This window comes from Labilibaculum sp. K2S (assembly GCF_030372765.1).
Taxonomy (GTDB): domain Bacteria; phylum Bacteroidota; class Bacteroidia; order Bacteroidales; family Marinifilaceae; genus Labilibaculum.
On sequence record NZ_JAUCMW010000014.1, the window covers coordinates 57,672 to 115,342 of the forward strand.

Annotated in this window: 45 protein-coding genes (2 of these 45 cut by a window edge); 24 read left to right on the forward strand and 21 right to left on the reverse strand. The window is 36.1% G+C overall.

The genetic code is table 11. The features are described from left to right. Both QUH73_RS14870 and QUH73_RS14875 read right to left on the reverse strand, forming a co-directional pair. Positions 1 to 313, reverse strand: the 5' end (the start) of a protein-coding gene (locus tag QUH73_RS14870) for a hypothetical protein (protein ID WP_289531229.1). Its footprint begins 362 nt before the window's first position; only the first 313 of its 675 coding nucleotides appear in the window; the start codon lies at positions 311 to 313; the stop codon falls past the left edge of the window. A 41-nt stretch (positions 314 to 354) separates the two neighbouring features. Further along, a complete protein-coding gene (locus tag QUH73_RS14875) occupies positions 355 to 1,308 on the reverse strand; it encodes a hypothetical protein (protein WP_289531230.1) in 954 nt (317 codons plus the stop codon). Positions 1,309 to 1,634: 326 nt separating this feature from the next. On the opposite strand from QUH73_RS14875, the gene QUH73_RS14880 reads away from it, so the two are divergent. From QUH73_RS14880 to QUH73_RS14910, 7 genes are all read left to right on the forward strand, one after another. After that, positions 1,635 to 1,883 (forward strand): hypothetical protein, encoded by a 249-nt coding sequence (locus QUH73_RS14880; RefSeq protein WP_289531231.1) that lies wholly within the window; start codon positions 1,635 to 1,637, stop codon positions 1,881 to 1,883. A 237-nt stretch (positions 1,884 to 2,120) separates the two neighbouring features. Then, complete coding sequence (locus QUH73_RS14885; protein ID WP_289531232.1) at positions 2,121 to 3,167, forward strand: glycoside hydrolase family 130 protein; 1,047 nt, start codon at positions 2,121 to 2,123, stop codon at positions 3,165 to 3,167. 3 nt (positions 3,168 to 3,170) lie between these two features. Next, the gene (locus QUH73_RS14890; RefSeq protein WP_289531233.1) at positions 3,171 to 4,499 is read left to right on the forward strand and encodes an MFS transporter; all 1,329 of its coding nucleotides are present in this window, start codon (positions 3,171 to 3,173) and stop codon (positions 4,497 to 4,499) included. Between the two features lie 167 nt (positions 4,500 to 4,666). Continuing rightward, the gene (locus tag QUH73_RS14895; RefSeq protein WP_289531234.1) at positions 4,667 to 6,382 is read left to right on the forward strand and encodes a hypothetical protein; all 1,716 of its coding nucleotides are present in this window, start codon (positions 4,667 to 4,669) and stop codon (positions 6,380 to 6,382) included. 247 nt (positions 6,383 to 6,629) lie between these two features. Beyond that, a complete protein-coding gene (locus QUH73_RS14900) occupies positions 6,630 to 9,689 on the forward strand; it encodes a SusC/RagA family TonB-linked outer membrane protein (RefSeq protein WP_289531235.1) in 3,060 nt (1,019 codons plus the stop codon). Between the two features lie 18 nt (positions 9,690 to 9,707). Continuing rightward, complete coding sequence (locus QUH73_RS14905) at positions 9,708 to 11,180, forward strand: RagB/SusD family nutrient uptake outer membrane protein (RefSeq protein WP_289531236.1); 1,473 nt, start codon at positions 9,708 to 9,710, stop codon at positions 11,178 to 11,180. Positions 11,181 to 11,371: 191 nt separating this feature from the next. Continuing rightward, positions 11,372 to 13,831, forward strand: a complete 2,460-nt coding sequence (locus QUH73_RS14910; protein WP_289531237.1) for a hypothetical protein — start codon at positions 11,372 to 11,374, stop codon at positions 13,829 to 13,831. 236 nt (positions 13,832 to 14,067) lie between these two features. Here the strand turns inward: QUH73_RS14910 and QUH73_RS14915 are convergent, their stop codons facing one another. Further along, complete coding sequence (locus tag QUH73_RS14915; protein ID WP_289531238.1) at positions 14,068 to 18,207, reverse strand: hybrid sensor histidine kinase/response regulator transcription factor; 4,140 nt, start codon at positions 18,205 to 18,207, stop codon at positions 14,068 to 14,070. A 196-nt stretch (positions 18,208 to 18,403) separates the two neighbouring features. On the opposite strand from QUH73_RS14915, the gene QUH73_RS14920 reads away from it, so the two are divergent. Beyond that, complete coding sequence (locus tag QUH73_RS14920) at positions 18,404 to 19,519, forward strand: glycoside hydrolase family 130 protein (RefSeq protein WP_289531239.1); 1,116 nt, start codon at positions 18,404 to 18,406, stop codon at positions 19,517 to 19,519. A 570-nt stretch (positions 19,520 to 20,089) separates the two neighbouring features. Continuing rightward, entirely contained in the window at positions 20,090 to 20,536 is a 447-nt protein-coding gene (locus QUH73_RS14925; RefSeq protein WP_289531240.1) for a hypothetical protein, read from the forward strand. Positions 20,537 to 20,605: 69 nt separating this feature from the next. On the opposite strand, the gene QUH73_RS14930 is transcribed toward QUH73_RS14925, so the two are convergent. Continuing rightward, the gene (locus tag QUH73_RS14930) at positions 20,606 to 22,183 is read right to left on the reverse strand and encodes a PorP/SprF family type IX secretion system membrane protein (RefSeq protein WP_289531241.1); all 1,578 of its coding nucleotides are present in this window, start codon (positions 22,181 to 22,183) and stop codon (positions 20,606 to 20,608) included. An 18-nt stretch (positions 22,184 to 22,201) separates the two neighbouring features. Further along, complete coding sequence (locus QUH73_RS14935; RefSeq protein WP_289531242.1) at positions 22,202 to 24,208, reverse strand: gliding motility-associated C-terminal domain-containing protein; 2,007 nt, start codon at positions 24,206 to 24,208, stop codon at positions 22,202 to 22,204. Between the two features lie 446 nt (positions 24,209 to 24,654). Between QUH73_RS14935 and QUH73_RS14940 the strand changes: the two genes are divergently transcribed. From QUH73_RS14940 to QUH73_RS14960, 5 genes are all read left to right on the forward strand, one after another. Then, a complete protein-coding gene (locus QUH73_RS14940; RefSeq protein WP_289531243.1) occupies positions 24,655 to 25,110 on the forward strand; it encodes a deoxycytidylate deaminase in 456 nt (151 codons plus the stop codon). Positions 25,111 to 25,120: 10 nt separating this feature from the next. Next, positions 25,121 to 26,725, forward strand: coding sequence for a S41 family peptidase (locus tag QUH73_RS14945; protein WP_289531244.1), 1,605 nt, complete (start codon positions 25,121 to 25,123; stop codon positions 26,723 to 26,725). Between the two features lie 186 nt (positions 26,726 to 26,911). Further along, entirely contained in the window at positions 26,912 to 27,802 is an 891-nt protein-coding gene (locus QUH73_RS14950) for a Spy/CpxP family protein refolding chaperone (protein ID WP_289531245.1), read from the forward strand. Positions 27,803 to 27,922: 120 nt separating this feature from the next. Next, positions 27,923 to 29,662, forward strand: a complete 1,740-nt coding sequence (locus QUH73_RS14955; RefSeq protein WP_289531246.1) for a bifunctional metallophosphatase/5'-nucleotidase — start codon at positions 27,923 to 27,925, stop codon at positions 29,660 to 29,662. Between the two features lie 232 nt (positions 29,663 to 29,894). Then, the gene (locus tag QUH73_RS14960) at positions 29,895 to 30,473 is read left to right on the forward strand and encodes an outer membrane beta-barrel protein (RefSeq protein ID WP_156194872.1); all 579 of its coding nucleotides are present in this window, start codon (positions 29,895 to 29,897) and stop codon (positions 30,471 to 30,473) included. 157 nt (positions 30,474 to 30,630) lie between these two features. Here QUH73_RS14960 and QUH73_RS14965 read toward each other — a convergent pair whose 3' ends face one another. Next, positions 30,631 to 31,422 (reverse strand): alpha/beta fold hydrolase, encoded by a 792-nt coding sequence (locus QUH73_RS14965; RefSeq protein WP_289531247.1) that lies wholly within the window; start codon positions 31,420 to 31,422, stop codon positions 30,631 to 30,633. 449 nt (positions 31,423 to 31,871) lie between these two features. Between QUH73_RS14965 and QUH73_RS14970 the strand changes: the two genes are divergently transcribed. The 4 genes from QUH73_RS14970 (at position 31,872) to QUH73_RS14985 (ending at position 35,734) form a co-directional block, all read left to right on the forward strand. Continuing rightward, a complete protein-coding gene (locus QUH73_RS14970; protein ID WP_289531248.1) occupies positions 31,872 to 32,528 on the forward strand; it encodes a succinate dehydrogenase cytochrome b subunit in 657 nt (218 codons plus the stop codon). Between the two features lie 22 nt (positions 32,529 to 32,550). Beyond that, positions 32,551 to 34,491 carry a fumarate reductase/succinate dehydrogenase flavoprotein subunit gene (locus QUH73_RS14975; protein ID WP_289531249.1) on the forward strand — a complete coding sequence of 647 codons (1,941 nt, stop codon included), beginning with the start codon at positions 32,551 to 32,553 and terminating at the stop codon, positions 34,489 to 34,491. A 71-nt stretch (positions 34,492 to 34,562) separates the two neighbouring features. Beyond that, positions 34,563 to 34,913: a four helix bundle protein gene (locus QUH73_RS14980; protein ID WP_289531250.1), complete on the forward strand. Its 351-nt coding sequence runs from the start codon at positions 34,563 to 34,565 to the stop codon at positions 34,911 to 34,913. Between the two features lie 59 nt (positions 34,914 to 34,972). Further along, positions 34,973 to 35,734, forward strand: a complete 762-nt coding sequence (locus QUH73_RS14985) for a succinate dehydrogenase/fumarate reductase iron-sulfur subunit (RefSeq protein ID WP_289531251.1) — start codon at positions 34,973 to 34,975, stop codon at positions 35,732 to 35,734. Between the two features lie 322 nt (positions 35,735 to 36,056). Here the strand turns inward: QUH73_RS14985 and QUH73_RS14990 are convergent, their stop codons facing one another. From QUH73_RS14990 to QUH73_RS15015, 6 genes are all read right to left on the reverse strand, one after another. Beyond that, a complete protein-coding gene (locus QUH73_RS14990) occupies positions 36,057 to 36,497 on the reverse strand; it encodes a septal ring lytic transglycosylase RlpA family protein (RefSeq protein WP_289531252.1) in 441 nt (146 codons plus the stop codon). A gap of 75 nt (positions 36,498 to 36,572) precedes the next feature. Further along, on the reverse strand, positions 36,573 to 37,691 hold the full coding sequence (locus tag QUH73_RS14995) for a hypothetical protein (protein WP_289531253.1): 1,119 nt from the start codon (positions 37,689 to 37,691) through the stop codon (positions 36,573 to 36,575). Positions 37,692 to 38,040: 349 nt separating this feature from the next. Beyond that, positions 38,041 to 38,604 (reverse strand): uracil-DNA glycosylase, encoded by a 564-nt coding sequence (locus tag QUH73_RS15000; protein ID WP_289531254.1) that lies wholly within the window; start codon positions 38,602 to 38,604, stop codon positions 38,041 to 38,043. Positions 38,605 to 38,838: 234 nt separating this feature from the next. After that, positions 38,839 to 39,579 (reverse strand): DUF6261 family protein, encoded by a 741-nt coding sequence (locus tag QUH73_RS15005; protein WP_289531255.1) that lies wholly within the window; start codon positions 39,577 to 39,579, stop codon positions 38,839 to 38,841. A 617-nt stretch (positions 39,580 to 40,196) separates the two neighbouring features. After that, positions 40,197 to 41,660 carry a hypothetical protein gene (locus QUH73_RS15010; protein ID WP_289531256.1) on the reverse strand — a complete coding sequence of 488 codons (1,464 nt, stop codon included), beginning with the start codon at positions 41,658 to 41,660 and terminating at the stop codon, positions 40,197 to 40,199. Between the two features lie 39 nt (positions 41,661 to 41,699). Next, complete coding sequence (locus QUH73_RS15015; RefSeq protein WP_289531257.1) at positions 41,700 to 42,506, reverse strand: energy transducer TonB; 807 nt, start codon at positions 42,504 to 42,506, stop codon at positions 41,700 to 41,702. 222 nt (positions 42,507 to 42,728) lie between these two features. Between QUH73_RS15015 and QUH73_RS15020 the strand changes: the two genes are divergently transcribed. Continuing rightward, positions 42,729 to 43,493: a hypothetical protein gene (locus QUH73_RS15020; RefSeq protein WP_289531258.1), complete on the forward strand. Its 765-nt coding sequence runs from the start codon at positions 42,729 to 42,731 to the stop codon at positions 43,491 to 43,493. Here the strand turns inward: QUH73_RS15020 and QUH73_RS15025 are convergent. Further along, entirely contained in the window at positions 43,452 to 44,378 is a 927-nt protein-coding gene (locus QUH73_RS15025; protein ID WP_289531259.1) for a CPBP family intramembrane glutamic endopeptidase, read from the reverse strand. The genes QUH73_RS15020 and QUH73_RS15025 overlap by 42 nt on opposite strands. 265 nt (positions 44,379 to 44,643) lie before the next feature. Between QUH73_RS15025 and dusB the strand changes: the two genes are divergently transcribed. Further along, a complete protein-coding gene (gene dusB / locus QUH73_RS15030; RefSeq protein ID WP_289531260.1) occupies positions 44,644 to 45,639 on the forward strand; it encodes a tRNA dihydrouridine synthase DusB in 996 nt (331 codons plus the stop codon). 153 nt (positions 45,640 to 45,792) lie between these two features. Here the strand turns inward: dusB and QUH73_RS15035 are convergent, their stop codons facing one another. The 4 genes from QUH73_RS15035 to rbfA form a co-directional block, all read right to left on the reverse strand. Next, positions 45,793 to 46,440: a hypothetical protein gene (locus QUH73_RS15035; RefSeq protein WP_289531261.1), complete on the reverse strand. Its 648-nt coding sequence runs from the start codon at positions 46,438 to 46,440 to the stop codon at positions 45,793 to 45,795. A 9-nt stretch (positions 46,441 to 46,449) separates the two neighbouring features. Next, positions 46,450 to 47,124: a hypothetical protein gene (locus QUH73_RS15040; protein ID WP_289531262.1), complete on the reverse strand. Its 675-nt coding sequence runs from the start codon at positions 47,122 to 47,124 to the stop codon at positions 46,450 to 46,452. Between the two features lie 96 nt (positions 47,125 to 47,220). After that, a complete protein-coding gene (locus QUH73_RS15045) occupies positions 47,221 to 48,363 on the reverse strand; it encodes an ABC transporter permease (protein WP_289531263.1) in 1,143 nt (380 codons plus the stop codon). Between the two features lie 121 nt (positions 48,364 to 48,484). Then, the gene (rbfA, locus tag QUH73_RS15050) at positions 48,485 to 48,820 is read right to left on the reverse strand and encodes a 30S ribosome-binding factor RbfA (RefSeq protein ID WP_101311699.1); all 336 of its coding nucleotides are present in this window, start codon (positions 48,818 to 48,820) and stop codon (positions 48,485 to 48,487) included. A gap of 166 nt (positions 48,821 to 48,986) precedes the next feature. Between rbfA and QUH73_RS15055 the strand changes: the two genes are divergently transcribed. Both QUH73_RS15055 and trpS read left to right on the forward strand, forming a co-directional pair. After that, complete coding sequence (locus tag QUH73_RS15055; protein WP_289531264.1) at positions 48,987 to 49,433, forward strand: YqaA family protein; 447 nt, start codon at positions 48,987 to 48,989, stop codon at positions 49,431 to 49,433. A 153-nt stretch (positions 49,434 to 49,586) separates the two neighbouring features. Beyond that, a complete protein-coding gene (trpS, locus tag QUH73_RS15060; protein WP_289531265.1) occupies positions 49,587 to 50,576 on the forward strand; it encodes a tryptophan--tRNA ligase in 990 nt (329 codons plus the stop codon). Positions 50,577 to 50,782: 206 nt separating this feature from the next. Here trpS and QUH73_RS15065 read toward each other — a convergent pair whose 3' ends face one another. Further along, positions 50,783 to 51,340, reverse strand: coding sequence for a hypothetical protein (locus QUH73_RS15065; protein ID WP_289531266.1), 558 nt, complete (start codon positions 51,338 to 51,340; stop codon positions 50,783 to 50,785). 606 nt (positions 51,341 to 51,946) lie between these two features. On the opposite strand from QUH73_RS15065, the gene QUH73_RS15070 reads away from it, so the two are divergent. Next, on the forward strand, positions 51,947 to 52,699 hold the full coding sequence (locus QUH73_RS15070; RefSeq protein WP_289531267.1) for a lysophospholipid acyltransferase family protein: 753 nt from the start codon (positions 51,947 to 51,949) through the stop codon (positions 52,697 to 52,699). Here the strand turns inward: QUH73_RS15070 and QUH73_RS15075 are convergent. The 3 genes from QUH73_RS15075 to QUH73_RS15085 form a co-directional block, all read right to left on the reverse strand. Then, positions 52,696 to 55,476 (reverse strand): PAS domain-containing sensor histidine kinase, encoded by a 2,781-nt coding sequence (locus tag QUH73_RS15075; RefSeq protein ID WP_289531268.1) that lies wholly within the window; start codon positions 55,474 to 55,476, stop codon positions 52,696 to 52,698. The two genes, QUH73_RS15070 and QUH73_RS15075, sit on opposite strands and share 4 nt — an antisense overlap. A 160-nt stretch (positions 55,477 to 55,636) precedes the next feature. Then, a complete protein-coding gene (gene buk / locus QUH73_RS15080; RefSeq protein ID WP_289531269.1) occupies positions 55,637 to 56,710 on the reverse strand; it encodes a butyrate kinase in 1,074 nt (357 codons plus the stop codon). Between the two features lie 87 nt (positions 56,711 to 56,797). After that, a complete protein-coding gene (locus QUH73_RS15085; RefSeq protein WP_289531270.1) occupies positions 56,798 to 57,001 on the reverse strand; it encodes a hypothetical protein in 204 nt (67 codons plus the stop codon). An 81-nt stretch (positions 57,002 to 57,082) separates the two neighbouring features. On the opposite strand from QUH73_RS15085, the gene hemN reads away from it, so the two are divergent. Further along, positions 57,083 to 57,671 carry the start of an oxygen-independent coproporphyrinogen III oxidase gene (hemN, locus tag QUH73_RS15090; protein ID WP_289531271.1) on the forward strand. The gene runs 776 nt beyond the window's last position, so the window shows 589 of its 1,365 coding nt (coding positions 1–589); it begins with the start codon at positions 57,083 to 57,085; its stop codon lies off the right edge, out of view.

Here is a 57,671-nt window from a genome sequence, read left to right on the forward strand (position 1 = left end):
TTTCTGAGGAGCCGTCATAATAGTGTTTGTCTGAGTTTGGGGAGGTTTTAATATTATAAGAATAGCCACCTATAATAAAGCCCCATTTATTCATTTTAAAAGTAAAATTTCCACCTCCTGTTTGTAGTATATCCATGTCTTTTGTCAATGATGGGTGCCCCATATCATTTAATTTTTTATCAACATCATCCAGTGAAGTATACCAACCAACACCCGTGCTTGCGGAGAATTCAATTGCATATTTTTCATTTTGTTGTGCTGTTACCGTAACTGATATAATGGACAGCAGTAATAATAAATAATAATGTTTCATAACTAAAAAAAATAAATTGTTTATTGTAAACTTAAATAATCCTAATAACTAAACTTACCTGAACAAGGCATATCTTCATAATCTCTCATCATACATTTGAAATCAAAAGATTTACATTTTAAACCATTGCGGATGCCCCCATAGAATCCTTTAACAGAACCAGCAACAGCACAACCAAAACCTGAAAAAGCCTTTCCTAAATAACCATTGTCATTATTTATAGCACCATTAATCCCTGCGAAAATTGCAAAACCTACAGTGCGCGTAACTGTTACAGCTGATACAAATGCTACTCTTACAACAGCTTTAGCTACTTTTGTCACTCCTTTCCATATTTTCTTAAAGAATCCTTTTGTGGTGATGTTTTGATCGATATTTTTAGTTAGTTCATCAAGTGATGCGACAAAACATTTGCCCATAGTTGTACTTGATAAAAGAGCTGTTTTTTCCCAATCTACTAGAATTTGATTATTGATTATAGAGTACTGAATTGAATCTATTTGTGATATCAAATCTTTTATTACAACTTCTTTGTCCCACCCATTTTCATTTTCTTCACTTTCAAAGACAGAAAACAAAGATGTAATTTGTTCATTATAATACATCATTTCTTCACTCATTAGGTTTAATGTTTCTTCGATTTCTTGTTCTGACAAATAAGAATTTTCATCAGACACAGAGCCACTTTTAAGTTCTGATTGATCTATTCCTAGATAATCTAAAGTTAATTGTTCAGCCATAGCATAATCAATTTCTTTTCTTATACTTTTAACCCCATTTTCTGTTGTTTCTACTTCAACTAATGGGGCATTAATTAAACCATAATTGATAGCATCAACAGTTTGTATGGTTTGCTCCAGATAACCTTGTGGCAGGTATTTACTTACTTCTTCTTTTGAAGCGATATTAGCCTCTTTTTTATCACACGCAAAAAATACAACACTGGAAATTGACAGAACAACTATTGTCATTACTTTTAAAAAGGTACTTTTCATAAAATCATTATTTAAAATTAATATCTAATCTACCTCTTAATTCTGAAAAAAGCGAAAAGGTAACCCCAAAAAACACTCTTTGTTCTTAACATACAAATAGCCATATATGAAATGCATTTTTTGGACACAGACAACATGTGTAACTTGATTTATTTTGAAGAAATAAGGGGGATATTCTTTTTTTGTTACAAAAAATTGTTAGATTTTGTCAAAATTGGGTAAGTGTAAAGAACATCACGACTCACAGAATAAATTTCCAACAGGGCAACATTTATCGTCTGAAACCCTCGCCAAGGCTAGGTGATTATGGCGCAGGAAGGGGTGAAATGCTGCAGGAAGTAGGGTTTGCCCCACAGAATTGGATATTTTGCACAGGACGTATTGAATTGTCCGCAGAACGTATTGCAAACCCACAAATTTTACTGATTGTGCCACAGGACAATCAATTTTTGCCACAGGGAAGCTATTTCAGGCAAAGGAGTGCATTGAATGGTGAAAAGTCAATCAACATTTCAGGGACTCAGGTCTCAATTGCCCGAAGTTTAAAATATCAGTTGGCTCAATTACAAATATAAATAACCAGGCAATTACACATCTTCGTTTTCCTCTGATGGCATTAATAATCTGTTTCTCAGAAATTAAATTGTTGGCAAAAGCTGCTAACCGGCAATAGTGCGTACACAATAGTTTCAATTCTGTATGGTATACTTCCAATACGCTTAATTTAAGCACATAACACACAGAAATGGCAGTATAGTTAACCTGGGAAAGTGAAAAATGGTCGTTCTTTACTGCAGAAAAAGAATAGAACTATGGATATCGCAAAGAGATTTGAGCAAAACCCCTTGCTCGCACCAAAAGACATCATGCCAAGTATGGTAGGGATGGAAATTGAATGCTTGTTAAACCCTGGCGTGTTTTGCTGCAATAATAAAACCTGGTTATTGCTTCGGGTGGCAGAACGCCCTAAACAAGAGGAGGGGAAAGTTAGCTTTCCTGTTTATAATAAAGAGGGAGTCATCGAAATTTTAAGCTTCGACGAAAACGATGCCGATTTGGATTTGTCCGATCCCAGGATCGTGATTTATAAAGGGGATTATTACTTAACCACTCTTTCTCATCTTCGGTTGGTTTGCAGTGATGACCAGATTACTTTTGCAGAACCTGAAGGTTACGCTCCAATTATGGGAGTGGGACCGCAGGAAACTTTCGGAATAGAAGATTGCAGGGTTGCAACAACGGATGATGGATATCATCTGACCTATACAAAGGTTTCTGCCAATGGGGTTGGAGTTGGATATATTCATACCCGGGACTGGAAACAGTTTGATCGACGCGGAATGATTTTCCCACCACACAATAAGGATTGTGCAATTTTCGAAGAACAGATTAATGGTAAATATTATGCACTTCACCGTCCGAGTAGTCCCGAATTGGGCGGGAATTACATTTGGATTGCAGAATCGCCCGATCGTATTCATTGGGGAAACCATCAATTGCTGGCAAAAACACGTGCCGGAAAATGGGACAGTGCCAGACTTGGTGCCGGGGCAGCGCCTATAAGAACCGAAAAGGGTTGGTTGGAAATATATCACGGAGCAACAAAGGAACACAGGTATTGTTTGGGTGCTTTACTATTGGATTTAAATGATCCTTCGATAGTACTTGCCCGAAGCGAGGAACCTATTATGGAACCCATTATGGAATATGAGAAAACCGGATTTTTTGGCAATGTGGTTTTTACCAATGGGCATATCGTTAGCGACGATACGATTACAATTTACTACGGAGCTTCGGATGAAGTGATTTGTGGGGCCGAATTCTCTATCAGTGAAATTTTACAATCGTTAAACTATTAATTTATGGCTGCAGTTACCAAAATAGTGAAAAAAATACTTTCAGAGTACTATTTTTTCCTCAGTAATCCACGCGATATGCGGGTTTTGTTGATTACCAACATGATTTATGCCTTCGTGCTTCCGGTGGTCGATATTTTTGTGAGCGCCTATATCATGCGTTTTACGAATAATGATTTTACATTGGTAGCCTATTATCAGCTGGCTATTTATACAGGAATACCGCTAACCTTCTTTATCAATGGTTTTCTGCTGAAAAAAATAAAAATAGCCAATCTGTACAGTTTTGGAATGCTTTTAAGTGGTATATCCATGCTGTTTATGATGACGCTTGATCATCTCAATTTTGCCGGAGTTGTTTTTTCAGGACTAATCATGGGAGCATCCTTTGGTTTTTTCTGGGCCAACAGAGATTTTTTGGCTTTGGATACTACAAATGATAAAAACCGGAATTACTATTACGGACTGGAAACCTTCTTTTTTACAATAACATCAATAATAATTCCTTTAATTGTTGGATGGTTTATCATATCATCAAAAACATTGGGTTGGTTTGGCGAACACAGAGCTTATCAGATTATTACGCTTTGCGTATTTATTCTAACAATTATTTCATCCATTGTAATCCACAGGGAAAAATTTAAAAATCCGAAACAAAAGAAATTTCTGCATTTCCACTTCGACAGATTATGGCACAAAATGCTGTTCTTGGCCGGACTAAAAGGACTTGCACAAGGATATTTGGTGACCGCACCGGCTATTCTGATCATGTATTTAATTGGTGACGAAGGATCCCTGGGAACCATTCAGGCTATCAGCGGAATTGTTACGGCAATTGTATTGTATCTGTTGGGACGATTTTCTAAACCGGAACATCGCATTTACATATTTACAGTAGGTTTACTCATTTTTGTTGCCGGTACAATGGCCAATGCGATTATGTTTTCGGCAACAGGTGCAATGGTGTTTATGTTGGCGATGGTATTATTCAGACCTTTGCATGATATTGCCTATTTTCCGATTCAGATGAGAGTGATTGATGTGCTTTCCCGAAAGGAGAAACGAAACGAATTTGCTTACATCTTTAATCATGAATTTGGACTTTTTGTTGGGCGGGTGTTCGGATTAGTAATGTTTTTGCTGCTTACACACTACGTTTCGGAGGTGTTCGCGCTTAAGTATTCTTTACTGATCATTGCACTGCTGCAATTAATCTCTATTCCTGTTGCCAAAATGGTGATTAAATATACCAGTAAAGAAGAATTTAAATTAAATGAGCAGCATGTAAAATTAGAAGATGCAGATGATAAATTAGTTGTAAAACCTGCTGTTTAATTGTTTTACGGGCTTTGATATAAATTAATAAGTAAGGTCAATTCTGAAAATATAAAAAATCCAAATCCATTAACAGATGAAACGTCCATGTATTAAGCTTTCTACACACAGGTGGATGAGTGTAATTTGGGAGTTCCATGTGACAACTAAAAAATAAATTATAACACATGAATCGTAACTATTTATTTTGGCTACTATGTTGTTTCGTTCTTGTCTCGTGCACAACACAACCGCAAACAGCTGTAAAAGAGCTGAAGATTAGTCGTGTAGAAAGCATGCCTAATCAGCCGCAACCATATAAAATGCTGGATTGGCATGAAAAGGCAGTGAATTTCGACGAAGCAATATTCGATTTTGATGCCACAGGCGAATTCCGACCTTTTATTTGGTTGGATAATGCAAAAAGAAATCTTCCACAGACAACATTTGGTTTGTACACTGTTATAGGTGATGTGAGACAAGGACCAGATAAAAATAAGGGTGAATTTCACGAAGCAATCAATTCATTGGGCGCTTTGATGAGTGCCGGATTAGTGGGAATTGACAAGCGGGATCAGAAGGGATACAATTTTGTAAAAATGGTGCAGAACTATTTCAACACCGATAATGGTTGGAATATCATGATGAACAATACTTGTCCGGAAGTTGCACTTTTGGGTGGAGGATATGGTCGCGACTGGTGGTATGATGTTTTTCCAAATGTTCTGTATTATGCCGTTTCGGAATTACAGCCAAATGTAGAAGGAGCAGACGCGATTCAGAAAACCATTGCCGAGCAGTTCTTTAAGGCCGATTCTACCCTGAATGGCAATTACGATTATTCCTATTTCGACTATGCCGAGATGAAAGGGAAACGAAATCAGATTCCTTACCAGCAGGATGCTGCAGCAGGGCATGCTTATGTGCTTTACTCGGCTTATCAAAAATTTGGAGATCCCCGTTATCTGGAAGGTGCAAAATCGGCAATTGAGGCCTTGTTGAGCCAAAAAGAAAGTCGGTTTTATGAAGTGCTAATGCCTTTTGGAGCCTATGTGGCAGCCCGCTTAAATGCGGAACAGGGAACAAATTACGATGTTTCGAAAATACTTGATTGGACCTTTGAAGGATGCACTGCAAAAAATGGCCGCACTGGTTGGGGAATTATTGCAGATCGCTGGGGAGACTATGATGTTTCGGGCATACAGGGAAGCCTGACTCAGGATGGTGGCTACGGTTTTTTAATGAACACCTTCGACATGGCCTGGCCACTGATACCAATGGTTCGATACGATCAAGAATATGCCCGGTCCATTGGGAAATGGATGCTGAATGCAGCAAATTCCTCTCGTTTGTTCTATCCTTACGAAATTCCGGATGGAAATCAGTATTTGCCTGAAAATAAAAGCATAACCCGTAATGTAATCGCCTACGAGGGATTAAAGAAGGTTGATGCTTATAACACCGAGGAGTTTAAAGGAGTTTCGCCGGTTGCATTGGGCGATGGACCAAATTGGGTGGTTAGTCAGCCAAAACTATCCATGTTTAGTATTTACGGATCGGCACATGCCGGAATCTTTGGTTCTATTATCAGGAAAACAAATGTGGAGAAGATTCTGCAATTGGACTGTCTTGCGACTGATTTCTATAAAAAAGAATCCTATCCTACTTATTTATACTTCAATCCTTACGATGAGGTGAAGCAAATCGACTATTCTTCAGAACAAGGAGTTGATTTGTATGATATTGTTTCCGGGAGGCTTGTTGCGGAAAAGATTTTTGGCAAAGGAAGCTTTTCAATTGAAGGAAACAAAGCGATGGTAGTGGTTGAAATTCCTGCCGGATCAAAAGTAGAACGATCAAAAGAGAAAGTGACGGTAAATGGAATTGTCATATCATTTTATTAAGAAACACTGGTTTTTGAAATGGGTGGCTCTATTATTAAAATGACAAAATAAATATCTGGTTGAATTGGATTGTTTAAACGGTTCAATTCAGCTGGAAATAGTAAGATCTCAAGTGCTTCAGATATAGTATCATTTAATTAAACGATTACGGAAACGATAGCAATTTCTTCAAATAGGATCCTGAATGAATTGTTATTTATAGAAAAATTACGCTTTTAATTCACTGTTGTTAATTAAAATAAAATCTATGAAAACTATGTTTTTAAATTTAAAAAGAGGAATACTGGGCTTTGTATTTATCTTTTTGACAAGTGCTGTCTTTGGGCAGGTTCTTGTATCAGGAAAAGTTACCGACGTAAGTGGAGAATCATTACCAGGTGTTAGTGTTTTTGTAAAAGGCACAAGTGTTGGTTCCATTACAGATATTGATGGAGATTACAGTTTAGAAGTGCCTAAAAATGCACAAATCCTGGTTTTCTCTTTCATTGGAATGAAAAATCAGGAAGTTGAATTCACTGGGCAAACCAGTATCAATGTCATCTTACAGCAAGATATTACAGGTTTAGATGAGGTTGTTATTGTTGGTTATACAGCAAGAAAAAAATCTACATTAACAGGAGCCGTATCGGTTGTTAATCTTTCAGATATGGAGAAAACACGAGTACCGAATGTTTCTCAGGCCTTGCAAGGTCAAATAGCCGGAGTATTGGTAACATCAAGTACAGGAGCGCCGGGAGATCCTATTCAGATACGTATTCGTGGAGAAGGAACTATTGGAGATAACAATCCGTTGTATGTAGTAGATGGAATTCCTTCACGCGATATCACCTTTTTAAATCAGGCCGACGTTAAAACAATGACTGTTTTAAAGGATGCTGCTGCTGCAGCAATTTATGGTTCCAGAGCTTCCGGTGGTGTGGTATTAATTACCACTAAAAGTGGATCGATAGGGGAAACAAGTTTCGATGTAAATTATTACACAGGACTTCATAAGGCAGCCAACCTTCCTGATATGTTGAATGCGGATCAGTATATGAATACCCTCGAGAAAGCTTGGGACAATTCAGACAGAACAGGAGCAAACCCTTATACTGCAGATAAAGGCCGATCAGATTTTTCGGATACAGACTGGCTTGATGAGTTGTTTGAAACAGGAAGATCACAAAATTTGCAGGTAACAGCTAGCGGAGGGACTGAAAAGATGCAATATTTATTGTCTTTAGGTTATTATGGACAGGATGGAATTGTTGTATTCGACAATGATAAATACCAAAGATTAAACTACAGAACCAACCTTAATATTGATGTGTCGGATCGTATAAAAATTGGGACAAATCTGCAATTGTCCTATTCTACACAAGATAAAACAGCATCAAAAGGTGAAAGTCTAATTCGATATGCTTTATTAAGAGCACCTATTTTAGCCGTTCGTAAAGATGTGAATGACCCAACTTACTCCGAAAGAGATCCTTTTACCGATATGCCGTTTTTCACGCCAACAGGCTATGATCAGGGATTACAAAGATCGATGTATGAAATGGTAGGTAACCCTGTTGCCAAAGCCTATTTTACCGATGATAAGCGAAAGATTTATAAAACATTTGGAAATGTTTACGGTGAATTTGCCTTTTTGGGTGACAAAGAGCTGAAATTCAGAACCAATATCGGGGTAGATTTATCACTGTTTCACAACAAAGCTTTTAATGAGAATTATGGTGATGATGACGGCAGTGGAGCTGAAATTGATCAAGGATTGGGCAGACAGAACAAACCAAATAATTTGAGTGAAGAAAGAGGAGAAGCACGTACAATTACCTTTAATAATACATTAAATTACGCGAAAACTTTCAACGAAAAGCATGATTTTAGTGCAATGGTAGGTACCGAATATATTGAAAATTATGAATCATCAATAGGAGCCAGCAGAGCTCGTTTCCCTTTTACAACTGATGAATATCGGTATTTGGATTATGGAGGATCGGATCTTGATCTTTGGAATAGCGGATCTGCTTCAGAGTGGGCATTATTCTCTTTGTTTGGATCAACCTCTTATGCGTATGATGACAAATATATGGTAACTGCTAATCTGAGAGCTGATGCCTCATCAAGGTTTTCTGAAAGCAATCGTTGGGGGTATTTCCCTTCTGTTTCTGCCGGATGGACAATTTCCAAGGAAGATTTTATGAAGGATGTTGATTGGTTGTCTAACTTAAAATTAAGGGCAAGTTGGGGTAAATTAGGAAATCAGGAGATTGATAATTATGCGTATTTAACTCTGGTTAGTCAGGTAGATGGTATTGTTAAGACTAACCGTTTTGGTAATTCTGATTTGAAATGGGAGAGTTCTACTCAATCAAATATTGGTGTTGATGTTGGTTTGCTTACTAATAAACTGGTACTAACGGGAGAATATTTTGAAAAGAATACGACAGACATTTTATTGCCAATTGGATTACCATCTGTTGTTGGTGATGTATCTCCTACAATTGTAAATGCAGGCGAAGTAAGTAATAAAGGATTTGAATTCTCTATAGATTACCGCAATTCAAGCAAAGAATTCAAATACAATGTAAACGCGAACATTGCGACATTAACTAATAGGGTTGAAAAATTGCATCCAAACGTTCCCAATATCGTAACGGATGTAACAAAAACGGAAGTTGGACATGCATTAAATTCCTACTATGGATACAAAATGGTTGGAATTTATCAAAATCAGGCGGAAATAGACAGTCATCTGTTTACTGAAGGAAATGCAAAACCAGGAGACATCAAATTTAAGGATGTAAACGGTGATGGGAAAATTAGTGCAGATTATGACAGAGAATTTATTGGAAGTCCTATTCCCGAATTTACTTATGGTTTTTCATTCTCATCCACCTATAAAGGATTTGATTTTTCAATGCTTTTTCAGGGAGTAGCGGGTGTTGACAGATACAATCAAGGGAAACAAATTGTAGACTATGATACACGTCCGTTTAATTATACCACAGCGATATTAGGTGCATGGGATGGGGAAGGCAGCAGCAATAGCATACCAAGAGTTGCTTTTGAAGATAATGGAAGCAGTAAGGTATCCAGTATTTTTGTTGAAGACGCTTCCTATTTCCGACTAAAGAATATTGAAATTGGATACACAGTAACGGCACTAAAAGGAATTGATAATATACGCTTCTATGTATCCGGGCAAAATTTATTGACAATAACTGACTATACCGGTTTAGATCCGGAATCTACCGATCTAATGGATTTAGGAACTTATCCTCAATCAAAATCAGTTTTGTTTGGCGTAAATGTGAAGTTTTAATAGTAAAAAGTATAAATTATGAAATACATATATAGTATAATCATTATTTTCTTCTTTGCAGGTCTTACGAGTTGTACAGATGAATTAAGCAATGACCCAATTGGCCTTTTAACCAAAGATCAGGTCGATTCAGATCCTACAATTACTACAATTGAGTCTTCGGTAAGCTCTTCATACTTACCTCTTTCAAATACCTTGAATGGGATTATATCTGATTGGAGATGGGATCTGGGAACGGTATTTAGAAATGATATTGTTTTGCAGGATATTGCAGCTAATGATATGAATAAAAAATGGAATCCTGACGGAGACCAAGCTTGGATGGATGAACTGGCAAGTTTTACTTTTACACCCGAAAATCAGGCGTTTAACGGAATCTGGGTGTATGATTATGAAGGGATTAGTAGAGTAAACATAGCCATTAACTTTTTAACTGATACTGAGATTGTTCAGAAAACTGGAATTGATGATGCCCGTAAGAAACAATTATTAGCAGAAGCTTATTTTTTAAGAGCTTTCTACTATTTCGATTTGGTAAATAATTTTGGCGACGTGCCATTGGTGCTTAAGTCTCCGGATTCATTCGAGGAAGCCTTTGCTGTTTCAGTCAGAGCATCTGCAGATGAAGTCAGAACACAGATAAATTTAGATTTAACAGCAGCAAAAGCAATAGCACCAGATGCCAAATATCCTGATGTTGCCGAACCATGGAGAGCTTCAAAAGGAGCTGTTATTGCACTGCAGGCTAAAGCAGCCTTGTATAGTGAAGATTGGACTACAGTACTTAGTTTAATTACAGAATTGGACGCTCTTGGCTTTTACAGTTTGAATGCTAATTATTTCGATAGTTTTGATGCAAGTAAGGAATTTACGGAAGATGAAGTGATTTTTGCGTACGATCATCGTTCAGGTGAAACTCCTAATAATACGAATGGACTTGGCGATGTAATTGGGTGGGGATTCTTTTCTCCTACTGATGATTTTATAAGTGCTTTTGAAGCCAACGATCCAAGGTTGTTGTATACCATTGATGTTCCTAACAAGCGTGCATCAAAAATAGTAGGATCAACAACTGATCTAATTGATTATGGTAATAAAGTGTACATACGCTACGCTGATGTATTACTTTGGAAGGCAGAAGCTCTTAACGAAACAGGAGACTATCCTGGAGCTGTTGCAATCATTAACCAAATAAGATTAAGAGCCAGAACCAGCCCTACAGCTGATGGTTCGGTAGTACCTGCAGGAACGCTTGCAAACAGAGGAAATTCAACAAATCCGGCAGAAATAAAAGCTTGGTTAATGTCTGAAAGAAGAGTTGAATTGGGTTTTGAATCACAAAGATTTAATGACTTGAAAAGATGGGGAACAGCCAAAGCAGTATTAACGGCACTTGGAAGAAATTACCAGGATCACAATGCTCTTTATCCAATTCCTCAAAAAGATATTGATAAGTCTGGTGGATCAATTACACAAAATCAAGGTTATTAAAAGATCTTTTGTAATGGGAATATTGTTAAGTTAATTGATGTTTAAAGAGAAGTAGTTAGTTCTAAGACGCTGCTTCTCTTTTATTTTAATGCGTGATCCTTTATCAAGCATAAAATGGCTGTATTATCCAAGAAATGGGCATATTTACCTATAATAAATACCTAACATACAATTCGTTAAATAAACAATAAATGTTGAATAAAAATATAAAATTTACAATTCTCCTTTTGTTTTTTTTCATTGGAACAATTGGGTTTAGTCAAAATATCAATCTAAAAGTTGTTGGAAATACTGAACAAGGTTTTAGTGTAGATATCTACAATAACAATCAGTTGTTGATTCATAATTCAGAAGAATTTTCATTAAAAGCAGCAAATCTGGATTTGAGTGAGACAAGCGAAATTGCTGCATGGAAAGGAGCTGAATGGACAGGAAATGAAAATCTAATAAAATTATCAAAAGAGACCTATTTGTCAGATTTTGATTTGAACTTATTAATCACAGTTACCTATGAAGTTATCAATCAACATGTGGTTAAAAAAACGGTTGATTTATTTCAATCGGGGATTCCAACCTTATATTTTACAATTGAAGAAACTTCAAAACCAGCAGAAGAACCTTCAAAATATGTAACTTTTGAGCATGATGATTTCCCGGGAGGTTTTTCCCATGAAATGAATCCCTCAGCAGGTTTTGTGACTCCCAATAATTTATTGGTAGGGTTTTTAATGGATGCCGGGTATAAAAATCATTATACAAGAACAACCAGGCGTCGTTTTAACGGTCATGGTGGAGGATTTGTAGGAATGAGAAGACTTCCGGATCCAGCGTTGGTGGAAGTAGCAACATTGTCAGAAAGAGAAAATAATCAGCATTTTATCAAACAAACATTTGGTGAAATGTACAATTTAGATACCGGGAAAGAGACAATTTTAAAACTTGAGGATACTTATAAAAAAGTTGGTGTTGTCACTATTAATAAAACCCACGGTTTATTTACGCTTAGTGGTGAATCTTCGAATCGTTCCGGAATTGAATTAATAACACCCTTAACCGACCAAAAAATATTCACAATTTCTTTTCTTGCCAAAGGAAATTCTCCAATAGCCGTAAAGCTTTTTAGAAATAAGAATGGTATAAAAACAGTGGAATTGGAACATGGTATTAAATACATTGACCAATTTCCAATACATGAAAATGAATGGATCCTTTTTAAAGGAAGTATAATGGTTCCTTATATTGAGCATGATAGTGTTTCTATGTTTATTGGATCTCAATCCGGGGAAAAATATTCCATTCAAATTAAAGATTTGCAGATTGTAGAACATCAACCTTTACTACAACCCTACAATAAAATGAATATGGGAGAAAAGGTAACTAAAACCACCTATATTTTTGTTGAGCCTTGGGTAAATCATCACGATTTTGTAATCTCTTCACAATCCCGTTTCGCAGAAGGGAAAGGATTTAAAGGAACTCTGATAGAGAAGATGTTGTACTCAAATTTCAACATGTTAACATGGATTACTTCTATAAATGATTTTACACCATTGAATGTGCCTAATATGAATTATGCACCCGACATGTACAACAGAGATTCATATTTCTCAATAGTTTCAAGTTATAATAAAGAATTAAACCTTGAAATATTGGAGCAATGGGCAAAAACTCAAAACGAAAAAGGTGCCATAGCCACCATTATAACACCTTATATGGGCACTGTTGAGTTTAAAGATAACGAGGCAACTATTCAATTCTTAATTTGGGCAATGATGAACAAAAGACGTTTTGGAGTAAACCTTCCTAAAGAGAAAATTGATAAAGCAGTTTCTTATGTGTTAAATGAGTTTGATGAGAATAGAGATGGAATATGTGCTTCTCATTTTACCTTAAGTCAAGTTGATATTAATAAATACAATCCAAAAACAAGTGATTTAGCGGTAAATCAAGGAATGTTTGCTATTGCGCTTCGCACGATTAAAGAGTTGGGCTATGATATTTCAGATTCATATTTGGAAAAAGCTGAAAAAGCATATTTGGACTTTTATGATACAACAAGAAAGCATATGGTATTTGATAAAGAATATCCGGATATCATTACTTTCACCGACTTAGAACCGGAATTTTTTTCTTTGTGGTTGTTTAATAAACCCATGTTAACTGATGAGATGGTAATTAATCATCTTGAACAAATACCAATTCTTAATAAAGTTTCAAATTCACCTTATCCGGAATATGGAACAACAGCCCCGGTTTGTATCAGATTAACAAATGATGAAAAGGGATATGCTTATCTAACTTCGGATTATCAGCCATTTAGAGAATTTGGACTGTCTAATTATAAAAATGGAGCCAGAGATGGGATGTATTACAACGGAGGAAGTTGGATGCGTGCGGAATATTGTGGATATGTTGTAGGTTTAAGACACGGATGGAAAAAAGCAGAAGCACTTATGGAAAACAGAGCTTGGGCAGAAATCAATCTCAATCCGAAATGGCCTTATTCCAAAGAATTTATTCCAACAAAATGGGAGACAATAGATTCTTGGTGGCCATCAACCCGTGGATTATGCTGGAATGTTTTTATTCTTATGGCTAATGAGGTTGCCGGACTTAGAACTCCGGAAATGGATCCTGATTTTAAAAAATAGAGAATCTTTATCAATTATTATTCAAAATAATTAATAAAATCAATATGATAAACAGCAAGTTTTAAATTCGATTGAAATATTAATAATAGTGAATAAATTTACACGTTTGAATCCTAATGTATATAGGAACAATTGCATAAAAATCGGGATATTAGCATATATATTCTTTTAATGAAATGTTCTCAATATCAAATGTGATATTGGGGACATTTTTTTGATCCCATTATCGATGGTCTTCAAGTGTTTTCCTGCTTGGATTTATCGATGATATTTTTCTTGTAATCGGTAGGAGATTCACCATAAAGCTCTTTAAAACACCGGTAAAAATAGGTTCGGTTATTAAATCCTGTTTCATAGATGATCTCAGAGACCGTGTAAGAAGATTCCAGTAGAAGAGATGCTGCTTTCTTCAATCGAAAATTACGAATGAATCCATGAGGCGTAAATCCGGTAACCGCTTTTATTTTACGGTACAATTGGGTTTTACTCATTGCCAGTTGATCTGCCAATAGGTCGGCGTTTAATTCGGTTTTATCTAAATTCTCATCCACAAATTTTTGCAGATTGTCCACAAATTTCACATCTCGTTTGTAAAGTCCCGACACATCTTTTACCGAAATGCTTTGTACTGATTGAAAAGCATCACGAACTTGATTTCGCATTTCAATTAATTTCCTGATTCGAACCTTAAGATGTCGGGGATCAAATGGTTTTGGGATGTAACTATCAGCACCCGATTCAATTCCTTGAATTCGATGTTCTAACTCTCCCTTTGCAGTCAATAAAATAATAGGAATATGACAGGTATTAATGTTCTCTTTAATGGCGATACATAATTCCAGTCCGTCCATTTCCGGCATAATAATGTCACTTACAATAACCGAAACATCATTGGAATTTATTTTGTCGAGTGCTTCAAGACCATTTTTTGCCAGTAAAACGTTATAGTCCTGATGTAAAATATCATCGATTAAATTTCGAAGCTGTTCATTATCATCAACAACTAAAATATTGTGTTTTGGACTTTCTCCATCAGAAGTTTCTGTTGCTTTGTCAGCAAAAGAGACAAGCTCTAAACCCATTATTTCTTCTATTGCTCTGTCTTTTATTCTACTCTCATCAATTACAATTTCATTTTGTTTTTCCCGATTTGAATATTGACTTTTCGAGATGGGAATTGAAATTGTAAAGCAACTGCCGATATTGGGTTTACTCTCCAATTGAATACTTCCTTTGTGAAGTTCAATCAGACTCTTGGTTAATGACAAACCAACTCCGGCACTTTCTGAAAATCTTTTTTCTTTAGGCAAAGAGTTTGCGTTTTGAAAGAAGCGGTCAAATATTTTATCCTGATATTTTGTTGGGATTCCAATGCCGTTATCTGTTATTTTTATGATTGCATTTTTTTGTTGATGCAGTAATTCAATACTTACACTTCCTTTTTGCGGCGTATATTTTAATGCGTTAGATATCAGATTCAGCAATATCTTTTCCATGATATTATTATCGAACCAGCCAATGATATTTTGTGAGTTGTCGATCAATTTTAACTCGATATCTTTTTCCTGAGCATATTGAGTAAATGCCTCTGTTATTGTTCTTGTGAAATCAGTAAGGTTGTAATTTTGAACCTGCAATTCAAAATGACCGGTTTCCACTTTTCTAAAATCGATCAACTCGCGAATAAGATGCAATAGACGGGTAGAATTGTTATAAATAGATTTTACGTAAGGAGAAATTTCTTTGTTGTTGGGGTGCAGATCCATAAGTTGAGCTGCAGGTGCCATAATTAAGGTAAGGGGAGTTCTAAATTCATGAGCAATATTCGTAAAAAATTGAAATTTATAATGGTTTATTTCTTTGGTTTTTTGAATTTCCAACCTTTCAATTGCTAATTTATTTCTCATTTTTGTTCTGCGGAGAAGCAAAAAGATGAATAGAAATATGGAAGCAAATATTAGAATGACGTATGAAATATATGCCCAGTTTGTTTTCCAGAAAGGAGGATGAATTGTGAGTTTGATTTCGCGGGTGTCCGGATTCCAAATACCGTCTTCATTCGTACATTTTACTCTGAAAATATAATCTCCGGGCGGAACATTGGTGTAAGTGGCTTCACCTTCTTTTTTGATTAATGTATAATCTGTGTTAAAATTCTCCAACTTAAATGCATACATGCACTTTTGTTTGTTATGGAAGTTTAATGTTGTGAATTCGAATCGAAAAAAGTTTTGGTCGTACTTTAGGTGTAGCGAATCCGACATGTCGATGTAGAAAGGAACAGGGTTCTTCTCTTTCTCGGGTTCGTTAAATACAGAAAAATTAGTGATGGCAAGCCTTGGAAAATATTCTATGTCTGCAACCTTATTCGGATCAAAATAAGTAAGACCGCTAACACCACCAAAATATAATTTGCCGGTCTGTTTTCCAAAACACGATGCACCATCAGTAAATTCGTTACTCTGCAATCCGTCTGAATAAAAATAGCTCCGTATTTGACTGTTCCTGTAATTCACTTTTGCCAATCCATTATTTGTACTTACCCAGATGTTATCGTTTTGATCAGTCTGAATAGCGTGAATCGTATTGTTTGGCAATCCATTTTGTTCTGTATAGTGAGTAAACTGATACGGAAAAGTGGTTAGGTTTAATCTGTCAAGTCCTCCGCTGGTACCTATCCAGAGGTTCTCATTATTCGATTTGCACAGGCTTAAAACATCATCATTTAGTAAGGAATTAAGATCGTTTGAGTTGCTTCTGAAAGCCTCAAATTTTTCTGAAATTGTATTTAAGCGGTAAAGGCCACCACCACGGGTACCTATCCACAGTATATTGGGTTCTCCCTCTACTATAGAATAGATTATATTGCTGTTTAGTCCGTTTTTATTGAGTGGATTACTTTTGTAGTGGCTGTAATCTGCCAGACGGTATTTTCCATCCTTTTTACGCACAATACTCAAACGAAATAAACCATAACCACTGGTACCTATCCATAAATCGTTAAACGCATCCAAACAAATGGAATAAACAGATCCCAATTTAATACCTGATGTATTTTCAAAATCATTGGGGAAATGCAAAATATTTCCAGTTTTAGATTCAAACATGTCAATTCCTTCACCATCAACACCAATCCAAATGTTTTTAAAAGAATCATTGCCCAAGGATAATACGGCATTGTTCGAAAGTCCGTTTTTGGTATCGAAAACCTGGGTGGTAGTATTAGTCTCAGTAATTAAATTTAATCCGTTTCCTCTGGTACCTATCCATAAATTTCCATTTGCATCTTCATGCGCGGCTCTAACAATGTTGTGGTTTAAACTGCCTTCCGAAAGATCCCCTTTTTTTTTCAATTCGAAGAAATTGCCCTCCATGATGTATTTGTGTACTCCATCTCCATCGGTGCCAATCCATAAAAGATCGGGTTTCGTTTGGGTGATCGACCAAATCTTAACCTTTTTGTTTTCAGAGTTCTCTAAAAGTTTAATATGGCAAGGTTCAGACAAATTTAATTTGAATACTTCCCCTTCATCAGTACCTCCCCATAAAAATTCACCATCTAAGCTTACCGATAAGGAAGTAACAGAAAAGGGAGTGGGCTGTGGTTTGGTTTCTTGAATTGTTCCGTCTTCAAGATTAATGGATAGAAGCCCACCATTGTTTAAGCTTACAAAAAGAAAGAGCTGTTTGTGGTAGGTGTAAAACCAGTTTTTATCAGAATTAAACTGGTATTTACTGCTTAGATAAATTGTTTTTGTGATTTCCCATGTGTCGTTGTGCTCCAATTTATAGACATTTCCTTCTTCAGACAAGCACCATAACTGTTCATTGGATGTAAATGCAAAACCAACTGTTTTTTTGGTAATATCTTTCTGATTGGAAATCTGAATTGGTTCAGAAAATTGCTTGTTTTCATAGTCAAATTTACAAATTCCATAATTGTATTTACTGCACCAAATTACCGAATCCGCATCGAGACCAGCCCGGTAGCTTTCCTCCCGATATTCTATAAAATCAATATTATCCTGATAGGAAGTAAAAGTATTCTGCTCGTAATTATACGTGTTGAGGCCATTTTCAGTCACGATCCATAAATTATTGAACCGATCTTCAAGAATACTTCTGATGATATTGTTATTGATTGTGTTTTTGCGAAAGGTATTGGGTTTGAATACTTTTATATTGCTTCCATCGAATCGATTTAATCCATCCCATGTACCAAACCACATGTATCCTTTCGAATCTAAATAAGATGAAGTTACGGCACTATTGGATAATCCTTCAGTACTTCCTATTTGATTGTGTCTCCAGTTGCTGGCTTTAAAACCAGTAAGAAATAAAATCAGTATTAATCCCCAAGTAAAAACCCTTAGCATTTTTTTTAGGAAAAGTAACAAAATACGAATAGGCTGACAAGGTGAAGTCATTCTAATTTTACCTGTTATGCTAGTTTTTAGTAAATTAGGGTATAAAGTATACAGATATGGAAGTAGAGTATACTAGCCACTGAGCTATAAGGATTTTATTTGTAGAACAATGAATATGGATTGAGCCATTAAAAAAGATAGACTTATGGAGATTTGCAAGAGAAATTTACACATTATTAACTGGGAAACGGAAGTTGATTTAAATAAACCCGTTTCCAGATATCCTGGTAATCCAATCGTCAGCTGTGCAGATGTTAACCGTGTTTGGAAAGATCCAAGATACCAGGTAATCACTGTTCACAATGCGGGTATTACAAGCTATAATGCTGAGGTGATAATGTTGTTTCGGTCTCATCTTCGAAATGGAATCTCGTTGATTGGTACTGCTCGCAGCAACAATGGAATAAACAATTGGGTGATTGATCGTGAACCAAGTATAAAACCCTGTAATGCTAAGGATATATTCGCTGAAGGAACAAGTAAGAATAACTTGATTGAAAATGAAGCCGGAGGAGTAGAAGACCCAAGGATTTCTTGTATAGGAGATACTTATTTTATTACTTATAGCGCTTATCATGCACTGGAAAAAGATAAGGTTCGGGTTTCGTTGATTACAACTCAGGATTTTAAGTCGTTTGTAAGGCATGGCCCCTTAATGGATGTAGATATGCGGAATGTTGTAATTTTTCCTGAGAAAATTAATGACCGGTATTATGCTCTTTTCCGCCCGAATGATCATACTGAAGATCATACCGGTGGTGTTTTTAAAGAGATTCAAATTGGCTGCAATAAAGATATTTTCAATAATAATTGGATTTTAACAAAGGAACCAATTATGAGACAGGCCGGAGGGCCAAGCACATTTGGCAGTAAAATAGGACCGGGTGCAACTCCCATTAAAACAAAATATGGATGGATTAATATTTTTCATGGGGTGAGAGGTACTATGGATGGTAATCCTTATACTTTGGGTGTCGCTCTTCATGATTTGAAAAACCCGGATAAAGTTCAGGTATCTAATATTCCGATTCTATTTCCCACTAAAGCAGACTGCAGAACGAAAGACGAAGAGTATGTTCATGTTCCCAATGTCGTATTTTGTTGTGGTGCTCATCGAAAAGATGATGGTACAATATTTATATATTACGGTGGAAATGATACAGTAATGAATGTTGGAGTTACACATGAAGATGTACTTGTTGAACTTTGCCTGAAATATCCTCAAAATCCTATGGATGGAATTCCGACATATCAATTTTAGATTTAAAAGGCGGATAAGGGATTTTTTCTTTTTAAGGATTGCACTTTTAGTATTCTTTAACACTTGTTCCAATCTGTTAACTTCATTTTGAACTACATTTGTTTCATAGAGATTAAAGATTAGGTTTTTCATAGATTAGATTTAGATAAATTGATACCCGGCTGAACACCGGGTTTCTTTTTTTACTCACAGTTCATCTTACCAGACAAATTACTCCAATTAATTTAAGCTTCTTTAACTTCTTTTTCAAGCAATTAACATTTTAATGATTTACCTTTAAAGGAGAATAAAACTTGTAAGTGGTTTTTTTCATAGATTAAAGATTTAGGTTAGTAATTAGTGGTTAGTGAAAAAGTCTGGTGTGATGCCCGGACTTTTTTCATTTTATGATATTCGTTTTTCAGTCAATTATTTTTGATGTACCTGTTTAATTTATTTGCATTTGGAAGACTTTATGGATAACTATTTAACTTTTATTAATCAGATATGATGGAATTAGTGAACATATTTCGTAGATTTGATATCATAACTTAATTGAATTTTATCTATTTATATCTGAAAAATTAGACCATGAAAAAATCTATTTTAATACTTTTTGTATTTGTCGGGTTCGCTCTTAGCGCACAAAATACCAAAGTTGAAGTGCTGAAAGAGTTTCTAAAAGGAACCATTCAATTGGATACAGGTGATATTGATTTAGAACAACCAATCTTTACTATTAACGAGTTGGCTGCCAATAAAGCTGATAAAGTAACGGATTTAACAAAGGAAAATGTTGCTGAAGTTTTAGCTGAAGCAAAAAACTATTCTACATGTATTGTAACTGTAGGGGTGCACACAATCGTTAAGATTACCGATTTTGAAGATTGCAGTCCAAGTGGTGCATGGGGCGCATGCATGCCAATAGGGAAAGGCTATATTCAAAAGGCGGGTGTTTTATCTGAAGTAAATGATTACCTTAAAAATATCATTGGACGACCAGGTTCTCAGGAGAGAAAAGTGTTTCTTTTTAAATAGAAATAGTAAAACAATGCATATTTTGGGAAACCCTATCGGCTAATGTTGATAGGGTTTTGTATTAGGTTGTTACTGGTAATTGTATATTTCAAAGGAAACTCTTCGATTGTTAGCGCGGCTTTTATTGTCAGTATTTGCCACAACGGGTAAGCTTTCGCCATGAGGGACAACGATTATTTGGTTATCGGGAATACCGTTTAGAACCAAATAATTTTTTACAGTTAACAAGCGTTTGTAAGCCAATTCTATGTTAGAGCTGTCGGAACCTATATCATCAGTATGTCCGTGCATTTTAAGCGTGTAGTTCTGGTTCTTTTTCAGGATTTTTATTACGGTTGCCAGTTTATTTCTGGAATATTCGGTAAGGGTATAGTTCCCAAACGAGAAATAGATGTTTTCAAGATGATCTTCCATATCTATTTTTTCTTCTTTCTGTTCCGGGCATCCTTTGTTTTCGAAACTTCCTGGTATTTCCGGACAAAGATCTTCACTGTCAACGATTCCATCTTCATCAGAATCTACCGGACAACCGGTTTCGTCAACAATGTAATAGGAAGGCGTATTAGGACATTGATCAATATCGTCGGCCACACCATCTCTGTCCTGGTCAGACTGTTTATCTCTTTTTTCCATTTCTTCCAAAGCCTTTCTTAAATAATCTATTTTTTTGTATTTCTCGGCTAACAGGGTTTTAAGGATACTGCTGTCGTTGTCCAGAATTCTGTCTGGCTTTTTATCGGAAGATAGTGGGAGACTAAAGCCAAGAAGGAATTCATGATTGTTGGAAGCGTATCTTCCGGTTTTTTTAATACCAAGATCATAAGAATATCCAATCGTAAAGTTTTTAAGAATCTTTACACCTAAATTAAGTCCCAATGAGAAATCATCACGGTAATTAACTGCAAACCATCCTTTGCCTTTTAAATCAGCAATCACATTTACATCGTACTGAAAAGGGGAACTGTCGGCATATCTAAGAAGCAGGAACGGAGAAATGCTAAGGTCTTTAACCATATTGATTGGAAACTTGTATCCGCCTGTTACCAATAATTGTCGGTTTAATTGGTAAGAACTTTGTTTATCGCCACTGGATTCGGATATTGAGTTGTTGAGTAGTTGAGGAACTGTGATGCCCAGTAATAGATTATTATAAGTGTAATAGACACCTAAGTTAGCCATAAACTCGGTGTTTTTGATGTTGTTGTTAAGCAAATAAGGATCGCTTGAGTTTGCTATAATTCCGGACATATCCATTCTGAAATCGGAAACTCCGGCAGAAATACCAAATCGAAGGTTGTGCTCGTCGGTGAATTTTAAACGGTACGAATAACTAAGTAATGCTTGTGTGTTACTAAAAATACCTACATCATCATTCGTCAGATTTAAGCCAGCACCATATTTCCCCTCCTTTAATGCAGCATCTGCTGTAAAAACATGGGTAACCTGACCACCATCAAAACTCATGAATTTTTGATTGCGGATAAGGTATGAATTGAATAATTTATTGGCTCCTGAAGCTGCCGGGTTGTATACAACCGGATTAATGTAATACTGATCAAGTAAAGGTACCTGTTGCGCTTTTACAGAAAAATCAGCAAAAGCTACTAGTGTTAAAATGAATGTTATAAGCTTTACTTGGATTCTCATAATATGGGTATATTCAGCTTAATTCTTGCCAAGAATGGATATCGTTCCTCTAATTGGGTTTATTTTTTCCTGGTTAAAATTGATTAGGTAGTAATAAGCACCATTGGGAAGAATCGATCCGTTATAGCTTCCTTTCCAATTATTTTGATAAGATTTGGCATGATAAATTTCCTGTCCGTAGATATTAAAAATGGATACCTCAGGAGCATTTAAATCCGATTCGTATTGAATCAGCCATTCGTCATTTATCCCGTCACCATTCGGAGTGAGTGCATTGCCGACAATTACCTTTTTACCATCCTCTAAATGTATTTCGGCTAGCTGACCTGCATCGGAAGATCGACAATAATTTGAATCAACAACAAGTATCTGATAGGTTCCTATAGCTAAATTATCTAACTCCAATAGATTCTCGTCGGTTGAGTAGGTGTCGCCGGGATTGATAATAAATTTGTAAGGAGGTGTTCCGTCAGTTGTACTAATTGTGAGCTGTCCATCATTCTCAAATTGAACATCCTTGCTAAGGATTTGCAATTTTGGATTTTTATGAACCACAATTTCGGGCTTTGATCCAATAAATTCATCGACACAATTACCAATTGTTATTTTGTAACTGGATTGTTCATTGGGCAGAATTTCTTCGAAAACAACTGCTTCTCCCGAACCAGTTATGCTGCCAACCTCCTTATTTCCATCATGCAAAATATATTCGATTCCATCAATTGAGGCAGGCAGTTCAATATCTACAAATTCACCCAGACAAATCTCAGAAGGAGTTACAAAACTTTCCAGTGAGAGAGGATTAATATCAAAAAGGTCAATTTGTTTACTGCTGCTTAAAATCATTTTATCTGTACAAACAGATTCATAGGCGTAAACTTGATATTTGGTCGGTTTTGATGGTGTTAATGAAGGAAAGGTGATCGTATTTCCATTACCAATAATGTTTGCTTCCAGAAAATTACTTTCATCGTGAATTTGGTAATAAATACCTTCTTCACTATTCTCAATAGATAAAACGACTTCTTCACCGACACATATTTTTTCACGACTGGCTGTAAGCTCCCGATCGGTTTGCGGCGGATTGTGAACGTCAACGTCAACAGTATATCTAATATCTATTGGGTTTATGCATTTATTACCCAGTGCTTCAATTCGATAGGTAGTTGAAGAAGAGGGAATAGTTGGTTCAAAGTTTATGTCCTCACTATTTCCTGTCAAAGGTGATCCAATTGGAGTATCTCCGGCAAAAAGTTGATAACTAACAGCAGGGTCGGTTGGTGTTAAAGAAATTATTACCTCCTCGTCTTTGCAAATGGTATGTTTGTCAATAGTTGGGTGTAAATGATCCTCTGGAGGAAGGCCAACTAAAACTTTAGCTGTTTGCTGAAGTGTTGAGGTAGAAGCGCAGGTGTTGTTCGTTGCAACGATATGATAAATTACAGATCTAAAAGGAGAGAATTCAGGAAAAGAAATGCTTGAATTGTTTCCCTGAATTGGGCTTTGTTGCATGTATGTACCATCGTATAATTGGTAGCTAACTCCTAATTGACTGCTGTTTAGTGAAATGGATGTCTTTTCCCCAATGCAGATTTGATCTTCGGATATGCTCACGGCGATATTATCAACCGGCTTGCTGATAACTTCAATACTTACAGTTTGAGACAGGTCAATACTTTCTGATGTTATTGCATGAATTGCAGCGATATGGTATGAGGTTGAGCAGTTAGGAGTTATGGTAAAGTGGATTGTGGAACCATTTCCCGCCTGCGGACTGCCAATATTTGTATCTTCAGATTTGAGTTGATAGTTTACACCAATTTCACTTTGCGTGACATGGATTTGAGTGAGTTCTCCTTCACAGATTATTTCTTTATCAATAGTAACCGTAAGTGAATTATCCGGAATTGAAGGTAAAACATTAATCTTGCTGTGATGTAATGAATATCCTTCCTTTGCAAAGCTTGCTGATAGTAAATAAATAATAAGTAAGATATATCGCAGTTGTTTGTAGATCTGGCTCATTAGTTATTTTTGATTACAGTATTCTTAAAAGGGATTTGCTGTTTTATATCTCTGTAAAAGGAACACGTAAAATATGTTCTTTTAAGAAAGATTAACAATTTAAGATTGGTGTTTTTGATATTTTAAGAAATTTGACACAAATCATTGGTTTCCGGTTCGTATATTTATATGACTGTAAATCTTAGGAAATCCCCTTATTTAATTTATGTTTGCAAATTTTTCTTGAATTAAGTTTTGGTTGTATTTATATGATTGTTAAGTTGTTATGGTGAATTGTAGTTTTTGCCACTTTATTTTGATCAGCAATGCAAAAATAATGACAAATAGGCGTTTATTTAATGGCAAGAATTTGAGTTCAAAATTATTTGAATCTATATGTAGCGGAAGAAGTTCTCCCAATATATTTTTATACATTTGTTTGAACCATTTTAAATAAGAGAGTATATATGCAAAATGCTAAACAGTTGGATTTTGACCAAAAACAAGATAAATTAGACAGAAGATATGTGAGAATGGCTTTGATTTGGGCTGAAAATTCATATTGTGTACGAAGACAGGTTGGAGCATTAATTGTAAAGGATCAAATGATTATATCGGATGGATATAATGGAACACCTTCCGGTTTTGAGAATGTTTGTGAGGATGAAAACTTTCAGACTAAGCCTTACGTTTTGCATGCAGAAGCAAATGCAATAACCAAAGTTGCAAAATCAAGTAACAGCAGTGAAAATGCAACACTGTATGTAACTGCTACACCATGTATTGAATGTGCAAAATTAATAATCCAGGCTGGGATTGTTCGGGTTGTTTATTCGGAAGAATATCACAGCACGGAAGGGAAAGACTTGTTGGAAAGAGCAGGGATTGAAGTGAAATATGTAAATGTTAAAGAACCGATTTAAAATAGTTTTCATGGGAATTAATAACAAAAGAAGTACAATATTATTTCCAATACTTTTGGCTTTTGCTGTGGTGTTTGGGATGGTATTGAATTCCGTTTTTCAAAAAGGAGCAGGTGCTGAGTCAGGCATTTTTAATTTGCCGGGTTCAGGTAGTAAGTTGGATGTTGTATTGGATATGATCGAGAAGGATTATGTGGATACTGTGTCATCCGGAGAATTGGTTGAAAATGCTATCCCGGCTATATTGAAAGATCTGGATCCTCATACTGTATATATTCCGGCTAAAGACCTGCAACGTGTAAACGAAGATTTAAAAGGTAATTTTGGTGGAATTGGAGTTCAGTTCATTCGCTATCAGGATACTGTTGCCATTGTGCGGGTTATTCCTGGTGGTCCGTCAGAAATTGCGGGTATAAAAGCAGGTGATAGAATTGTTATGGTTGATGATTCGCTTGTTGCCGGCATTAAAATGACGGATAATGATATTATTGATCGTTTGAAAGGACCGAAAGGAACTCCTGTTAAAATTGGAATTTATCGAAGAGGCGAGAAAACGATCATTGATAAAGAATTATTAAGAGGATCTATACCTGTAGCCAGTGTTGATGTTGCTTATATGCTTTCGGATTCAATTGGATATATTAAAGTCAGTCGATTTGCTGCCACCACTTATTTTGAGTTTTCCGAAGGATTACAAAAATTGGCAACTCAAGGAATGAAAAAGCTGATTGTTGATTTACGGGGAAATACAGGCGGATATCTTTCTGAGGCGACAAACATGATCAATGAATTTTTGACTGGTGGTAAAATGATTGTATACACACAAGGTAAATCGCAGCCAAAAGCGGATTACATGTCAAACGGAAATGGGCAGTTTCAGGATCTTCCTCTAATGGTTTTAATTGATGAGGCTTCTGCATCGGCGAGTGAGATTTTTGCCGGGGCTATTCAGGATAACGACAGAGGTAAAATTGTTGGCCGTAGATCATTTGGTAAAGGATTGGTTCAGGAGCAGAGAAGTCTTCCTGACGGATCAGCACTAAGATTAACAGTTGCCAGATATTATACTCCAACAGGCAGGTGTATTCAGAAATCATACGAGAATGGCAAAGAGGATTATTACAATGATTTGAATCATCGCTTTTTGCATGGTGAATTTGAAAAACAAGATTCGATTCATTTTGATGATTCATTAAAGTTTGAAACTCCGGGAGGTAATATTGTTTACGGTGGCGGAGGCATTATGCCTGATGTATTTATTCCTGTTGATACTTCTGGTTATTCAAATTACTTTAGAGAATTAAGAAGTAAAGGGGTAATCTATCAGTATGCATTTTCTTTTGTTGATGATCATCGGGCTGAAATGCTGGAATTGAAAGACTATAAGTCTGTGCTTGCATTTATTAAACATCAGCCTGTGGTTAAAGAATTGGTTGCTTACGCTAAAAATAAAGGAGTAAAACCAGACCCTCACGGCTTGGCTCAATCGTTAAATGTAATTGAGATTCAGTTGAATGCCTATATTGCAAGAGACGTGATTGACGATGAAGGCTTTTATCCAATTATTAAAGATCTTGATAAAACCTTACTTGAAGCTGAAGTTTTGTTTAAGTAATTTTCAAATAAAATATTTCAAGGGAAGACTCGCATTTTGCGGGTCTTTTTTTATTTCTGATAGCGTCATTTAAACCTTTTTGAAAAAATCAGGTCTAAAATCTGAAATCGATTTTACAATAGTGCAGTAGTAAGAATGTTAAGTTCTTACATTAATGAATTTGATAATACAATAAAACGAAATAGTATGAAAAATATAAAGAAAAACATCGCAATAATTGGAGTCGTTGGTTTATTGATGTGTACAGGACTAAATCTGAATGCTCAAAGAAATATGCGTTTGAATAAGGATTGTCCCAAAGGGATTGAGTATAGTGATCAGCAAAAAGAGCAAATAAAAAAGTCTAAAATCGAATTTGCCAAAGCAACAAAGGATTTGAAAAATGAATTGAATGAACTTCGTGCTCGGCAAAACACATTGATGTCTGCGGATAAGCCGGATGTAAAAGCGATTTACGCCAATATTGATAAAGTATCTGATTTAAAAAATAAGCTAAGAAAAGAACAATTTGCTATGAGGGTGGATGTGAAATCGGTTCTTACTGATGAACAGAAGGCAATGATATTGGATTGTCCAATGGGAAAACAAGGGTTGAGACAAGGCAGAAAAGGCAACATGCCAAACGGACAAGGGCGAATGGATAAAGATGGTATGCGCGGTAAAGGTGGTATGACACAGGGACAAGGAATTGAAAACGGACCAGAGTTTGGACATAAAGGAATGCCGCAAGATTGCCCAAACAGCAATTGGATGAATCTTTCAGATGAGCAGAAGGTGCAGATGAAAGATCTTCGTATTGCTCATTGGAGCGAATCAAAAGAGTTAAGAGACCAGATGGAAATGTTGCAGTTAAAGCAAAAACAAATCATGACTTCCGAGAATATTGATGAGAAAATGATCATTGAAAATATGGATCGCTTATCAGAAATTCAGAATAAATTAGCAAAGATGAAAGTGGATCACAATATGGAGGTTCGTAAGTTTTTAACCGAAGATCAATTGACTCTGTTTTTAAGTCATTCTGGAAAGGGACAAGATTTTGGGAATAGAAACAGACATAGACGCTTTAATAATTAGATTTTATAGATATGTGATTTAGGGGTTCCAGTTAATTTGGAGCCTTTTTTTTGTGAAATAGATTTTTATGTAATTCCGTATTTATTTTTGTAGTATCTTATCATCCCAAAAAAAATAAAAATGAAAAGATTCTATATTTATTTCCTTTTTTTAACAGCCTTTGTTCTTTCTTCTTGTAATGGACATAAGGCAGAACACGTTAAGGTGAAAGTGTTTGGAACAAGTGATGTTCACGGAGCGCTTTTTCCATACGATTTAGTTGGCGATAAAGAGACAACTTCTTCTCTTGCGCAGGTATTTTCCTATGTTGATCAGGAACGAAAGAAGGAGGAGTCTGAGGTTATTTTACTTGATAACGGCGATATCCTTCAAGGCGATCCTTTGGTTTATTATTCTAATTTTGAAAAGACTAAAAACAAACATATTTGCGCTGAAGTAATGAATTTTATGCAGTATGATGCGGGAACGATTGGAAATCATGATATTGAACCAGGTCATGAGGTTTACGATAAATTGGTGAAAGAATTTCAGTTTCCATGGCTGGCGGCCAATGCGGTTCGCAACTCAGATGGCAAACCTTACTTTCAACCTTATTCTGTAATTGAGAAGAAAGGTGTTAAGATTGTTGTCCTGGGTTTACTAACTCCGGCAATTCCAAAATGGTTACCGGAAAAAATTTGGTCGGGAATGCATTTTGAACCAATGATTGAGTCGGCGCAGAAATGGATTAAAATTATTCAGGAAAAAGAAAGTCCTGATTTTGTGATTGGTTTGTTTCATTCAGGAGCGGGAGAGGAGCATGATAGAACAGAGGTAAATCCTGAAAATGCGTCTGTTCTTGTGGCAGAGAAAGTTTCGGGTATTGATATGGTTATTTGCGGACACGATCATCAGGAGAATATTATCTGGGTGGAAAATCCTGACAAGGAGAAAGTTCTGGTGATAAATCCGCAAAGCAGAGCTCATTTTTTGGCTGAAGTTGATGTAGATTTTAGCTGGAATCAGGAAACAAAAAAGTATCATAAAACTCTGAATCCAAAATTAATTGAGGTTCGGGATTTGCCGGCATCGAAAGAATATATTGATCGTTTTCAACCTTTATTTGATGAGGTAAAGAGCTATGTATCTCGACCGGTTGGGACTTTTAAAACAAGAATTTCGACAAAAGATGCTATGTTTGGTGATTCCCCTTTTATTGATTTGGTGCAGAATATCCAGATGGATTTAGCTGATGCTGATATCTCTTTTGCATCACCTCTCTCTTTTAATGCGATTATTGATTCTGGTGAACTTCAGGTGCGCGATTTATTTAAATTGTATCGATTTGAAAATTTGCTGTACACTATGAATCTTACAGGAAAAGAGATTTATGGATTTTTGGAATTCAGTTATAAAGATTGGTTTCATCAGATGGAAAAAGCGAGTGATCCCATGTTATTTATTAAATCAGATGAAAAAGGCAGTAAATTGAGTACGATGTTTTTTAATTACAGCTCGGCTGAAGGAATCGATTATGTAGTAGATCTTAGAAAACCATATGGAGAAAGAGTAAAAATTTTGAAGATGAGTAATGGAGAGGCTTTCGATGAGGCAAAAATGTATCGCGTAGCACTTAATTCTTATCGTGGAAACGGTGGTGGCAATCACTTAACCGAAGGGGCTGGGCTCACAAAAGAGGAATTGACGACTCGTTTGATCAACTCTACCACCAAAGATTTACGTTACTATCTTATGAAATGGATTGAGGAAAAAGGAACAGTTGATATTCAATGCAATCAGAATTGGAAAGTAATTCCTGAAGAGTGGCATGCTGAAGCGACAAAAAGAGAATATGAGTTGCTTTATGGTTTAAAAGACTAACCAAATAATATTTGTTAATTAACTGGTGTTATTATTGAAATATAACACCAGTTTTTTTATGCGCTGACATAAGGTTTTGTGTTGTTAATCAAAAACGTGAATTTAAGATTTAACGCAAGCTTCTGTTTTACATGTATTTATATTCTTAAGTTAAGAATGTGTTGTTTTTTATCTTGTTATTATAATCGTTTATGTATTTATTTGAGCTTAATTTTAATTAAACTATTGTAATATGAGAAAAATTTTAACTCTAATTGTTGCCTGCGTTGTATTTGCAGGAGTTGCTTCAGCTCAGTCTGATTCTTTTAAATCGTTTCGTGTTGATGCTGGTTTATTGTATGCCATTCCAGGTGGAGATGCTTTAGATGCTGGTGTTGGATATTATTTGAATCCTAAGTATCAAATTACTGATAACATATTATTAGGAGCCAAAGTTGAAGGTGCTGTTATGGGATCAGCTAATGAGGATGCGTTTGATGTTTCTGCTGTAGTTTCTTATGCTGCAACTTTCGATTACTATTTTAATACAAATTCTTTCCGTCCGTTTGTTGGTATGGATGCAGGTATTTATTCATTGGGTTCAATCGAATTTGATTCTAATGAAAATTTTGCTGGTGGAAGTACCTTAGAGATTAATGAAGATCATGATTTAGGATCTAAATTTGGGATTGCTCCAAAAGTAGGTTTTTCTTACGGTCATTTCGATATGGCTCTTCAGTACAACTTGATTTTCGGTCAAGAAAAAGGATATGATGAGTATAACTATATGTCTGTTAAAGTTGGTTTCCATTTTGGTGGTGGAAAAAAATAAGACCGTATTGTTAGATACAAAAATGGAAGGATGCTGTTTACAGCATCCTTTTTTTGTGTAAATATCTTTCAGGTAATTTTATGCACTGGTTTACAAGGTTTTTATATCTAAGATATTTTTTATTTCGTGCTCTTTGTGGTTAAATTTATTTTATCCTTTAACACTCATAAATAATTCGAAAAATTTCCCGCAGGCATTCCTGCCGTTGCTCAATAAAGCCCATATGCCCTGATGTTTGCAGTACAAAAGGAGTTAGTTTGTTTTCCCTTGCAATTTCTCCGGCTGCTTTCAAAGGAATAAAATTATCTTCTTTGCCCATTATGCTTACTTTCGGCATATCGAGAGCCTTTAAGATATGATTACGGTCTGGTCGGTTCATCATGGCCTCTAGTGCCGCAATAATTCCATGATCGGGAGTTTTGCAGGCAATCTGAGTTACCCGCTCTATTTCATGAGCAAATTTATCCAGATTTTTATTTGAGAATGTATTAGGAATATTGGTTTTGCAGATTAGTTCCTTTTTGCCTTGTATTACGAGCTCTATCTCCCGTTTTCTATTTTTCTTTTTCTCTTCGGTATCAGCATTTGGCGAGGAATGAAATAAGCAAAAACTCTCGAGCTTCTCTTTGTATTTATCAGCGAAAGCCAGGGCCACATAACCACCCATTGAGTGACCAATGATATTGATTTTTTTGAGTTGAAGATGCAGTGCCAGTTCATTTACAGCTTCAGCCATATCCTCCACGCTGCACGATTTTATCTTTAAATCAGATAAGCCATGGCCGGGTAAATCAATTGTAATTACACGAGCTAATCTGGAAAGATCATTGGCAAAAGTTTCGAATGTTTCCAGAGATTCCAAATACCCATGTAGTAGCAGTACTGTATTTCCTTTTCCTTTGTCCCTGTATCGAAGGTTATAGTTTTTTAGTTGTAAAAATTGATCCATGTTATTACTCTGTACTTATTAAATAGATTAGTTTTTCGATTATTAAAGTGTGTTTTTGCAGATGAGACAATTTTAGTCTTATTTTTTTAATGATACTGTAGATTAGGTGTTTTTTAGGATCTAAAATCTAAGCATCTGAACGAATTTGGGATTCTAAATTAAAACAATATCTCAAAACCTTGTTCTATAACATACAAATATTTGATAACTTGCGAACTTTAGCGGAAAACAATTAACGAATTAATTCCGTAATTGGTTTAAAATTAGAATTATATATAGATTTAAATCTCAAATTTCTTATGAATCCAAGAAATCAATTTGTTGTAGAATCAGTCTAAATAATTTACACATGTTCCTAAATATCGTTTCATCAATCAGGAGCATTTACATTTGCAAATTAATATAGTAAAGCTTACAAAAAAAAACAGTCTAATTAAATCTTTAAACTTATGAGCAGTTTTTTAAGTTCATCTATTGGGAAGAAGTTGGTAATGAGTTTATCAGGACTTTTTCTTGTGCTATTCATTTTAGTACACCTGATATTGAACTCCTTTTTAATGTTTGACAGCACAGGAGAGCTGTTTAATGCCGGAGCACATTTTATGTCTTTGCCGGTGATTCGTTTTGGTTTACAGCCGGTATTGGCTGGTGGTTTCATTATCCATATTATATATGCGATTATTTTGACCATCCAAAATAGGAAAGCTCGTCCACAGAAGTATGCTTCTCAAAATTTGGGAGAAAGCAGTACTTGGTCTTCACGAAACATGTTTGTTTTGGGTGGTCTTGTCTTGGTTTTCATCGCAATGCACTTAATGCATTTCTTTATTCCTATTCAGATCGAAGGGAATGTTCATGATGATTATCAGTTGGTGAAAAATCTATTTACAAATGGCTCTATGGGAATGGTTTATACCGGACTTTATATTGTAGGTGCTATTTTGTTAGGACTGCACCTGGCTCATGGATTTTGGTCAGCATTCCAGTCGGTTGGTTTAAGCAATAAGCTATGGAGATCAAGATTGGAAAAAGTTGGTTATATCTATGCAATTTTTGTTGCTGCCGGATTCACAATCATTCCTTTGTATTTACACTTTTTTGCTTAATTGCTAATAATAAAAAACGGTTATGACAGTATTAAACTCAAAAATTCCAGCCGGACCAATAGCTGAAAAGTGGTCAAGCCATAAAGCTGCCATTAAGGTGGTTAGTCCTGCGAATAAGAGAAAATTAGATATTATCGTTGTAGGAACCGGATTAGCCGGTGGATCTGCTGCCGCTTCTATGGCAGAAATGGGATACAACGTAAAAGCATTTTGCTATCAGGATTCAGGTCGTAGAGCTCACTCTATTGCTGCTCAGGGTGGTATTAATGCCGCAAAAAATTATCAGAACGATAACGATTCAGTTCATCGCTTATTTTACGATACAGTAAAAGGTGGTGATTACCGTGCACGTGAAGCTAACGTTCATCGTTTGGCTGAGGTAAGTGGTGATATTATCGACCAATGTGTTGCTCAAGGTGTACCTTTTGCACGTGAATATGGCGGAACATTATCCAACCGTTCATTCGGTGGTGTATTGGTAAGCCGTACTTTCTATGCTCGTGGTCAAACCGGACAGCAGTTGTTGTTAGGTTGTTACGCTTCTATGAATCGTATGATCGGACAAGGAAAAATTGAAATGCACGAACGTAACGAGCTGTTGGATATCGTAATTATCGAAGGAAAAGCCCGTGGTATCATTACCCGTAATTTGGTTACCGGTGCAATTGAACGTCACAGTGCTCATGCTGTAGTAATTGCAACAGGTGGATACGGTAACGTATTCTTCTTGTCGACAAATGCTATGGGATGTAACGGTGGTGCGGCATGGCAGGCTTACAAAAACGGAGCTTGTTTCGCGAATCCTTGTTATGTGCAAATTCACCCTACTTGTATTCCAATTCATGGCGAACAGCAATCGAAACTGACATTGATGTCGGAATCATTGCGTAATGATGGTCGTGTTTGGACTCCTAAGAAAAAGGAAGATGCTGTTAAATTGCAAAAAGGTCAGATTACAGCTAACGATATTGCTGAGGAAGATCGTGATTTCTACTTGGAAAGAAGATATCCATCATATGGTAACTTGGTTCCCCGTGATGTTGCATCCCGTGCAGCTAAAGAAAGATGTGATGAAGGTTTCGGTGTAAACGAAACTGGGAAAGCAGTTTACCTTGACTTTAAATATTCTATCGAAAGATTAGGTAAGGATGTTATCGAAGCTCGTTATGGTAACTTGTTTCAGATGTATGAGAAGATTACTGATCAGAATCCTTACGAATTGCCAATGCAGATTTACCCTGCTATTCACTACACTATGGGTGGTGTTTGGGTTGATTACAACTTGATGACTAACATCCCTGGTCTTTATGCTATTGGTGAGGCTAACTTTTCCGATCACGGAGCTAACCGTTTGGGAGCTTCTGCTTTGATGCAAGGTTTGGCTGACGGGTATTTCGTATTGCCTTATACTATTGGAGATTATCTTGCTGATGAGATTCAGGTTCCACGTATCGATGTAAATCATCAGGAGTTTGTTAAGAAAGAAAAAGCGGTTACCGATCGCATGACTCGTTTGTACAATATAAAAGGAAGCAAGTCTGTAGATTCTTTCCACAAGCGTTTGGGGAACATCATGTGGGAATATGTTGGAATGGCTCGTAACGAGGACGGTCTGAAATTAGCGATTAAGGAAATTCAGAAACTTCGTGAAGATTTCTACAAAGATTTGCGAATTACAGGTGATTACGATGCGATGAATATCGAATTGGAAAAAGCTGGTCGTGTAGAAGATTTCATCGATTTAGGTGAATTGATGGCTCGCGATGCTCTGGATCGTAAAGAATCTTGTGGTGGACACTATCGTGAGGAATCAACTACTGAAGATGGTGAGGCTAAACGTGATGATGATAACTTTGCATATGTTTCAGCTTGGGAATATCAAGGCGAAGGTAAAGATCCAATCTTGCATAAGGAGGAGCTCGTTTTTGAAAACGTTAAGTTGACTCAAAGATCATATAAGTAATCAGCAGATAGTAACTTGTAGATAGTAATTAGTAACTAGTACATAGTCTAATAAATATAATCTGAATAAAAATGAATCGTTTTAAAGATTTAATCGTTTGGCAAAAAAGTAGAACTTTGGTAAAAGAAGTCTACATTTTAACAAATGAATTGCCTTCTGATGAACGATTTGGGATGGTGTCACAGATAAGAAGATGTGCTGTTTCTATTCCCTCCAATATTGCTGAGGGCTGTGGAAGAAATACAAATGCAGACTTTGCACGTTTTCTGGATATTTCGAACGGAAGTTCTTATGAACTGGAAAGCTTATTGATATTATCTATCGATTTAAATTATATTCAAAGAGGGCAGTTTGATGCGATTAATCTATTAATTCAAGAGATTCAAAAAATGATTTTCAAATTAAAAGAAAGTCTTAAATAAGCTGTTCTAATTGACTAACGTACTATCTACTAAAATCTAATTACTCAATACCAAAAAAAATGGCAGACAAGATATTAAAAGAATTAACAATAAAGGTTTGGCGTCAGAAGAACGCTAAAGCCCAAGGTAAGTTCGAGTCTTACAAAATTAATAATATATCAACCGGAACTTCATTTTTGGAGATGCTTGACATCCTGAATGAGGAGTTGGTTAATGGTGGAACAGAGCCGATTGCTTTTGATCACGATTGTAGAGAAGGTATCTGCGGTATGTGCAGCTTGTTCATTGATGGACGTGCTCACGGACCTGATGATGACATCACTACCTGTCAGTTGCACATGCGTAAATTCGAAGATGGCGCAACCATTACAATTGAGCCTTGGAGAGCCGGAGCTTTTCCGGTAATCAAAGATTTAATTGTAGACCGTACTGCATTCGAGAAAATTCTTCAAGCAGGTGGTTATATTTCGGTAAACACGGGTGGTGTACCTGATGGAAATGCAATTCTAATTTCTCAGGATGATGCTGAGGAAGCTATGGATGCTGCGGCTTGTATTGGTTGTGGCGCTTGTGTAGCAACTTGTAAAAACTCATCGGCAATGTTGTTTGTTTCTGCTAAGGTGTCTCATCTTGCAAAACTTCCTCAAGGCCGCGTTGAAGCAGCTCGTCGAGCAAAGAGCATGGTTGCAAAAATGGACGAGATGGGATTTGGTAACTGTACCAATACCGGAGCTTGTGAAGTAGAATGTCCTAAGGGAATTTCTATTGCAAACATCGCTCGTTTGAACCGTGAGTTCTTGGTAGCAAAAATTAAGGATTAATTTAGACTGTAATCCACATATCGGGAGCGTTACCTAAGGGTGACGCTCTTTTTTTGTATTTAGAATTAGCGGGAGGATATTAAATCTAAGGCTTCGGTACGCTGTGCCTAAATATCAACACGTATTCATTGTGTTACAAACTCTACAAATACGATGGTGCTCTGCACCTGTTTCATTTCATCAACCATACTACAAATACCAAAGTGCTTTGCACTTTAAGAACAAAATTGTGTAATTGGGTTTTTTAAGCGGCAGAGTCGCGCAGTCTTTGTAGTTATATCGCGAGTTTGATTTTTTTAGGTGCATCGCACCGTGGCTTTGTTCAAAAACCAAACAACATTTGTTCTCTTAATGATATTGGATTAAAAATATATTGTATTGGGATCATATCGGGATCCTTCTGATAAACTTCTACCGAAACGGAAAATATTCCCTGATTGATAGCATTAATCTCTTTTGATGCCGATTTGGATAGATCTATTATTCTCCCTTTGGCATATGGTCCACGATCGTTAATTCGGACGATTACAACCTTTTTATTGTCCAGATTAACCACTTTTACCCAAGTGCCAAAAGGAAGGCTCCTGTGAGCCGCAGTATAGTTTTCGTGATGATATATTTCCCCGCAAGCTGTTCGTTTTCCTTCAAATCTGTCGGCATAGAAACTGGCTTTTCCAATTTGAACCGCTTTATGCGGTTTTTGAGCATGCAAATTGAATTGCAGTAGGGTGAAGCAAATTATCATAGACAAACGAAACATCATATTTGAAAGCCTTTTTGATTTAATACAAAAAAAATCCGGCCAAACGACCGGATTTCAATTTCTTAATAACAGCTGTTAGCTGCCTGCCTGACTCATATAATATGCTTCATGACCTACTTTATTAACTACATGATTCACGAAATACATGTCGTACATTGAACTGAATATTTCAGCCATCTTATCACGAGTATCTTGTCCTAATAGTTCCGAAAGAACAACAACTGAATCATCAGTAAAAGTGATTTTTAAATCAAGACCTTTTCTACAGAATACAACGTCAGCTTCGGTTGATTCGCTGCTGTTGTTGATTACTTCAATAACAGCACCTTCTTCTAAAACACCATCGCGGTATACCTGATACGAATCGCTGGTTGAATTCTTAACAATCTCGATAATTCCGATTGCCAGTTTGTATTCGTAGGCTCTGCTGTTTGTACTATCTCCTTTTGTGAATTGCATTTCTTCTTTAAAAAGAACATCTTCACCTTTTTTCAGGTTGTAAGCGTAAGAAACAGTGTCTCCGTGAGAGAATTTAATACCTACAGAGTAATCATCAGTAAATGAAAACTTCGATTCGTAATTAAAATTTTGGTTTGCAGCAATATCCCAATTTACGTATAGTTCGCCGGCAGGTTCATCTTCAACAGTTATCGATGAATTTATCAGGTTATTAAACTGGAAACCTTCATCCATAGAGAAAGAGTAGTTGTACTGAGTTGTAGTGATAACAAAATCATTTACCAATACGCTGTCACCATCTTCTGTCATGTACAGTTTCCAAGGATTTCCAGCTTTTTCTTTAGGCAATTTAACAACGAAATTTTCACTGTCACCTGTTTTTTCAAACTTTGAGTTATAACCCATTTTTGTTTCGGTAGTTGCAGCAGGTATAGCAGGACTGTATTCGTAAACACCTTTTACATCATCAAGAGTGATATTTGCAGAAAATCTGGTATCGTCATTTCCTTGTTTTGTTGTACCGGCAACAGTTTCCGGATCGGTCATTGTAACGATATCAAATCCTTTCGAGTTGGTAATTTCATCAACTGCAGTACTTAAACTAACAGTCTTTTCTTTTAAAGATTGCTCTAAAGAAAGCCCTTTTTCCGGATTATTATCTGAATTGTCTGAACAGCTAAAAAGAACTGCAGAGAAAAATAACAATGCACCAACGGCAATAATGTTTCTTTTCATATCTAAAAATTTAAATTATAGTTTTAAAAATCAATATAAAACCAACTGAGATTGATTTTAAAAAATTGGTTTAAAATTAACTTCAGTTCTTTGTGCAAATAGAGTACCAATTTACTTTATTTGGTTTGTGACTCCCACAACAGGGAATGTAATGCTCTGAAAACTAAACAGTAGTATTCTTTGTTGTGGGTGGAGTAAAACTATTTAAAAGAATGATATGAGTCTGTTTAGTGTAGAATTGGGGACGGTTGTGTAGAATAAGTCTACACAAGAAAGATGGAAAATCAACAGCAAATGGGTTGATTCGATATGTTTTTACGAGTAGAATAAAAATTGTGAAGAATGGGATCTATTTTATGGTGGCTGGTAGATCGTATCTGCGTTTTATTTCTTTAAAATCTTTCCATGTGACTAGTTTTTTTGAGGGATCTCTAAGAAGAGCCGAAGGATGATAAACAGCAGTAATCAAGAAGCCTTTTCGTTCAAACCAGACTCCTCTTTCACGTGTAATTCTGAAGGATGAATCAATGATTTCCTGAGCTGCAATTCTCCCCAAACAAACAATTATTTTCGGACGAATAAGCTGCACTTGATTGCGCAGGTAAGGGAGACATGTTTTTTTCTCATTTTCTTCCGGATCCCGGTTATTGGGAGGTCGGCATTTAACAATATTGGCAATATAAACATCTTCTCTTTTCAAATCGATTGCTTGTAATATTTTATCAAAGAGTTGTCCGGCTTTTCCTACAAAGGGTATACCTGTCTCATCTTCCTGTTGTCCGGGTCCTTCGCCAATGAACATTAGCCGGGCATTTCGGTTGCCTGTACCAATTACTACTTTGTTTCTCGTTTTGCAGAGCTTACATTTGGTGCAATTTTTACATTCCTGAATTAATTCTTCCCATTCAAGCATATGTATTTATTTTAAGAGGTTATATTCCGATACAAATATTTAATACCAAATTAACATCAAAACATGCCTTATAAAATGTTTCTTTTCAGCTATATCTTCGTTAAAAAAGATGCATCGTAACATGGCTATGCTTTACTTTTTTGCCTCGATACAGCTAAAAATTAATTCATTTTAATTAAAGTCTATTTTGAAATTAAATTGGTATAAAAATAAGATTAAAACAAGAAGATAATTTTATTCTTTTTGTATGATACGAGCCTGTATATTTTCCTTTTTACGCTTTACGGCAAGCAAATGATCTGCTACTGATTTATTATTGTCCGCTATAATTGTATGCAGCAATCCTGCAAATTCTTTGTATTGGCTTGGTTTTGCCATTGCCATGGATTGAAGGTAAACCGAAAGTTCATTGTTGATTAAATCTCTCACCTCTTTGGCAAGGACTGTTGCCGATTTTGTTTTCTTACGATCAATACTATCCTCTATCAATTGCATATTCGATAAGTTAAAATCGGCCTGTGAGCCTTCCAGATTGGCAAGTAATTCATTTAAATCGGGTATTGAAGCTCTTTCTTCTGACAATTCAGGTGCCGTTAAATCGATTAACATGGCGTTAATGTTCGCACTTTCGTTGATATAGGTGTACTCAGTAATCTCTATTCCAAACCGATCCAATATCTTTTTTATCCGCAAAGCTTTTTTTTGATTTTCACTTGGCCTTCGGTTGCACCTGGCCATTACTTCATAAAACACGGCACGTACATCTGCGTCGCGTATGGCATCTTTCTCCTTCCTGTCATTGTGCACACCCCCCCGGTTAATCGAGTTGATCAGCTCTTCGGTTATTACTGATAATTTTTTTAAAATATCAGTGTAATAGGGATCCTCGCTTATTGGATATTGTTGAAATAAATAGATAAGTTTTTTACCAATTTCGGCACAATTCTTTGTAGAGGAGTTAGAATTTATTTTCATAAGTCGGGAAACGATTAATTTTTTACAACTAAAAACCTAAATTACATAAAATTATCAAAACAGATGAAATATATTTATTTATGATGATGAATGACGATTAGCTTATGTGTTGGCTATTCAAAATAATGGGGGATGTCGGCTTTTTTTAAACTACTTTGTGTTGATACTATTTGCATTTCTGTCTGAATTGAGCACTCTGATATCAGAATTCACCAACAAATTATCGATGGGTATCATTCGTAAAATAGATTTGCAAACCTGACCATAGGTTTTGGTTTTCGGTTTGCAGAAAAGACAATTTGGGTGAATAAATTCAGCATTCTGTTATCAGAATGTCCAATTTTTTTCATCCGATAAGCTTTTCTGGCAACAGAATGTGCTATTTTATTGCTTGGGTTTGCCATTCATAAATCAGAATGCTTCATTTTTCAGATAAGATGGCTTTTCTACTTTCAGAATATGAGAAAAGGCGGGCAGTGCTCGTATTCTCATTAAAAGAATATCAACCGGAATGTATAATTGGCTGGAATTGTCAAGGAACTCTTTATCCCTTAAAAATTCCGCTGCTTACAGATTTTAACCAGCTTTTGTAGTTTAAAAGATTTGGATTTAATTGTTTACTCAAATCTACGGAGATAATATTTTTTTTCATTGGAAGAGTAATAGCCTAAAACGAAGTAATCGTTTACCTTGAAGATAGTTTGAGTTGATTGAGGCGTTTTAATATTGCCGACGAACTCTTTTATTTTGTCAAAAGGATTTGGGCTTGAATTGCCAGTTACATGTTCCAAATTTTGTTTATTAAAAAGGCATTTGAAATAAACCGAACGACTATTTGCATAGGATGAATAAGAATTCATGGTAGGAACGGCATAATACGCACCGCCGGATACTAAAGGAACCGCAACAGCTCCAACGAGTCCCATGGCGATCAAACTTCCCGTTGAAGGAGATTCCTTAATTCCACCCAACAGCACTTCCAGTTTGTCACCGGTTTCGTACACACTAATGCCTAAATATCCAGTAAGCAGCTTTCTCAAAACCTGTTTTGTTTTGTCTAATTCCCTTTCGGAAGTGCTAAATCCATTTCCGTCATTTTTTTGAATTAAAGCAGAGTTTTTGAAATAGATTTCATCTTCGCTTTTTACGCTGTATGTTTTAAGTAAGCTGTCCGTTTTAAGGCTGTGAACCGTAAAACACAATCCGGTTTTATTTACGATTAGCTGATAAAGCTTATTATCATGGATGTAAGAATTCGATAAAGTTGCCAGCCTATTTGTGTTTTCAAGTTCTCCCTGCTTGTAGTTTTTTGTTGTATAGGTGTAATTGTTAAGGTCAATCGTAATTAAGATCGTTTTGTCCTTCTCACCGTCAAAACTCAATACAATTTTATCGTCGTAGCAATAGAGTTTGTTTTCTTCGGATGTAATATCCAATGAATTTGGATTGCTGCATTCAATTCTTTTAATGTTGGCAGTGGTTGTTGTACTGGGAGTATCATAAAGATCATCGGCAATTCGATCGGGTTTTGAATTTGCCGAAAGAATTTTTGTAAAATCATGCTCAATACAAACAGCAGGTTCGCATCCTTCAAACACACGTAATTTGTAAATGGAAGAGTAATCGATACGACTCAAAATATAGAGTTTGTTTTTGTAAGAAACAGATTCAAGATATTCTTCTTTATGAAGCTTTAGAGGGATTCTGTATTCCTTACTTGTATTGTTATTTAAATCAATGGTTTTAACCAGAAACTCTGTTTTCCTGTTGTTGGTGAAAAACAGATTGCACTCATTTTGGACAACTGTATTTCCGATTAAAATTTTAAACTTTCCATTTGGTCTTGGGCATTTACAGGAATTTAAAGGTTCATAATTTTTGCTGTAAGTAAGAGCGTTTATCGTATCATTGTCAAGTAAGAATAAGGCTATTTTACCCGACAAATCATCTACAACAGGATATACATCTCTTCTGTCGGAAAGGTAGGAGCGCAGGCAAATGTCCTGTTCCATTAAAAGATCCTGAGAGTAGGAGTTGACAGCTAATAGCAATAGAAGGAAGAGGATGGCGTATGTTTTCATTGGATTGTTTTTTTGTTGGCTAAGCAATAGTTTTATCTGTTATTTCAACTTAAAATTGACCGGAACAATTGAGTAAACCTTCACTGGTTGGCCATTCTTAAATGCAGGCTTCCATTTATTGCAAGCTTGTACTGCTGCAATGGCTGCCTGATTAAAATATTGATTGGTTTCTGATAGAATCTGAAAATCAGATGGAGTTCCGTTTGTGTCTATTGCGAATAGAACTAGAACGAGTGCTTCAAGCTTATTTTTTTGACAAATGTCTGGATATATAATCTTCTTGGATAAGTCCGAAGAAAATGATTTAGCACCTTCTTTGTACATAGCTAGGGTATCTGCATTTGCATAGGTATTGGTCGGAAATCGCTCGTTATTTTTTCCAATTAAACAAGAATAAGTGAGTACAGCTTCTTTGTATAGATTGACACTTCTTTGTTTGCCGTGGCTATATACATTCCATTGTCCTTCTCGATGCAGGGGGAAAAGGCTTCTACTTATGCCTTTGGTGCTTTGCTTTCCTTTTTTGATATCATCTTGAATTTGATATCCTCCAGCTATTGTTTCAAACTTACGTTGATATTGATATTTTCCACCATCGACATAGTAAGTGTTAGGCTTCTTTAGTTTTATGGTTTCGGTTTGAGTCACTTTCCATTTACCATCTCTAAATGCGCACTTCTGCACAACAGAAGTTTTCTTGTTTTTTTGTCGTACGATGTACTGATAATCTGCACCTTCGGAAGTTGCTTGTGGCACATGCTTTTTGTAATAAACAATAGTATCCTGTTGTGTGAATGCAAATTGCACACTGATTAATAAAAGTAATGTGGTTAGGAGGGTTTTCATAAATTTGTGTTTCCTATTAATAATAGGGTACGAATATAATATTTATTTACATATTTCAGATTATTTAAGGAAAGTAGCTCCTATTCAAACGATCATTGATGTCAGTTAAATAGAATTTGGTAAAAAAGGAGAGTGTCTGTGTGCGAATACCAAATTGTATATCCATATTTTTTGTATCTTCGTAGTAACCATTGCCACATTATTTGTTAAATATTTACTCAGATGCCATACAGAAGACTGCCAAATACTGATTCTGCACGTGTACGTGCTTTAAAATCTGCCCTTGATACCAGTTACCGAATAAATCGTTTTGAACTGGCTTTTTCTTTTCTGCTTTTGCAGAAAGTTGAGACATTTTTACCTCATTACGAATTGGCAATTAGAAATCAGCGTCAGGCACTTAGTCAGCAATCCATCAGAAGTAAAGAGTACAACGAGAAGTTGCGAAAGGCGCGGTTATATGTTTCTCATTTTATTCAGGTATTGAATTTTACAATTATCAGAGGTGAAATGAAACCTGAGATTCGGGAATTTTACGGATTAAAAACCAATTCGAAAGCAGCTCCGTCCTTATTAAAGGATGCAAAAGTAATTGAGTGGGGAGAGAAATTGATAAAAGGAGAACAAGAGCGAATGAGAATGGGAGGGAATCCAATTTACAGTCCTTCAATTGCATTGGTAAGGGTAAATTGTGAAAACTTTAAACAGGCATTTAACAATCAAAAAACATTGCAAAACAATACACATCGGTTTTCGGAAAAAGTGGCAGAATATCGTGATGAGGCAGATAGTTTGATTCTTTCTCTTTGGAACGAGGTAGAGGCTAAATTTGCTGATCTGCCGGATGAAAAGAAAAGGGAGAAATCGTCGGAATATGGAATTGTTTATGTTTGGCGTAAAGGTGAAAAGGAGAAATTAGAACAAATAAAACAAGCTGAAGAAGACTCACTCACTTTGCCTTTCTCTCGATCCGTAAAGGCTGAATAGCAAAAGTGTAAGGATTATCATTGAGATAAATCCACTAATCCAGATGCTTGCATCATTACCACCAAATTTTTCAATGTCTTCGGGTAATTTCCCTTTATTGATGAAGTAAGACATACAAACGGCCATTCCGTTATTGATTAAATGCGCTAAAATAGGAACCCATAAACTTTTTGTCCATACCAGCAGATAGCCAAACAGAATTCCCATTGCCATTCTTGGTATCAAACCAAAGAATTGCATGTGCAGAGCTGCGAAAAGAAAAGCTGTTATAATGATTCCCCAATGCACGTTTTTAGTCATGTTCGAGAAGATTCTCTGAATAACTCCCCGGAACAAAAGTTCTTCACCCAAGGCTGGAATTACCGCAATTAAAATCAAATTTACAAACAGATCAAAAGGTGTTTCCATCACCAAAAATTTCTTGGTGATGATTTCGGCCTGATCTTCGCTATGTCTCATCCATTCTTCAACTCCCGAAAGAAATTCAGGCAACTGCAAATGAGAGTTGATGTCTGCCAGTAGATTGATCGCCGGCAAGGCAGCAATAATTGTTAGTGTTGCTAACAGGTATTGAGAAGGGGAAGACTTTTTGTCTAAAAAAAGATAGGTTAACACTTTGTTATTTAGGAACCAGGCGATGATAAAAGGTGGAATAATGAACATTCCTGTAGAGTAGATCGACTGATAAAATTTAAGAACAGAAATGTTCACAGAAGCACCATTTATATCTAAGCTTTCGGCATTGGTGAAGATATTAACATCAAAAATAAGATAAGCTAAAACACTGCCGGCAAACATACAGAGCATAAAAGAACCGACTACAACAAGTAGACTCATCATCAATTGTGATAGCGGGGAATAATGGCTCAACGATCCTTTTAGCATATACCTTCTGTTTTTGGTTTGAAGAACAAAAATAATAAATAGTATTAAGATTCAAGTATAAAGTGTCAAGTACAAAGTGTCAAGTTTAAAGGATCAAGTACAAAGTGTTAAGTATTAGTTGCAAATAGGGAAAGAGCCAATAGATTGCATTTTAAGAGTTCATCATTCAAGCATACTGTTGTTTGTAAAACGATTTGGCTTTTCGACTTTTAAAGACTATTAAGACTTTCTATTATCTTTGTTGCCTGATAAAAAAGAAAAGAAAGTGAAGATAGGAAATCTGGATTTAGGAGATAGGCCGGTATTGTTGGCACCAATGGAGGATGTTACCAATCCGCCTTTTAGGGTTTTGTGCAAGCGTTATGGAGCGGATTTGATGTATACTGAATTTATTTCGGCGGATGCATTGATTCGTTCGGTAAACCGTACCATGAAAAAATTGACCATTTTGGACGAGGAACGCCCTGTTGCCATTCAAATTTATGGTAAAGATGTTGATCCAATGGTTGAGGCTGCCAAGATTGTTGAAGCTGCCAATCCGGAATTTTTAGATTTGAATTTTGGCTGCCCGGTTCGTAAAGTGGCCACTAAAGGAGCTGGTTCGGGCATGATGAGAAATGTACCGCAGATGCTGAAAATTACCGAAGCAGTTGTTAAGGCGGTAAATATCCCGGTAACGGTAAAAACCCGCTTGGGTTGGGATGAGGATTCAAAGATCATTGTTGAACTGGCAGAACAATTGCAGGATGTGGGTATTCAAGGCTTAACCATTCACGGCAGAACCCGGTGCCAAATGTACAAAGGGGAAGCAGACTGGACTTTGATTGGAGATGTGAAAAATAATCAGCGCATGCACATTCCAATTATTGGAAACGGCGATATAACAAATCCTGTGAAAGCAAAGGAAGCTTTTGATAAGTATGGAGTTGATGCAATCATGATTGGTCGTGCTTCGGTGGGCAAACCATGGATTTTTAGAGATATAAAGCACTATTTTAATACAGGTGAATTGTTGCCTCCTGCAACAGTATCGCAACAGGTGGAAATGCTAAAAGAGCAAATTGATGCTGCCATTGAGTGGATTGACGAAAAGCGCGGTATTTTGCACATGAGAAGACATATGGCAGGCATGTTTAAAGGCTTGGTGAATTTTAAGCCAACCCGGATTGATATGCTTAGAGCCAATCATTATGCCGATTTAATGCCGATATTGGATCGGATTTCGATGGAATGGGGCAACCTCCAGATAGATGATGAATAAAAAGAGGGTGTCCGAAAAGTTCAATTTTATTGTCATTCTGAGCTTGCCGAAGAATCTTTATGTTTGAATAATAGATGTTTCGTCCCGATAGCCATCGGGATCGCTCAACATGACATTTCCAAGGGAAACTTTACTTTTCGGACACCCTCTTTGTTATTTAATAATTTTGGGAAGTTCTTTCACGAAATAGTCAGGATTGAAAATTTCATAACTTTCAGTTCGCCTGCTCCAGTACATCTCCACTTTTTCGAGATATGCATTCTGTAATTTCCGAATCTGATCTTCATTCAATTCAAGTTCCGCCGTGAAGGTGGTGAATTTGTATTTCGGATATTCTTTCGGTTCAAAATCTTCAGCATACTGTAGTTCAATACTCTCTCCGTTCGAAAGGCTAAACTGCATTTTCGATTTTTTGGTGATGAATCCGAAAAAGCGAAACCCTTCTGCATCCATAATTTTCCAATTGGTTTTTAGTATTACTTTTCCCTCTTTAGAGATGATCTGAAAATCAGCTTTGACCTGATTATTGGTATCCGAGAATTTATTTAATTTTTCGCTAATGCCTTTAATAACAGTCTGAGATTCCAATTCAGCATCAATGATTGTTACAGGCTTGGCAATTTCTTCTTCAGATTTGATTGGAACAACAGGTTTTTCTACCTTCTTAATTTCCTCGTATTTCCAGGTTCCGTTATCAAATAGCAAAACAACTTTCCCTTCGGGTGTTCTTAGTTTTAGCTGTGCATTTATCTGGCTGATTGTACCTAAAAATAGAATGGCCAGAATTAGAATATTTTTCATACAATTGATTTATTCTGTGATTTTCGGGATTGCTTTAATGAAATAAGAAGGATTCACAACCTGATATTCTTCAGCTCTGCGGCTCCAATTCATTGTCGCTTTCATTACAATCTTGTTTTGAAGTAATTTAAGCTGATCTTCAGTTAAATCGAGTTGGGCAGAATAAGTAGAAAATCCATATTGACTAAATTCCTTAGGCTCAAATTCATTCTTGTAAACCAAATCAACAATTTGTCCTCCAAGTAATTCCAAGCTTAGTTTGCTGTCTTTTTTAATAAAGCCAAAGTACGAATAGGCTTCGCCAGTCATAATTTTCCATTCGGTAGTAAGGGTCGCTTTTCCTTCTTTCGAGCTGAGAATAAAATCGCATCGGACAATATTTTTATCCTTGAAATATTTTAGAAGCTTTGCGCTTGGACCTTCAATAAAAGTGATTTTTTCAACATCAGCTTCTTTTAGTACAAGAGGTTCATTTGAAATTCTTGTTTCCTCAATTGCAGTTTGTACTGTATTTTCGGTTTGCTGAGCTGGGTTTTCTCCTGAAACACTTACATCAGCATACTTCCATGTGCCGTTTTCATAAAGAATCACAACTTTTCCTTTCGAAGTAAGTGCGGTTTCCTGCGCGTTACCCAGTAAGGAAAAACCAAATGCTAAAAAGCAAATAACAATAATCTTTCTCATTTTAATTTTATTAAAAAGTTCTTATTGAAATGGACAATTTGTCCACTCAGAAAATTAAACGGTATAGTGGGTAGTTTGGTATCCTGACAATCCAAATTAATTGAATTGCAGGAAACGTTTGGTGATGTAACGAACCGGATAGCGCGAAGCAGCATAGCCAATTGAAACAACAGTTGTAAAGATGATAAAAATATCGGTAAAATGAATATCAACGGGATAGGAATCCATTATAAAAGCTCCGTTTCCTGATAGAGTAATCAAGCCAAATTTTATCTGTAAAAAGCAGATGAAAAGACCTAATCCTACACCAATAGCTGCACCTAACAGAGAGATCAGCCAACCTTCAAGCAGAAATATTTTTTGAATTGTTTTTTCTTCAGCCCCCATGCTTCTTAGCGTGGCAATGTCGTGTTTTTTATCCAAAATAAGCATGGTTAACGAACCAATTACATTGAAGGATGCAATGACAAGAATGAAACCTAAAATAAAGAAAATGGCCATTTTTTCCGATTGCATCATTTTAAATAGAACATCGTGCAGTTCGAATCGGTTTTTCACCTGAAAGTCATCGCCTAAAAGGGCTTGAATTTGTTTCTTTACATTTTCTACTTCATCCTGATTTTTAATGGAGAGCTCAATACTACTCACCTCATTCGTGTAGTCGAATAATTTTCTGGCAAAATTCAGAGGAACCAATACATATTGAGAATCAAAATCTTGTTGAATGGTAAAATATCCCGAAGGATACAGATACTCAGTTGAAAATGCATCCATTGGGTTCAGTCCCAATTTTGCATTGCGTTTGGGCACATAAAACTTAATGTAATTGGTAAAGGTGAGACCAACACCAAGATCCAGGGCAACACCGTAGCCAAGTACTGCGAACTGGTGTTTTCCACTATTTAGCAGAAATTTTCCCTCAACCATCATGGTGTCAATACCTGTCATTAAGGTAAACTCCTCATCTACACCTTTTATGATTGCGGGTCGTTGTTTGTTTCCGTATTTAAGAAGGGCATTTTCTTCCAGAACTTCGGAGTAGAAAACCACATTTTCCATTTTCCTGATTTGCTCAAAAGTAGAATCAGGGACAAAGGTTTTGCCTGTACTTGGAAGAATTTTTAAATCAGGATCGAAGCTGCCAAAAAGGTCACGAATCAATCCATCAAAGCCATTAAATACCGAAAGAACAATTACCAGAGCCATAGTTCCAATTGCAACACCAATAACCGATATCATCGAAATGACATTGATTACATTCTGTTTCTTTTTCGAAAACAGATAACGCCTGGCAATATGGAAGGGAAGGTTCAAGTAATTTACATTGACTTAAGAGAAGTTCTGCTGTTTGTGAGCTGTATTATGAAAGCAAGTTGCTTATGTTTTCGATATAATCTAACGAATCGTCAACAAAAAATGCCAGTTCAGGAACTATTCTAAGTTGTTTCCCAACCTTATTTCCAAGAATTCTGCGAACATTCTTTGTGTTCATCTTAATTAATTTCATCGTCTCTTCAGTTTCACTCGAAGGGAAAATGCTAAGATATACTTTTGCAAGCCCTAAATCCGGACTTATTCGAACAGTAGTAACCGAAATCATTTTACCACCAAAAAGATTTCTCGATTCCATCTGAAATATCTCACTTAAATCCTTTAGCAGCAATCTTGAAACTTTGCTTTGTCTTGTAGTTTCCATAAATAATTTTCTATTTTTTTTACAAAGATAGAATAAAAGTCTGTAAGAGTGGAAAAGTAGTAAAAGTCTTGAAAAGTAAAATGTGGATGGAATTAAATTAGTGCACTTTCCTTTCTTATTAATTCATCAGTCTTAATTTATAATTGAATAGCTACCTTTGCGCCTTATGGCTGATTTGTTTGAATATGGATATTGGGGATTGTTTGTGGCAAGCTTTTTAGCGGCTACCATATTGCCGTTTAGTTCCGAAGCCATTTTAAGCCTTTTTGTCTATTCTGGTTACGATATATCTGTAACCATTGCTGTTGCCAGCCTTGGGAATTGGCTGGGAGGGATGTTAACCTACTATTTAGGTTATTTGGGAAAGTGGGAGTGGATCGAAAAATTTCTTCGCATAAAGCAGGCTAAAACCGAAAAAACAATATTATTTCTTCAGAACAAAGGAAGTGCACTGGCCTTTTTTGCTTTTCTGCCTGTTGTTGGAGACATTATTCCTTTGGGATTGGGCTTATTGAGAAGTAAGCCTGTTTGGGTAGCTCTTTTTATGGCGGCAGGAAAATTGTGCCGGTATATTGTTTGGGCGTGGATTACACTGCAAATAATTAATGCATAAGCAAGACAAATAGGAATAAATCTTTTTCATATTAGCAGATTACCGCTATTTCAGGCCCTCAATATTTTTTTTGTTCGATTCGTTTCATAATTTTGGGGGATAATTTTTTAAAGTATAAACGGCTCAATGTAAGAGCCATTAATAAATCAGATCATGGATACAGTAGTTAGTGGAATTCGATCTACAGGAAATTTACACCTGGGGAACTATTTCGGAGCGATAAAGAATTTTGTGCAAATGCAGAACGATAACAATTGCTTTTTCTTTATAGCTGACTGGCATTCCTTGACTACACATCCGACTCCTGCTGATCTTCACGCAAATGTGAGAAGTGTTTTGGCCGAATATTTAGCATGCGGAATCGATCCTGAAAAGGCAACTATTTACGTTCAGAGTGATATTCCTGAAATTCCTGAACTGTATTTGTTGATGAACATGAATGCATATCTGGGAGAATTGGAACGAACTACTTCTTTTAAAGATAAAGCACGTAAAAGCCCTGAGAATGTGAATGCCGGTTTGTTAACCTATCCGGTTTTAATGGCGGCAGATATTTTAATTCACAAAGCGCAAAGAGTGCCGGTGGGGAAAGATCAGGAGCAGAATTTGGAAATGGCCCGTAAATTTGCAAAAAGATTTAACAATACATACGGCGAAGAAACTTTCCCAATTCCTCAGCCTTATTCGTTCACCGGAGAATTTGTGAAAATTCCTGGATTGGATGGATCCGGGAAAATGGGTAAATCGGAAGGAAATGCAATTGGCTTGGTCGAAGATCCAAAAGAGATTCGTAAAAAGGTAATGAAAGCAGTTTCGGACAGTGGTCCAACGGCTATGAATCAGGAAAAACCGGAAGCAATTCAAAACTTATTTACCCTAATGGATGTGGTTTCGACCAAAGATACTTGCGATTTTTTTAACGATAAGTATAACAACTGTGAGATTCGTTACGGCGATTTAAAAAAGCAGTTGGCCGAAGATATCATCAACTTTACAGCGCCCATAAGAGAGCGTTTTCTTGATATCTCTCAGGATGATGCTTACTTAAGGAAAGTAACTCAGCAAGGAGCAGAGAAAGCCCGCGAAAGCGCAGCTAAAACCCTTGAAGAGGTTCGCAGATTAATAGGTTTTCGTAAATTCTAAAAAGTACGATTATACAGATATAAAAAATGCCATTCCGTAAGGAGTGGCATTTCTTTTTCAGGGCGTTTCCCTTCGGGGCGGGCTTTCCGTTTTTACTCCTCGCTAATTTTATTGCTTCGCAAACAAAAAGCTGTGGGGTATCACTTCTCCCGATAGCTATCCCTTAGGTTTGCATAGCCAAGGTAACTGTTATATACATCTGTATCCTAGTTTTTACCACCACCAAGGTGGAATCCCAGCTTAATAGATGTGTGGTTGAAATCGTTAAAACGTTCGTTTTGGTTAAAAATCATGTTGTACTGCAGAGTCAAATCCAAATGCCCAAAACTGACACCAATTTTTGGAGCAATTCCAAACTTCGAACCCAGCTCAATTTCCGTAGTATTGTTCATTATTGTTTTGCTAATGGATCCTAACTCATAAATTCCAATGTCTACACCAGCAAAAGGGCGTAAATTACTGGTACTTACGTAGTAATCTATAGTTGATGCATAGCAGCTTATTGCTGATACATCCCGAAAATCGTCATCGGCAGCACCTATCGCAGTACGTTCATATTTTACACCTAACAGCAGGTTGTCATCCATGTGAAATTTTGAATTTACATAAAACCCGATACCAGCATCAAGTTCATTGCCACTGGGATTTGCAAAAGTTGCTCCCATATCAATACGAAAAGATCTAAAAGAGCCATAGCCATATTGTGCCTGTGCTATTCCAATAAACAGGGTGCAAATGATTATAAGACCAAGTGTTTTTTTCATAAGTAATAAGTTAATTAGCTATTTTGTTATTTTTAATAAGTGGAAAATTGTTTTGCCTTCTATTGATAATGGATATGCAGGTTGTTTTAATTTTATTGTACTGCATGAGTTCCGTGTTACGGGATATTTAAAAATAGGTTTATAATAAAAGCTTAATTTTTATGTGAAATATATCACAAGTTTAATTCTCCGGCACTGAGTAGGCGTAATTATTTATGGTTATTAGATTATTGTTTTTCAGAGAGTGTGATTTCTATGCGTTTACATATGCCTAAAATTTTTTAGTCTCCGTTCGCCTTTTAAATACGGACATCGTGCGAAATTTTAGATTTTTGATAATTTTGATTGATATTGGCAGAATAGCAAATATAAATAGGAGGTTTAGTGCCAAACTAAAACAGGGCTGGAATTTAGTTGATCAACGAAGTTGTATTTCTTAAAAAAGAATGAAATAACTTAGAATTTAGTTCTGTTTTAGCGATTCAAGATAATAAAGCTTAATTTTGCTTCATTAAACAGTAGGTAGAATTTTTGGGTTACTAGATGCAATCAAGTAGTTTTGCCTAACTTAATGTATGTAATTACAATCAAACTTCGATTTTTAAAATGAATATATTAATATTTCCAATCAGATTCTTATACAAACTATATTTCTTTCTTTATTTTGTAATAACATTATTGCTTTTTTATCCGGTATTTAAGTATTTGTTATCCAAAAAAGAACGTTTCCCAAAGGCTTTTAAGGTAATAAAAGTATATGCAAAGGTCTGGCTTTACGGATCAGGAATATTTCTTCGGGTGAAGGGAAGAGAGAATATAATTACCGATCAACCTTTTTTAATCTGCTCCAATCACAGCTCTTTTATCGATCCTGCAACATTGTATATTATTTTCGATCAGTACTTTGTGTTTACAGGTAAAAAAGAGATTGAAAAATGGCCTTTGTTTCACATCTTTTATACTTCCGGGATGAATATTTTGGTAGACAGACACAATCGTTTGGGGGCGCTTAAAAGTTTCAAGAAAATGATGGATGTAATTGCAGAGGGCTATCCATTGGTAATTTTGCCTGAAGGAACGATTCCTCAAAATGCTCCTAATTTGGGAGAATTTAAACCTGGGGCTGTATCCATCGCCATTCAAACGGGGATTCCGATATTGCCAATTACGCAAACCACCAATTGGAAAAGATTACAGCGGGGAACTATGTTTAAAGGCAATGCGAGTCCTGGTATTGCCGAGGTAATTATTCATCCGCTAATTCCAACTACAGGATTGACCAAACAAGATGCGGAAGCATTATCGGAAAAACTTCGGAACGTAATTAATGAACCATTGCAGGAAAAATACGGTATTTAGCCTTTAATAGGAATTGTGAAAAAGAACTGAGAACCAACAGCTTCTTCCGATTCCATCCATATCTCACCTCCGAGTAATTCTACATAGGCTTTGGTTATTGATAAGCCAAGACCGGAACCTTCAATTGCTTTCGCATTCTCAAGATCTACTCGAGTGAATCGTTCAAAGATGCTTTTTTGTACATTTTGTGGTATTCCGATTCCGGTATCTTTTACAGAGAACTCCAGTAAATCGTTCTTTTTTATACAGCCAAATGTAATTGAACCGGAATTTGTATATTTTATGGCATTATTAATTAAGTTGGTAAGAATAGAGGTCAACATTGTGTGATCAGTGAAGATGAGGGATTCTTCAACCGGCAGTATAGATCTAACCCTTAGTTTAATCTCTTTTTTATCAGCCTCGGGCAAGAAGAAAAGGAGTTGATTTTTGAGTAATTCTGTTACATTAACTTGCGAGATGCATTTAACTATTTGATTGGTTTCAATTTTCGAAATTTCAATAATAGCATTAATTGTTGCAAGCATTCGCTCACCGCTTTGGGATATTATTTTAATGTATTTTTCGCGTTTTTCGTCACTTATTTTTGGTGCACTTAACAAATCGGCGAACCCAAGGATACCATTCATTGGAGTCCGGATCTCATGACTCATATTGGCTAAAAAAGCTGTTTTCAATTTCTCACTTTCTTCCGCTTTTTCCTTGGCTGTAATTAGCTCATTTTCAATGTGTTTTTGTATGGTTAAATCGATGAAATTTGCCAGAAAGTCATTCCCCAATACAATTCCGGATATTAAAATTTGTTTAATACTTCCATCCTTACAGGTTATATCGTATATATCCGGAGTAATGTCTGTTTCATTTTTTATTCCATAGTCAACGGCTTTTTTCCAGTTGTCCATTACCCATTTTCGATATTCAGGATCAGGATATGCCAATTGCCACCAATTATCTAAGTGAGGAATATCATCCAGAGTATAGCCGAAAGTATTCAAAAAGCGATCGTTCAGGTATTTAATTTTACCGCTTGTGATGTTCATAAGACTAATAGGTATTGGAACCCGCTGAACAAAAGTTTTAAATTGACTTTCACTCTTTATTAATGCCTTTTGTGCTTCCTTTTGATCGGTTATGTCCCGGTGAACCAAGACAATGTGGGAGACTTTTTCAAAGTCATTTTTTATAGGGTACACACGGGTTCTTAGCCAGCGACTTTGGCTTTTATAAACAGAACCTGCTTCAATTTCTGATTTATACTGATAATCAGGAATATCTAGTGTTTCTCCGGCATAAGCACGCTTGATATAGTTTAACATGCCCGTTGAGTGAACCTGAGGACTTTTAAGAATATTAAATTTGAATAAAGTTATTTTTTTAGGGAATTGCCAAAGTTCTTCGTATGCTTTATTAACAGAAATTTGTAATCCATTTAAATCATATATTTCCACAGTAAATGGAGATTGCTCCATTAACAGTCTGTATCTTTCTTCGCTTTCTTTTAGTTTATCTTCTGCTTTTTTTCTTGCAGTGATGTCTTGAAAAACACAATAGGTTTGCTTAAATGAGCCATCGGGATGGCAACCGGTGCAGCCCTGTAGCGAGATGTATTTATATTGCCCTTTTTTGTGTCGAATCTTAAAGTGAACATCATTCACATAGCCACAATCCTTAAATTTTGGAAAATTGAAATCAAAAATATGCTGCCAATCAGGATGAAGAAATTCACCGTAATTTTTGCCAAGTACATCCTCTTTATTGTAGCCTAAAAAGTTTAGCCAGGTATTATTAACATCAATTATAAGGCCATCGCTATCTAAGGAGTGATAGGAAAGAGGAGCATTGTCGAAAAGAGTTTTGTATTTTTTCTCACTTTGTTTTAAGTTGTGATAATAACGCATGCGATTTATTGTATCCCCCAATCTTCTACTGATTTCAATAAATAATTTTTTTTCAAGTTGAGTCCATTCCCGTATTTTTGAGCACTCATGAACTCCAAACAAATAGTTTGTATTATTTATGTTTGTTACCGGAACAATCATTTCAGATTTAATAGTAAGCTTTTTAACATAGGGCTTGCTTTCTTCTGATTCTAAATAGGTTGAGGTGAAAACATCATTGGCGGGGTATTTTCTTTTTCCCAAAAGTTCTTGTTGATAATTAGTGATTAATTCGCTTGTGTCACTTATTGGAATGCATTTCATCTGGGATTTAACAACCTCAATAGGTGGCAATTGAAACTCCTTTTTTGTATCGATAGAAGTGAGAAAAAAGGCACGATCGGTTTTGAATACTTCCTGCACCACATTCAGTACATCAAAAATCATTTTTTTTATGTCTTTTGAAATAAGGGTAATCTGGTGTATTTTCTCAAGTGTATCAATGTAGGTGAAAAGATTTTGTTTCACCTCAATTTGTTCAGATATGTCCCGGGAAATACCTATTATAAGTTTGCTGCCGTTTTCATTTAACAAAGATATACTAACTTCAACGGGGAATGTAGAACCATCTTTTCGTTTGTGATAGGTAGTTAGTTTGTAATGTTTTTCACGATTCAGAATTGAGAAAAATTCGAGAACCTGCTCCTTGGTTTTGTATTCAGCATCAACATCATAAATAGATAGAGCAAGAAGCTCTTCTTTTGTGTATCCCAAATTAGTACAAGCCTGTTTGTTAACTTCAATCAACTTCCCATCAAGATTGGACAAATACATTGCGTCTCCTGAATTAAGGACTAATGATTGGTATAAATTGGCGTGCTTTTGGTCGGGGATGGTCATTGCACAATTCTTTTGGTTGAATTCTCACTAAGATACAAAAAAAACCTGCTAATCTGTTGTCTTGCAGCTTATTTTGTTGCATTCAATGCAATTGAATTCTTTGTTTTGCAGAGCTGATTATACATAAATGAACTCTATTAAGTAAAGGAACATTTTGGTATTAATATTTCAAGGCTAACTCTATCCCGTCAATTGCCCGAAAAGCACCTTCGGCTAAAGCTTCCATTTCATTTTCTCCCGGATAAACAAAGAAATCTGTAAGGTCTGAAACATATTCTTTTAAATCAGAAATGAAGTGCTCCGAATAGGCCACCCCACCAGTTATGATAACTCCATTCGCCTTGCATTTAAGAGCAACATGGTAAGCACCAATCTCTTTGGCTATTTGATAGACAAAAGCATCGTAAACCAGTTGTGCTTTTTCATTGCCTTCATCAATTAATTTGAAAACATCACGTAAATCATCAACACCTAAGTAGGCTTTCAGTCCACTATTTTTACTTAGCAATGTTTCAACCTCTTTTCGAGGCATGGAGTAACACAAATCCATAACGCCACGACTAGGCAAAGCTCCGGCCCGGTTAGGCGAGAAGGGTCCCATTCCCATTAAGGCATCGTTTACATCTACAATTTTGCCGCCATCAATTGCAGCAATGGAAATTCCACCACCCAAATGAGCAATTACATACTTGGCCTTTTCGAAAGGGATATTTTGTTGTTTTGCAATTTTACGGGCAGTCATTTTCATGTTTAAAGGATGCCCTCTTCTGTTTCGTTCAATGCCCGGCACACCTGATATACGTGCTTTTTCCCAAATGTTGCCCGCAGAAACAGGATCAACCGTAAAACTCTCATTCAGATTAAAATGTTTAGCCAGTTTATTGGCCAGCATACTTCCCAAATTTGAGGCATGATCGCCATATTTTCCAGTTTTGGCATCTTCAAGAAAGCTGTTGCTGATTTTGTAAGTTCCACCTTCAAGAGGTTTTACAATGCCGCCACGACCCACGATACCAACCACAATTGCATCCTTTTTTTTAAACATTTTGTCCAATACGGCTTCTACCATTTGGTAGCGGTATTCAAACTGATCGGTAACCTTATGAAACTGATCCAGTTCCTTTTGCGAATGGCGAATAATATGTTCATTAATAAGCTCTGATCTGTTGTATAATGCGATTTTAGTAGATGTTGACCCCGGGTTGATTACGATGACAATTTCCTTTGAATTCATAGAGTTGGAGAGTTGAGTTTAAGATGTGATTTTTGAAAGTACGAAAAGAAACTTAATCATGAAGTAATTCAAATTATTTTTTGGAATTTAAGTAGTGGTCAATAAGCCTTTTTTACTTTTCTCCATATTCTGTATCATATTTATGAATTCAATGGACTGCTGAGCTTTTTCAGGAATCTTCAGATATTTTGCCCATTTTGTCACAAATCCCTGCATTTTTTTAAAGATAAATGCTTCCATATCCAAAACACGATAAAAATCGATGAACTCGCATAATTGCAAAGCTTTCATGTATTTGTAAAGGCTTTCGGGAGCGTTATCTTATAAAAAAAGATATATTTGTATGGTATTAATTCGAAAGAAGGTTTAGTTATGGACAGAGAATTATTAATTGAAAAATATAATGTACCAGTACCTCGGTACACAAGTTACCCAACGGTTCCTTTTTGGGGAAATCAGCGACCGAAAGCAGGAGATTGGCTGCAGGTTGTGAAAAGGACTTTTGATGAATCAAATACTTCCAAAGGAATTAGTATTTATGTTCATTTGCCTTACTGCGAAAAACTCTGTACCTACTGTGCCTGTACAAAAGTGATTACCCGTAATCATGGTGTAGAAGATCAATACATAGATGCTTTGTTGAAGGAGTGGCAAATTTATCTGGATACCTTTCAGGAGCAGCCAATTATTCGGGAGCTTCATTTGGGAGGTGGAACGCCAACTTTTTTCCATCCTGAAAATCTGAAAAAATTAATCAATGGCCTGAAAAAGAATGCAAAACTGCATCCTAAGCATGAATTTAGCTTCGAAGGCCATCCGAATAATACCACCTGTGAGCATTTACAAGCTTTGTACGATGTTGGATTTCGCAGAGTGAGCTTTGGGGTTCAGGATTTCGATCCTGAGGTACAAAGGGTAATTAACCGTCCTCAAAGTTTCGAAACGGTTAAGGAAGTAACCA

Bases quoted from the DNA above. Each gene is read 5' to 3' on its own strand.
- QUH73_RS15045 (WP_289531263.1), bottom strand. From the start codon at position 48,363: ATGATATCGGTTATTGGTGTTGCAATTGGAACTATGGCTCTGGTAATT.
- QUH73_RS15000 (WP_289531254.1), bottom strand. From the start codon at position 38,604: ATGCTTGAATGGGAAGAATTAATTCAGGAATGTAAAAATTGCACCAAA.
- QUH73_RS14940 (WP_289531243.1), top strand. From the start codon at position 24,655: ATGCAAAATGCTAAACAGTTGGATTTTGACCAAAAACAAGATAAATTA.
- QUH73_RS14995 (WP_289531253.1), bottom strand. From the start codon at position 37,691: ATGAAAAGAAACATTATTGCCGTTGGTGCATTGTTATTTTTCTCTGCA.
- QUH73_RS15040 (WP_289531262.1), bottom strand. From the start codon at position 47,124: ATGAGAAAGATTATTGTTATTTGCTTTTTAGCATTTGGTTTTTCCTTA.
- QUH73_RS15025 (WP_289531259.1), bottom strand. From the start codon at position 44,378: ATGCTAAAAGGATCGTTGAGCCATTATTCCCCGCTATCACAATTGATG.
- QUH73_RS14900 (WP_289531235.1), top strand. From the start codon at position 6,630: ATGAAAACTATGTTTTTAAATTTAAAAAGAGGAATACTGGGCTTTGTA.
- QUH73_RS15065 (WP_289531266.1), bottom strand. From the start codon at position 51,340: ATGAAAAAAACACTTGGTCTTATAATCATTTGCACCCTGTTTATTGGA.
- QUH73_RS14985 (WP_289531251.1), top strand. From the start codon at position 34,973: ATGGCAGACAAGATATTAAAAGAATTAACAATAAAGGTTTGGCGTCAG.
- QUH73_RS14945 (WP_289531244.1), top strand. From the start codon at position 25,121: ATGGGAATTAATAACAAAAGAAGTACAATATTATTTCCAATACTTTTG.
- QUH73_RS15020 (WP_289531258.1), top strand. From the start codon at position 42,729: ATGCCATACAGAAGACTGCCAAATACTGATTCTGCACGTGTACGTGCT.
- QUH73_RS14875 (WP_289531230.1), bottom strand. From the start codon at position 1,308: ATGAAAAGTACCTTTTTAAAAGTAATGACAATAGTTGTTCTGTCAATT.
- QUH73_RS14990 (WP_289531252.1), bottom strand. From the start codon at position 36,497: ATGATGTTTCGTTTGTCTATGATAATTTGCTTCACCCTACTGCAATTC.
- QUH73_RS14975 (WP_289531249.1), top strand. From the start codon at position 32,551: ATGACAGTATTAAACTCAAAAATTCCAGCCGGACCAATAGCTGAAAAG.
- QUH73_RS14960 (WP_156194872.1), top strand. From the start codon at position 29,895: ATGAGAAAAATTTTAACTCTAATTGTTGCCTGCGTTGTATTTGCAGGA.
- QUH73_RS14920 (WP_289531239.1), top strand. From the start codon at position 18,404: ATGGAGATTTGCAAGAGAAATTTACACATTATTAACTGGGAAACGGAA.
- QUH73_RS14930 (WP_289531241.1), bottom strand. From the start codon at position 22,183: ATGAGAATCCAAGTAAAGCTTATAACATTCATTTTAACACTAGTAGCT.
- QUH73_RS14950 (WP_289531245.1), top strand. From the start codon at position 26,912: ATGAAAAATATAAAGAAAAACATCGCAATAATTGGAGTCGTTGGTTTA.
- QUH73_RS14915 (WP_289531238.1), bottom strand. From the start codon at position 18,207: ATGCTAAGGGTTTTTACTTGGGGATTAATACTGATTTTATTTCTTACT.
- QUH73_RS14880 (WP_289531231.1), top strand. From the start codon at position 1,635: ATGCTGCAGGAAGTAGGGTTTGCCCCACAGAATTGGATATTTTGCACA.
- QUH73_RS14955 (WP_289531246.1), top strand. From the start codon at position 27,923: ATGAAAAGATTCTATATTTATTTCCTTTTTTTAACAGCCTTTGTTCTT.
- QUH73_RS14890 (WP_289531233.1), top strand. From the start codon at position 3,171: ATGGCTGCAGTTACCAAAATAGTGAAAAAAATACTTTCAGAGTACTAT.
- rbfA (WP_101311699.1), bottom strand. From the start codon at position 48,820: ATGGAAACTACAAGACAAAGCAAAGTTTCAAGATTGCTGCTAAAGGAT.
- QUH73_RS15085 (WP_289531270.1), bottom strand. From the start codon at position 57,001: ATGAAAGCTTTGCAATTATGCGAGTTCATCGATTTTTATCGTGTTTTG.
- QUH73_RS14980 (WP_289531250.1), top strand. From the start codon at position 34,563: ATGAATCGTTTTAAAGATTTAATCGTTTGGCAAAAAAGTAGAACTTTG.
- QUH73_RS14905 (WP_289531236.1), top strand. From the start codon at position 9,708: ATGAAATACATATATAGTATAATCATTATTTTCTTCTTTGCAGGTCTT.
- QUH73_RS15070 (WP_289531267.1), top strand. From the start codon at position 51,947: ATGAATATATTAATATTTCCAATCAGATTCTTATACAAACTATATTTC.
- QUH73_RS14970 (WP_289531248.1), top strand. From the start codon at position 31,872: ATGAGCAGTTTTTTAAGTTCATCTATTGGGAAGAAGTTGGTAATGAGT.
- QUH73_RS14910 (WP_289531237.1), top strand. From the start codon at position 11,372: ATGTTGAATAAAAATATAAAATTTACAATTCTCCTTTTGTTTTTTTTC.
- QUH73_RS15015 (WP_289531257.1), bottom strand. From the start codon at position 42,506: ATGAAAACCCTCCTAACCACATTACTTTTATTAATCAGTGTGCAATTT.
- trpS (WP_289531265.1), top strand. From the start codon at position 49,587: ATGGATACAGTAGTTAGTGGAATTCGATCTACAGGAAATTTACACCTG.
- QUH73_RS14925 (WP_289531240.1), top strand. From the start codon at position 20,090: ATGAAAAAATCTATTTTAATACTTTTTGTATTTGTCGGGTTCGCTCTT.
- QUH73_RS15055 (WP_289531264.1), top strand. From the start codon at position 48,987: ATGGCTGATTTGTTTGAATATGGATATTGGGGATTGTTTGTGGCAAGC.
- QUH73_RS15075 (WP_289531268.1), bottom strand. From the start codon at position 55,476: ATGACCATCCCCGACCAAAAGCACGCCAATTTATACCAATCATTAGTC.
- QUH73_RS15010 (WP_289531256.1), bottom strand. From the start codon at position 41,660: ATGAAAACATACGCCATCCTCTTCCTTCTATTGCTATTAGCTGTCAAC.
- QUH73_RS15035 (WP_289531261.1), bottom strand. From the start codon at position 46,440: ATGAAAAATATTCTAATTCTGGCCATTCTATTTTTAGGTACAATCAGC.
- QUH73_RS15005 (WP_289531255.1), bottom strand. From the start codon at position 39,579: ATGAAAATAAATTCTAACTCCTCTACAAAGAATTGTGCCGAAATTGGT.
- QUH73_RS14885 (WP_289531232.1), top strand. From the start codon at position 2,121: ATGGATATCGCAAAGAGATTTGAGCAAAACCCCTTGCTCGCACCAAAA.
- buk (WP_289531269.1), bottom strand. From the start codon at position 56,710: ATGAATTCAAAGGAAATTGTCATCGTAATCAACCCGGGGTCAACATCT.
- QUH73_RS14895 (WP_289531234.1), top strand. From the start codon at position 4,667: ATGAATCGTAACTATTTATTTTGGCTACTATGTTGTTTCGTTCTTGTC.
- QUH73_RS14965 (WP_289531247.1), bottom strand. From the start codon at position 31,422: ATGGATCAATTTTTACAACTAAAAAACTATAACCTTCGATACAGGGAC.
- QUH73_RS14935 (WP_289531242.1), bottom strand. From the start codon at position 24,208: ATGAGCCAGATCTACAAACAACTGCGATATATCTTACTTATTATTTAT.